Source organism: Paenibacillus qinlingensis (assembly GCF_013204845.1).
Lineage (GTDB): Bacteria > Bacillota > Bacilli > Paenibacillales > NBRC-103111 > Paenibacillus_E > Paenibacillus_E qinlingensis.
On the sequence record NZ_JABMKY010000006.1, the window covers coordinates 57,672 to 115,342 of the forward strand.

General features: G+C 41.6%; 36 protein-coding genes (2 of these 36 cut by a window edge). 31 read left to right on the plus strand and 5 right to left on the minus strand.

What is annotated here, in order from left to right:
* The 8 genes from HQN88_RS13725 to HQN88_RS13760 all read left to right on the plus strand — a co-directional run.
* A protein-coding gene (locus tag HQN88_RS13725; RefSeq protein WP_173112552.1) for a sensor histidine kinase crosses the window boundary here: on the plus strand, positions 1-1,177 show its 3' portion. Its footprint begins 581 nt before the window's first position; only the last 1,177 of its 1,758 coding nucleotides appear in the window; its start codon lies beyond the left edge, outside the window; it ends in the stop codon at positions 1,175-1,177.
* Between the two features lie 279 nt (positions 1,178-1,456).
* Entirely contained in the window at positions 1,457-2,422 is a 966-nt protein-coding gene (locus HQN88_RS13730) for an ABC transporter permease (protein WP_173112554.1), read from the plus strand.
* Positions 2,423-2,435: 13 nt separating this feature from the next.
* Positions 2,436-3,323 (plus strand): carbohydrate ABC transporter permease, encoded by an 888-nt coding sequence (locus HQN88_RS13735; protein WP_173112557.1) that lies wholly within the window; start codon positions 2,436-2,438, stop codon positions 3,321-3,323.
* Positions 3,324-3,392: 69 nt separating this feature from the next.
* The gene (locus HQN88_RS13740; RefSeq protein WP_173112560.1) at positions 3,393-5,063 is read left to right on the plus strand and encodes a type 2 periplasmic-binding domain-containing protein; all 1,671 of its coding nucleotides are present in this window, start codon (positions 3,393-3,395) and stop codon (positions 5,061-5,063) included.
* A 92-nt stretch (positions 5,064-5,155) separates the two neighbouring features.
* Complete coding sequence (locus tag HQN88_RS13745) at positions 5,156-5,812, plus strand: histidine phosphatase family protein (protein WP_173112563.1); 657 nt, start codon at positions 5,156-5,158, stop codon at positions 5,810-5,812.
* 42 nt (positions 5,813-5,854) lie between these two features.
* Entirely contained in the window at positions 5,855-7,081 is a 1,227-nt protein-coding gene (locus tag HQN88_RS13750) for an amylo-alpha-1,6-glucosidase (RefSeq protein WP_173112566.1), read from the plus strand.
* A gap of 18 nt (positions 7,082-7,099) precedes the next feature.
* Positions 7,100-9,724: an alpha-L-rhamnosidase gene (locus HQN88_RS13755; RefSeq protein WP_173112569.1), complete on the plus strand. Its 2,625-nt coding sequence runs from the start codon at positions 7,100-7,102 to the stop codon at positions 9,722-9,724.
* A 106-nt stretch (positions 9,725-9,830) separates the two neighbouring features.
* The gene (locus HQN88_RS13760) at positions 9,831-16,088 is read left to right on the plus strand and encodes an InlB B-repeat-containing protein (protein ID WP_173112572.1); all 6,258 of its coding nucleotides are present in this window, start codon (positions 9,831-9,833) and stop codon (positions 16,086-16,088) included.
* A gap of 274 nt (positions 16,089-16,362) precedes the next feature.
* Here the strand turns inward: HQN88_RS13760 and HQN88_RS13765 are convergent, their stop codons facing one another.
* Entirely contained in the window at positions 16,363-16,953 is a 591-nt protein-coding gene (locus HQN88_RS13765; RefSeq protein WP_173112575.1) for a LysE family translocator, read from the minus strand.
* Between the two features lie 136 nt (positions 16,954-17,089).
* On the opposite strand from HQN88_RS13765, the gene HQN88_RS13770 reads away from it, so the two are divergent.
* Positions 17,090-17,986, plus strand: a complete 897-nt coding sequence (locus HQN88_RS13770; protein ID WP_173112578.1) for a LysR family transcriptional regulator — start codon at positions 17,090-17,092, stop codon at positions 17,984-17,986.
* A gap of 199 nt (positions 17,987-18,185) precedes the next feature.
* Entirely contained in the window at positions 18,186-19,568 is a 1,383-nt protein-coding gene (locus HQN88_RS13775; RefSeq protein WP_173112581.1) for an ABC transporter substrate-binding protein, read from the plus strand.
* A 117-nt stretch (positions 19,569-19,685) separates the two neighbouring features.
* Here HQN88_RS13775 and HQN88_RS13780 read toward each other — a convergent pair whose 3' ends face one another.
* From HQN88_RS13780 to HQN88_RS13790, 3 genes are read right to left on the minus strand one after another with little or no spacing between them, the layout of a single operon-like run.
* On the minus strand, positions 19,686-20,783 hold the full coding sequence (locus HQN88_RS13780; RefSeq protein WP_173112584.1) for a GerAB/ArcD/ProY family transporter: 1,098 nt from the start codon (positions 20,781-20,783) through the stop codon (positions 19,686-19,688).
* A 42-nt stretch (positions 20,784-20,825) separates the two neighbouring features.
* A complete protein-coding gene (locus HQN88_RS13785; protein ID WP_173112587.1) occupies positions 20,826-21,944 on the minus strand; it encodes a Ger(x)C family spore germination protein in 1,119 nt (372 codons plus the stop codon).
* Complete coding sequence (locus tag HQN88_RS13790; protein ID WP_173112590.1) at positions 21,941-23,473, minus strand: spore germination protein; 1,533 nt, start codon at positions 23,471-23,473, stop codon at positions 21,941-21,943. The genes HQN88_RS13785 and HQN88_RS13790 overlap by 4 nt, the downstream gene beginning before the upstream one ends.
* Before the next feature lie 888 nt (positions 23,474-24,361).
* On the opposite strand from HQN88_RS13790, the gene HQN88_RS13800 reads away from it, so the two are divergent.
* The 18 genes from HQN88_RS13800 to HQN88_RS13885 all read left to right on the plus strand — a co-directional run bounded on the left by HQN88_RS13800 (position 24,362) and on the right by HQN88_RS13885 (position 49,680).
* The gene (locus tag HQN88_RS13800) at positions 24,362-28,333 is read left to right on the plus strand and encodes a hypothetical protein (protein WP_173112596.1); all 3,972 of its coding nucleotides are present in this window, start codon (positions 24,362-24,364) and stop codon (positions 28,331-28,333) included.
* Between the two features lie 564 nt (positions 28,334-28,897).
* Complete coding sequence (locus HQN88_RS13805; protein ID WP_173112599.1) at positions 28,898-29,863, plus strand: helix-turn-helix transcriptional regulator; 966 nt, start codon at positions 28,898-28,900, stop codon at positions 29,861-29,863.
* Positions 29,864-29,980: 117 nt separating this feature from the next.
* Entirely contained in the window at positions 29,981-30,301 is a 321-nt protein-coding gene (locus HQN88_RS13810; protein ID WP_173112603.1) for a hypothetical protein, read from the plus strand.
* Between the two features lie 108 nt (positions 30,302-30,409).
* Positions 30,410-31,204, plus strand: coding sequence for a TIR domain-containing protein (locus HQN88_RS13815; RefSeq protein ID WP_173112606.1), 795 nt, complete (start codon positions 30,410-30,412; stop codon positions 31,202-31,204).
* Positions 31,205-31,422: 218 nt separating this feature from the next.
* Positions 31,423-31,635 (plus strand): hypothetical protein, encoded by a 213-nt coding sequence (locus tag HQN88_RS13820; RefSeq protein ID WP_173112609.1) that lies wholly within the window; start codon positions 31,423-31,425, stop codon positions 31,633-31,635.
* Positions 31,636-32,098: 463 nt separating this feature from the next.
* A complete protein-coding gene (locus HQN88_RS13825; protein ID WP_173112612.1) occupies positions 32,099-32,905 on the plus strand; it encodes an alpha/beta hydrolase in 807 nt (268 codons plus the stop codon).
* A gap of 1 nt (position 32,906) precedes the next feature.
* Positions 32,907-34,709, plus strand: a complete 1,803-nt coding sequence (locus tag HQN88_RS13830; RefSeq protein WP_173112615.1) for a cache domain-containing sensor histidine kinase — start codon at positions 32,907-32,909, stop codon at positions 34,707-34,709.
* Positions 34,702-36,285, plus strand: a complete 1,584-nt coding sequence (locus HQN88_RS13835; protein WP_173112618.1) for a response regulator transcription factor — start codon at positions 34,702-34,704, stop codon at positions 36,283-36,285. The genes HQN88_RS13830 and HQN88_RS13835 overlap by 8 nt, the downstream gene beginning before the upstream one ends.
* A 134-nt stretch (positions 36,286-36,419) precedes the next feature.
* Positions 36,420-37,373: an ABC transporter permease gene (locus HQN88_RS13840; RefSeq protein ID WP_173112621.1), complete on the plus strand. Its 954-nt coding sequence runs from the start codon at positions 36,420-36,422 to the stop codon at positions 37,371-37,373.
* A 30-nt stretch (positions 37,374-37,403) separates the two neighbouring features.
* Complete coding sequence (locus tag HQN88_RS13845) at positions 37,404-38,306, plus strand: carbohydrate ABC transporter permease (RefSeq protein ID WP_173113116.1); 903 nt, start codon at positions 37,404-37,406, stop codon at positions 38,304-38,306.
* Between the two features lie 34 nt (positions 38,307-38,340).
* Positions 38,341-40,035: an ABC transporter substrate-binding protein gene (locus HQN88_RS13850; protein ID WP_173112624.1), complete on the plus strand. Its 1,695-nt coding sequence runs from the start codon at positions 38,341-38,343 to the stop codon at positions 40,033-40,035.
* 166 nt (positions 40,036-40,201) lie between these two features.
* The gene (locus HQN88_RS13855) at positions 40,202-43,807 is read left to right on the plus strand and encodes a glycoside hydrolase family 44 protein (protein WP_173112627.1); all 3,606 of its coding nucleotides are present in this window, start codon (positions 40,202-40,204) and stop codon (positions 43,805-43,807) included.
* A 299-nt stretch (positions 43,808-44,106) separates the two neighbouring features.
* Positions 44,107-44,262: a hypothetical protein gene (locus tag HQN88_RS13860; RefSeq protein ID WP_173112630.1), complete on the plus strand. Its 156-nt coding sequence runs from the start codon at positions 44,107-44,109 to the stop codon at positions 44,260-44,262.
* Entirely contained in the window at positions 44,223-44,462 is a 240-nt protein-coding gene (locus HQN88_RS13865) for a hypothetical protein (RefSeq protein WP_173112633.1), read from the plus strand. Before HQN88_RS13860 ends, HQN88_RS13865 begins: the two co-directional genes overlap by 40 nt.
* A complete protein-coding gene (locus HQN88_RS13870) occupies positions 44,452-45,894 on the plus strand; it encodes an interleukin-like EMT inducer domain-containing protein (protein WP_173112636.1) in 1,443 nt (480 codons plus the stop codon). The genes HQN88_RS13865 and HQN88_RS13870 overlap by 11 nt, the downstream gene beginning before the upstream one ends.
* A gap of 587 nt (positions 45,895-46,481) precedes the next feature.
* Complete coding sequence (locus tag HQN88_RS13875) at positions 46,482-47,168, plus strand: helix-turn-helix domain-containing protein (RefSeq protein WP_173112640.1); 687 nt, start codon at positions 46,482-46,484, stop codon at positions 47,166-47,168.
* A gap of 86 nt (positions 47,169-47,254) precedes the next feature.
* Positions 47,255-48,727, plus strand: a complete 1,473-nt coding sequence (locus tag HQN88_RS38365) for a methyl-accepting chemotaxis protein (protein WP_173112643.1) — start codon at positions 47,255-47,257, stop codon at positions 48,725-48,727.
* A 77-nt stretch (positions 48,728-48,804) separates the two neighbouring features.
* A complete protein-coding gene (locus tag HQN88_RS13885) occupies positions 48,805-49,680 on the plus strand; it encodes a hypothetical protein (protein ID WP_173112646.1) in 876 nt (291 codons plus the stop codon).
* A 37-nt stretch (positions 49,681-49,717) separates the two neighbouring features.
* On the opposite strand, the gene HQN88_RS13890 is transcribed toward HQN88_RS13885, so the two are convergent.
* The gene (locus tag HQN88_RS13890) at positions 49,718-50,572 is read right to left on the minus strand and encodes an MBL fold metallo-hydrolase (RefSeq protein ID WP_173112649.1); all 855 of its coding nucleotides are present in this window, start codon (positions 50,570-50,572) and stop codon (positions 49,718-49,720) included.
* Between the two features lie 145 nt (positions 50,573-50,717).
* Between HQN88_RS13890 and HQN88_RS13895 the strand changes: the two genes are divergently transcribed.
* The 3 genes from HQN88_RS13895 to HQN88_RS13905 all read left to right on the plus strand — a co-directional run.
* The gene (locus HQN88_RS13895) at positions 50,718-50,987 is read left to right on the plus strand and encodes a helix-turn-helix domain-containing protein (protein ID WP_173112652.1); all 270 of its coding nucleotides are present in this window, start codon (positions 50,718-50,720) and stop codon (positions 50,985-50,987) included.
* Positions 50,988-51,016: 29 nt separating this feature from the next.
* Positions 51,017-53,005: a methyl-accepting chemotaxis protein gene (locus HQN88_RS13900; RefSeq protein ID WP_173112655.1), complete on the plus strand. Its 1,989-nt coding sequence runs from the start codon at positions 51,017-51,019 to the stop codon at positions 53,003-53,005.
* 142 nt (positions 53,006-53,147) lie between these two features.
* A protein-coding gene (locus tag HQN88_RS13905) for an S-layer homology domain-containing protein (protein WP_173112658.1) crosses the window boundary here: on the plus strand, positions 53,148-57,671 show its 5' portion. 3,288 nt of this gene lie beyond the right edge of the window; 4,524 of the gene's 7,812 nt are visible here — the first part of the coding sequence; it begins with the start codon at positions 53,148-53,150; the stop codon falls past the right edge of the window.

Here is a 57,671-nt window from a genome sequence, read left to right on the forward strand (position 1 = left end):
CGAAATGAATCAAGAAAGATTAAGCAATTTGTATAAAGTTGAAGAGGATGCTAAATACCTGCTATATATATTGAGTGAAGGAAATATTGTTTTCAGGTCCAATCAGAAGGTTCAGATCGGAAAGGGAACACTGGACAACGTGGAAAAAAACGTTGAAAGGGATAAAGTCTATTCAAAGCTAAAGCAGGGTAATTACTTCTACTATTCCTATTATGGGGAAGTCAATAACGGATTAAATGTTGTTATCCTTTATGACGCTTATGAGTTAGAGAAGGAAAAGCGATCCATAGCCAGGTATGTCATGATTTGTACAGGCTTTTTTGTGCTGATTGGCGTTTTGCTGGCCATCCTGTTTTCTACAAAATTTGCTCAAAACATCGAAAAACTGGTGAAAAAAATGAGAGCAATTGAAAAAGGTCATTTAAAACTTGTACCAGATCGAAGCAGCATCCGTGAAATTTCTGCCCTAGATCACACGCTATGCAATATGGCGCTGACGATAGAAGAACTTACTGACAATATCGCAAAGACCGAACGTCAGAAGGTGGAAAGTGAATTTAAGTACTTACAGAAGCAGATGAATCCCCATTTCCTGTATAACTTACTTTCGGCAGTGAGATGGATTGCTTTCCATAAAAATGAAAATAAAATTGTCACGATCGTCGACCTATTAAGTGATTTCTATAAGATTGTGCTCAGCCAAGGGCGAGACATCATTCCGATTAAATCCGAAATCAAACTGATCGAAAAATATGTTGCGCTTCAAAATTTATGTTATAGTGATCAGATCAAGCTGACAGTTCGTGTAGATAAAGAATACGAGGACCTGTTGATTAGTAAAATGACCATACAGCCATTTGTAGAAAATAGTATTATTCATGGCAGGGTTCATGGGAAAATCATCAATATCATTGTGGATATTCGCAAAAAAGAAAATAGTTTTGTAATTTCGATCACGGATAACGGTATGGGGGTAAATGAAGGCTTTATCTCCTACATTAAGGGTCTGAATAAAGGAGAAGTTTCAGACTATAAGGTGGGTTATGGTGTCACGAATACATTTATGCGTCTCAAAATATTCTACAGCAATGCCAGTATTCATGTGTACCAGAGAAACCCGGGTACCACTGTAGAGATATCATTTTCCATTGAGAACAAACAGGAGTTAAATGTTTAACACGCATTAATCAGTAGCAGCAGGGTACTTTTTGGGGTTCTGTAATCCCAAGGAATATCCTGCTTTTTTGTTGCCCGTTAGAAGCCATCTTGGGTTTTGTTATTTATTGAAAATGTTTATATCTATATGTTTATAACATAAAAATTGATACGGTTAGCTATATCATTCGATGGATACTTGAATTGAAAATAAAGGTAGGCACCTTCATAATTAAAGATGTCAGTGAGTTATTTAGATAAGTCAGATGCAGAATTACATGTGGGATTGGGGAGGAATTCGTTGAGATTATCAAGTATTTCGAGTGTTAAACAAGGTATGAAAGCCAGTTATAGAAAAAATGCCCTAATTAAAAAAATAAAAAGGCAGAAAGTTCATCTTCTTTTATTAATACCGTTTATCACTTTTATCATGATTTTTAAATATGTTCCGATGTTTGGCGCCTTGCTTGCTTTCAGAGAGTTTTCCTTTCGAACACCATTTGGTGGGAAATGGGTTGGTTTCACTTATTTTGAATCATTTTTTAGTAGTCCTGATTTTACCATCGTCATGCGGAACACGATCGTAATCTCCTCATTAAATCTTGTGTTTTCAACCATTGCAGCCATCCTATTTGCCATACTGATTTGCGAAGTTAGAAACCTTGTGTTTAAAAAGTTGGTACAAACTGTTTCTTATTTACCACACTTTATCTCATGGGTAGTGGTAGCAGGAATGGCGATGACGATATTCTCCATTGATGAACTTGCACCGGTCAATTCTGTTTTACTTCATATGAATATACTTGATAAGCCGATTAACTTTCTAGGGGAAGAGCAAAACTTCTGGCCTTTGGTTACAGGGCTTAATGTGTGGAAAAACGTTGGATGGAATTCGATCATCTATATAGCTGCAATCACATCAATTGATAAACAAATGTATGAATCCGCTATGATGGATGGAGCAAGTAAATTTAAACAAATCACCAGTATTACATTACCTACCATTTTGCCTACCATCGTCCTCCTTTTTACTTTTGGTTTAGGCTACATATTGAACGCCGGATTAGACCAGCAGCTTTTTCTGCAAAATCCGATGAATATCAGGCATTCAGAGGTGTTGGACACTTATGTACTGAAATATGGCTTACAACAGGCAGCTTACTCTTATGGAGCTGCTGTGGGTTTGTTTAAAAGTGTGGCCGGATTGGTGTTGATTGTACTATGCAATTATTTTTGCAGGAAATTTCTGAAAATGGGTATATTCTAGAGGAGGGAGTCAAATGAAAATAACACTGGGAGAACGGTTGTTTTATGTATGCAATTATGTTTTTCTGTTGTTGATTGCATTTTTAGCAGCATTTCCTTTCTGGAACATATTGGTTGTGTCCTTGAATGAGGGAAGAGATGCCATGAGAGGAAGTATTTATTTCTGGCCTAGAAAATTCTCATTAGAAGCATACGCAGCTATTTTCAATGAAAGCAGCTTAATGCATGCGACCTATATCAGTATTGCGAGGACTGTATTAGGAACACTACTTGGACTAATAAGTACGGCGATCCTTGCTTATCTGTTAGCTAACCGAGAGTTGATATTTAGAAGAGCTTTCCTATTTTTCTTTATCTTCACTATGTATTTTTCAGGGGGCTTGATCCCGGAATTTATGCTCTTTAAAAATTTACACTTGTATAATAACTTTCTTGTTTATATTATTCCCGGTGCCATTAGTGTTTGGAACGTGATGGTCATGAGGCAGTTTTTCGAAGATCTCCCACCATCCTTGGCCGAATCTGCTAGAATCGATGGGGCATCTGAATTAAAGACTTTGAGAAGTATTATACTTCCCATGTCGACTCCCGTATTGGCAACTATCGCCTTAATGATTGGCGTCGCGCAGTGGACAACATGGTTCGATACCTTCATGTTTACTTCAGGTTCGAAGGAGTTGGCGACCCTGCAAGGGGTTCTTGTAAACATACTAATGGAGACACAGATTCAGTCAACAGACCCTGCGCAAGCGGCCAGACTAGAACAATCAGGTTCCATTCTCACGCCTGAAATCATCAAGATGGCGACCATAACCATCACTACGATTCCTATTGTCATGGTGTATCCATTTCTACAAAAATATTTTGTTGGCGGACTTACGGTAGGTGCAGTTAAGGGATGATCATGTTTCAGGTTAGCGAAAAGCCTAGCAGAAACTATTCATAATAATAAATAGGGAGTGTCAGATGTAATGAGAACGAATTCAAAAATGGTAAGCTCGATCGTTGTTACAGCTTTATGTATCTCCGTTCTAAGCGCATGTAGTTCGAACACGGCAACCAACACCGCTACACCTGTTGCCAGCAGCCAAACGAGCGCAGTGAAAGAACCGCCGACCGTGTTAACGATTGTTAATTCTGCTGGCGGTACACCGAATTTTCCTACAGGAGATCCATTCTGGGAAAGTAACCCTGTCGCCAAAGCAATTGAGGAAAAACTGAACATTAAGTTGAAATGGGATGTCTATTCAGGAAATGGAAAAGATAAATTGAATGTTGTTCTCGCCAGTGGAGAATATCCTGATTTAATTATGTTATCTGATCCTACGAAGGTAATTGCCGATAAAATAGCTATTCCTCTTAATAATTTGATTGATAAGTTTGGTCCGGATCTAAAAAAGAAATACGGCTCAGCGCTTAACATGCTCAAACAAAGCGACGGTAACATTTATCACTTAACCAACACCTATTTGCCAGAAGGAGCTACTCCACCAGGATATGGGTATAGCTTACAGATAAGGACGGATATCTATGAAGCACTTGGTTCTCCAAAGCTGGAAACATCTGATGACGTGTACAACTATTTGAAGCTCGTAAAGGAGAAATATCCAAAGACATCTGATGGACAAACGATGTACCCTTTGAGCGGATTCAATCGTAACTGGGGATCTCCATACTTTGGCATGCTCGCAATGGCGGGTTCACCAGCAGATTCAAAACTATATATGGGAGCGGATGATTCTGTTAAATTCTGGCCAAAGGCACCTTGGGCTCAAGACGTTCTTAAATTTTACAACAAACTGTATCGTGAAGGATTAATTGATCCGGAAGCATTTACACAAGACTATGCGACATGGCAGAAATCCAAGCTTAGTACGGCAAGAGTTGCAGCTCATATCGGCGGTTGGAACCAAACCTTTGACGTTTTGAAGACCTACACGGACGCGAAATTGCCAAACGCAGAAAAAATGTATTTCCAAAACGTTGTATTCAAATTCCCTACCGCGGATAAACCAACCTTAAATTCTGTAAGCAAAAAAGGTACAGGGGCGCTTATCATCACCGACAAAGCGAGAAATCCGGAAGCTGCAATGAAATTACTCAATTACTTGACAACTGAAGAAGGAAACTTCTTGGCCATGAATGGACCAAAAGGGATTCAATGGGACATGGTTGACGGTAAGCCGACATTGGTAAAGACTTATCTGGATAGATGGCTTGCCGGTGAAAAACAAGCAAATATTGAAAAAGAATCTGGTATGAGTCAATATTCTAGACTTGTAGGATCAGACCTTGGTAAAACAAGCTGGGGGACTTACTGGATATTGAAAGATGACCCTGTTGCAACAAACAATACACGGGCACAACAAAGAGACAAGGCATTAAGTCCATACTGGTACGATTCAACCACCATTGGCGAGCTAATGGCTGGAGCGGATACAGATACAATCGCTAAACAGCAGGCTGTTGATAAGAGGCTGTACGACAATGCTTTCGGAGTCATATTGGCCAAATCAGAGGCGGAGGCAGAAGCAGAGTTTGCGAAGTATGTGAAAGATCTTGATACTGCCGGTGCTGCTCAGGTCGAAGCGTATATGACAAAGATGCATAAACAGTACGTGAAACAGTTAGCAGGGAAGTAATAAAATCAGAAATGGTTGAGTAGTGGAAAATGGCAATGGGTGGAGACATTAGACTTCATTCATTGCCTTTATTATGAATGAAGGAGAGAAACATGAGACTAACTTTCATAAGGCATGGACAAATAGCAGGAGATCCGTTTATATGTCCTGAGCGTCCAGTTCATGGGTGTCTATCCGCGAGTGGAATTCAGCAGGCTGAGGCAACTGCAGTGGCTTTAGAAAAAGAAAAATATGATTATGCATTTTCCTCTCCCTACGGTAGGGCGTTACAAACTGCGGAGATTGTCCTGGCTGGAAGGGAAATGGATATAAGGATATTGCCATTTATATATGAGTGGATGCCGAATCGGAACCTGGAAGAAGTGCCTAGTACTGTGTTTGAGGAAATCCAACGACAAACTGGAGATGCCTATGCGGAGGAAACCTGGAAAACGGAATTAGGTGAGGGATATTATGATTTGTGTGCAAGAATAATTCCACCTTTTTTAAAGTTGATGAGTGAGATTGGCATACATAGCCGTATGGGCGGTTATGTTCCTAAAGAACATGCTAAAGAGCTTTCCATTGTCGTGTTTGCTCATGGGGGTTCTCTTGGCGTATTGTTGAACTTTTTACTCGGAGTTAGGCCTTTTCCAATTGGAAGCTTTTCTTTGGAGCATACAGGGGTAGCTGTTGTTGATTTTGTAGAACAAAAAGGAATCTATTATCCTAAATTACTCATTCCAGCGCTTCATCAGATAGGCAAATAGACAGCTGAATAGAGGATAAAACATATTGGTGGAGGCTCAGAATTGAACATTATTGAAGAAGCATATAGACAATCCATTCATGTAGTAGAGCAGTGCATGCATGCAATAGGTGCAAAGGCATCTGCATTATCTGAGGGGTATAACCAGGTATTTGCAAGGGATAGTATTATTACTTTTTTAGGCGCATCCTTAGTGGAAAATGAGGTGTTTAAAAATTCCTTTAGGAACACGCTAGACACGCTTTCTAAGTATCAATCTAGGCTTGGCATGATCCCATTATCTGTTGACGTCAATAAGCCGGGGATTGAGTCGTCCCAAGGAGCTGTAGACAGTAACCCATGGTATGTCATAGGGCATGGAGTCTACTACAAGCGATATAAGGATATGGATTTTCTTAGAAGGAATCTGGAATCCATAAAGAAAGCAATGCTCTGGCTTGAATATCAGGACAGCAACAATTGCGGTTTGCTCGAGGTCCAAGAAGCTGCGGACTGGGGAGACTTGTATGCAAACAGAGGGAATGTCCTTTATGATAATGTCTTATATGTTAAAGCACTCGTAGAATATTCCAACATACTGGAGCTGAGTGGGGAAAGCGGCGAGGAAAGTCTGTCTAAAGCAGAAGATGTTAAAACAAAGCTGAATCTTTTGCTTTGGCCTGGAGATGTGGAAGAAAAAACAAAAATCGTTAACGAAAATGGTTACTGTCAAGAGTGGCTAAGGATTATTAGGATGAGCAGTGAATTGTATTGGTTTGGTAAGTTCTATTTGCCTTATGCATCTTTCAGGGATTTTGGACACCACTGTGATGCTCTTGGCAACAGCCTGGCTATCCTTTTTGACATTGCAGATGATGTAAAAGCAAATACAATTATAGACCATTTTACACAAACGGGTATGAACAAGCCATATCCCATCATGGCTAATTACCCACCTATCATGCCGGGTGATAAGGACTGGCGTGAGTATTACAGAAATGCACATTTAAACCTGCAATACCAATATCATAACGGCGGCATCTGGCCTTTTGTTGGAGGATTTTATGTTGCAGCACTGATGAAAGCAGGAAAAAAAGAATTTGCAATTGAGGAACTGGAAAACCTGGCAAAAGCGAACCAGATTGGAAGACGGTTTGATTGGGAGTTCAACGAATGGTTAAACGGGAGAAGCGGAATGCCTTCCGGAATGGCCTATCAGGCATGGTCTGCCGGGATGTATATCTTTGCTTATAAGTGTGTTATGGATGACGAGATGATAAGGAAGATTTGATAAGTGAGGTAAGATGCTATGGAACATATAAAAGCTACTGAACATAGAGGGATAATTACTAAGCTTAGATGTGAATATTTTATAACGCCTCTGGGAATTGACAAACCACAACCAAAATTGAGCTGGGAAATGGAGAGTACCGGGGCAGAGTTTAAACAAACGGCATATAGAATCATCGTAGCTTCCGATAAACCCAATATTGACAATCATATAGGGGATATGTGGGATAGCCATAAGGTTACCTCTAATATTCAAAATGCAGTTATTTACAATGGCAGCAATCTGGCTTCAAAAAGCCGATATTGGTGGAAGCTAAAGATATGGGACCAACATGGAAATGAATCGCCATGGAGTGAGGAAACTTACTTCGAAACCGGAATGTTCAAGCCCGAAGACTGGCAATGCAGATGGTTTAACTCCGAATATCCGAACAGTCCTACTGCCATTTATTACGAGCGAAGGGAATTTGTAACGAATTCAAATGCCCGTATATCAGCAGCAAGGGCTTATATTGGCGCTACTGGTAGCAAGGCGAATGCTTATGAATTGCGGATGAATGGTTTCAAAGTAGGTGAAGACCTGATAAGTCCGGGCCAGACACATTTTAAAAGGGGCATGTATCGGACGTATGATGTAACAGATTTTCTCAATTCCGGACCCAATGTCTTAGGGATCATGCACACAAGAAAGGTGATTTTCCACCTCGATATCCGGTATACCGATGGTACATCCGAAATTATTACTAGTGACCATTCGTGGAAGAGACTAAAAAAAGGTCCCTATGTAGCTTTGCGTTATGCAGGAGGCAGCATATCCGAGGGAAAAGGGGAAACATATGATGCAAATCTAGAACCTGATGGATGGGATATGACTGGCTATGATGATTCGTTATGGGGAAGGCCAATTCCTGAAAGCGGCCCCATGCTACTGACCGCGCAGTTACAGCCGATAAAGTGTATCAATGAATTAAAGCCTGTATCCATATCCAACGATCAAGAGGATACATATGTTGTTGATTTTGGTCAAAATATGTTCGGGACCTTATGTTTGACCGTTAAAGGCACAGCAGGCACCAAAGTCACCCTCCGTTATGCAGAAAACATTAATCCGGATGGAAGCATAAATCCAGGCAGCATTGAAGCGGGTTGGCTTGCAGAAACGCAACCCCAGTATGATGAATATGTTCTTAAAGGTATCGGCGAAGAATTGTATCAGCCTAAATTTTCATGCCATGGCTTCAGGTATGTTGAGGTTTCCGGCTATCCGGGAAATCTGACCGCCGATAGGATAACTGCGAAGGTTGTACATAATGATATTCTGAATGGTTCGGAATTCAATAGTTCCAATGTTCTGTTTACAAGTCTGCAGCATAGTGCAGTATGGTCATTCCGGACCAATCTCGTGTCGGTTCCGCTCGATTGCCCTTCAAGAGAAAGACAAGGATGGCTTGGGGATGCGCACTGCCATTCAGAGGCGGATTGCCTCAATTTTGATATGGCAGCCTTCTTTGACAAATGGTTCGATGATATATCTGATTGTCAATTAGAGAACGGCATGGTCCCTCTTATATGCCCTAGTGAGGGTCATGAGTATTCCCTTGATATGCCATGGGTTTCCGCGGTTATTTTTATTCCTTGGGACTATTACTTGGCGTATGGTGACAAGGCGTTTATATTGAAAAATTATTCACTGATGACAAGGTGCTTGAGTTCCTTCAGAAACCATCTAGACAGTAGTTATCTGCTGCAAAACAGTCTCATGTTCGGAGATTGGTTTGGAAGCATTAAAGACATCTCTAAACCCTTCCTTGCTACGGCATACTACTACAGGTGTCTGGTATTATTATCAAAAATGGCGGGAGAATTGGGATATATAGACGATATGGCTTTATATTTAGGGCTGGCTATCCAAGTTAAAGAAGGGATCAATAGAGCTTTCCTGAAGGAAGACAGGTATTATGACACAAATTCTCAAACAGCAAATGCACTTGCACTTTACCTGGGATTTGCCCCGGATGCCTGTAAAGCTAATGTGTTAGACAGCCTGGTGGAGGATATTTTGACTAGAGAGACCATGACGGTGGGTTGTCTTGGCGCAGAGGCTATATTAGCAGCACTGGCGGAGAACGGGAGAAATGATATAGCATACAACCTCGCTAACAATACCAATAAAGGATGTTGGGGGTACTGGATTAAGGAATATGCATCAACAACGGCACTTGAAAGCTTTGCTGATAATAGGTCTTCCAATAACCATGCATTCCTTATAGGAGGACTAAGTGCCTGGTTTTATAAGCACATTGCTGGAATTTCCCCTACAAAACCAGGGTACGAGAAAATAAGGATTAAGCCTTATATCCCTAATGATATGAATAGCGCAAGTGCACAAATTCAAACAATCAGAGGAATGGTGAAATCAAGCTGGCAGAAAAGCAGCACGCATCTTGAATTCAAAATTACCATCCCCCCTAATTCAATAGCAGATGTATATGTACCATCCGATGATTTGGAAAGCATTAAATATGAAAACGGTATTTTTTCATGCGATTTTAGTAAGGAAGGAAGCGTGAGGCGTGAAGGGAATTTTACTATTTATGCTGTAGGTTCAGGAGATCACTACTTTAAAGTGAGAAACCTCAATTAAATAGAGCGTGTTGAAAAGGGGGTGGTTAGTCATGTAATAGTAAACTCTGGGGTAGTTCAATTCATCGGCGAACGTCATGATAATATTATTTAGGAGGAAATTCGAGATGGTGAAAACTAACACGCGAAGGATACTGACATTTTTGATAATCACGATTGCATGTATACTTTTTAGTACTTCAGGCAGTACAGCGTTTGCGTTGAAGGAGCGTGCGCCCATAGCGCCCGAACCCAAGGTATCTTATGCAAGCGTTATCAATTCGCAATGGATGGAAATATGCCTCGTTGACAATCCTTACTCTGATGCTCATGTAACGAATACAGATTATTACACAATCACCAGCAATGATGATCCAAATTTTTCCGGTGGGGTAACACCTATATTGGTCAATTATAGGTATTTCCCCGAGCAGGCTCCCTATAGCCCGACATTAACGGGAAATATTGGAAAAATTCAAGTGTTTTATAGATCATATCTCAAAATACCTTCTACTGTCAAATTCAAAGAAGGTAAAACCTACACCATATCCATAAATTCAGCGGTTGCCAATGCAGGACCTCTTACATTCAAGTTTGACGATACCAAACCCAATCTGGTTATACACTCCAACCAGGTCGGATACCTGTCGGAAGGGTCAAAGATATCTTACCTGTCCCTCTGGACCGGGCAAGGGAGTATAGATTTCAGCGACTACAAGAAGTTTTATGTGATAGATGAGAATACAGGAAAAAGCGTGTATACAGGCGATATCATTCTTCATCTCGCTAATGACAGATGGACAAAAAGTGATATATATGCCATGGACTTCAGCCAATTGAAGGCAGAAGGAAGGTACCACCTGTATATACCGGGTATTGGAATATCCTATCCATTTGATATTAGTAGCTCGATTTATAAGGAAGATATAGGTTATACCATAACACGTGCCTTGTTTGCACAGCGCGACGGAAATCACGGACTTGATAACCCTGCCTATACCCATTGGAACCGACCGCCTGCGCATTTGGATGACGGGATAGACCAGGCGTTATACATGGATAATGGCAATAATCTTCAGGCTGCGCGTGTTGATCTTGTCGGAGGACACATGGATGCAGGGGATCGGGGCAAGTATCCCTATAATTCAGCTTATGTCGGCATCGATATGCTGATGGGCGCCAAATACTTCTCAAGCCAGATTAAGGCTCAAGGGGAATCACTTGAAATTCCCGAGTCGGGAAACGGAAAACCCGATTATCTGGATGAGCTTGTATACGAGCTCGACTGGTTGAACAAAGCTATTATGAATACATCTACAGACGGGGCTCTTACGAATTACCTAAGGCCGCAGTCCAATGACCCTACAACCGGTACGTATGAAACCAACGTGCCTTTGGTCGGAGCACTAAACAGAATGTTTTACAACAGGACCCAGGGGCCGAATAAGGCAGAGACCTTGTTTGCTGCGGGTGTAATGGCTCAAGCCTACAATACGCCGCTCATGCAGGAGTACTATCCTGAAAAAAGTAAGCAATACCTAAAGGCTGCTCTAAGAGCCTATAACGGATTCAAGCTTCATTACCAAGATCCAGATTATCTGAAAGAAGGAACCTATTACGATGTAAGCAAGGAAGGAACTCCGCATTCATGGTCTAACGAAATGCTGCTGGCTGCCAGTGCATTGATGGTAGCTACGGGAGATGTAGAAGAATTCATGCCCTGGATAAACAGCGAGATGGCGACAAACTTAATCAATTACAATTCAATCAAGCATTGGAATTGGGTGTTGGATCGCGTATGGTTAGGAACATTTGTTTCCATGTATGAGAACCCGTATATTTCTCAAACACTCAGACAGTGGGCCTATGGAGGTATCATCAATTATGCAGAATCAGAAATGAACCATCAGACACCGTTCGGAGCTTCTGCACAAGATGAAGGATTCCCGAATTTGATTGGGTGGAGATTTACAAGTGCAAACCTGATGCCAGTAGTTGTTGGTTATGGAGTTACACAAAACCCGTTATACTTGGAACGTATACAAAAGACATGGGACTATACATTGGGGAGCAATGCAGTAAGCAGATCGTTTATTACGGGACTTGGAGACCCGCAGAGATCACCAAGGTGGTTTGTCAATGAGATCAACCAATACCAATGGGTTCAGCATGCGCAAGGAAATGGCGGCTGGATTGAACCTCCGCCGGGATTCCCGGGTTCGGATATTCAGAGCGCCCCGTATCCTTCATGGTTTAATGATGCAGGAAATACGATAGCGAAAACAAAGGTATTTCCAAGTTACAATGAACATGCTGTCATGTACCGGTATACGGACTCATGGAACACTCAAAATGAATATTCAGTAAACATTTTGTCGGCAAACGCTGTAAGCATGCTGCCGTTAATTCCCGTGAATACTTATGACCTGACGGTTAATTCTGTAGAGGGAGATGTGTTCCCTGTGGGAGGATCCTACAGTCAGGGCATGCAGCTTACGCTTACTGCCAAAGGGAAGCCTGGATATAAGTTCGACCATTGGAGCGGGGACGTCTCAGGCACACAGAGCCCAGTAACCGTTACAATGGATACGTATAAAAATGTAACGGCTAATTACGTTACGGCAGCTGTGTATGCAATCACTGTCAATGCGGAGAATGGCAAAGTTACACAGGATAACCCGGACGGAAACTATAGTGATGGTGATATGGTTACCCTTACAGTGGAAGCTGATTATGGTTATAAATTCGTAGGCTGGAGTGGTGATGTAACGGGTACAGAAGCGTCTATACAAGTTACAATGAACGCCAATAAAAACATAACTGCCCAGTTTGTGCCGCTTTCTCAGTATTCGCTTTCGATCACTTCACAAAATGGGATTGTAAAGATTAACCCAATGAAAGCGCTTTATATGGAGGGCGAAGACGTTATTCTTACAGCCGTTAAGAATTTCGGGTATAAATTCAGCGGCTGGAGCGGTGATTTTACTGGACTTACAAATCCCGCAATTGTCAATATGGATGGGAACCAACAGATTACTGCCAACTTCACGGCGGTACCGACCTATCCACTTGCTATTAATGCGACCGAAGGCGGAAATGTCGCTACAGCGATAGACAGCCCCGCAAATGTATCGGGTGGTCTTTATGAAGAAGGAGCCCTCGTAACATTGACTGCAACGGCTAAACCAGGATTTCTGTTTACCGGCTGGAGTGGTGATCTCTTAAGCAGTTCGAACCCGATGAAGTTCTCGGTTGATGGAAGCAAAACGCTAACAGCCAATTTCAAACCTACTAGCGGACTGATCAGCGTGGATGTAACGCCGACAGGGACGTCAGGTGCGACGCAGGTAAACAACGGGGTATATACACTAACCAGCAGTGGAAATAAATTTGGGGTTGCGCCTGACAGCTTTAGGTATCTACTTCGTGCGGGACTGAAAGGAGATGCAGTTTTTTCTGCAAAGCTCGATGCTTTGACTACCGACAATCCTACTGAGGCAGTGGCTGGCATACAAATAAGGACCAATTTGGCGGATGACTCCACTTACGCCGCTATTATGGTTAAGAACGGCAAGCTCGTTGTGCAGATCCGAAAGGGCGGCGCATACTTCGATACGTATCCTCTAGCACCAGTCGATACTACCTTGCCGGTTTGGCTGCAAATAACAAGAAACATCAACAGAGATATTATTCTATCTTGGTCAAGTGATGGCGTTAACTGGAACATCTACAACACAAGCACGTTCTGGGGATGGAACGATCCTAATGTGGAGCTGACCGTTGGGTTATTTACTTCCGCAGTTCGAGCAGGTAAGTCAGCAACAGCACAATTCAGCCAGGTAATTTGGCCGAGTATGCAGAACCTTACTATAAATTCCGGTCCAGGGGGAACGGCGGCGCCAGAGTCCGGACTTTACGTAGCAAACTCGCAGGTTAAACTAACTGCAACGCCGGATGAGGGGTATGCTTTTGCAGGTTGGTCAGATGGTCTATCAGGCAAAGCCAATCCTGCATATATAACTATGAATGGAAATAAGACAGTAACAGCCAACTTTAGCCTAATGCCAGCCATCTGTATCCTAACAGTGCCGACAATCAGCGGAGGAACTCTTGTGTTTGATCCGCCTGGTGGCGCATATGCTCCGAATACGATAGTCAAGGTCACAGCCATACCGGACAGCGGGAACAGCTTTGTTTATTGGGAAGGAGATTTGGTTGGATCAGAGAACCCCGTTTACTTAAAAATGGATGGACATAAGACGATATCGGCCAAATTTGTGTCCTACGAAAGTACAGATATTACAACGACTTATGTAGGGAATACAATCGAGGATGGAAACGGTACAACGATTAATGCATCAGGACTTATACTTTGGGGTGAAAACGATAGCTTCAGGTACGTATACGAGGATAATCAAACCGGTGATACTGCGATTATTGCCAAGGTTACGGAATTTAACGCGATATCCGGGAATGCAAGAGCAGGAATCATGGTACGTCAAGGAACATCGGTACAAAGCAACTACCAAGGGATATTTATTACCCATGATAAAAAAATTAGAAGTCAATTTAGAAATGGTAATAAATGGACCATTGCTGAATATACGGGGACTGAGGCCGTCACCCTTCCTATCTGGCTTAAAGTGGAGAAACAGGGGACGAAATTAACGACTTACTCCTCTGTTGATGGGCAGATTTGGGTACAGAGAGGTTCACAAACGATTGCCACATTTACGAATCCCTTCACAGTAGGGTTAGCCGTTACAGCAGGACAGGACGGTAAATTCGTGACTGCTAAATTCAGTGACATTAACTGGCAAGCAGAGCCGTCAACTGACTATGCGCTATTAGCAAACGCTGTCCATGGAACCATATCCACTAATCCTTCGGGTATTACGCATGCACCAGGCACATTGGTGACTGTGACAGCTACGGCTAGTGCGGGCTACACGTTCAATGGTTGGAGCGGTGACCTGAATGGTACTACGAATCCAGCAACAATCACCATGGATTCCAATAAAACAATTACGGCAAACTTTGTGGAATCAACCACCCAATTTACACTGACAACCCAGACAGAACATGGGACAATAACCCTAGATCCTGCAAGTGGTTCCTATAACGTAGGAACTCTGGTCACATTGACTGCAGTACCGAGTGCAGGCTATGTATTTAGTGGATGGAGCGGTGACTTAAGCGGTGCAGCCAACCCGGCAACCCTCGTCATGAATGCCAATAAAACGGTAACGGCAACCTATGTTCCGGCCATACCACAGCAGAAGTATACGAGTGTGGATATAGGCACTACTTACACAGGGACTACTTCGCAACTGGGGGGCCTATTAACGGTCAAAGGATCCGGTGCCAATATCTGGGGTCAGAGTGATAATTTCCGATATGTACATCAGGATAATTTAACCGGAGACGCTACGATCATTGCCAAAATTAATGGAATGTCAGTATTAGGCACCAATGCAAACTCGAATACAAAGATTGGCGTCATGATACGCCAAAATACGGATGCAAACAGTGTTCATCAAGGCATATTCATCGACGGTACCAAAAAGATTAAAAGCATATACCGGGATTCTGTCAATGGATGGGCAGGTAAGAATTACGACGGAACAGCCCTAGAAACATTGCCAATATGGTTGAAGATTGAAAAGATAGGAAATACGGTTAAAACATACTCGTCTACAGATGGAGTCCTATGGACAGAGAGGAGTTCACGTATCTTATCATTTACTGGACGATTTACAGTAGGATTAGCCGTATCCTCAGGTACTGACAGTAAATTCGCGGAAGCAACCTTAAGTAATGTTACGGTGCACAGCTTTAATAGTGCGGATATAGGTACTACTTACACAGGCACAACTTCGCAAGCGGGATCAACTGTAACGGTCAAAGGTTCCGGCACCAACATCTGGGGACAGAGTGACAATTTACGATATGTGTACCGGGACAATTTAACCGGGGATGCTACAATTGTTGCCAAAATTGCGGGAATGACTATGATAGGTGCTTCCGCAAACTCGAACACAAAAATAGGTATTATGCTGCGCCAAAGCTCAGCAGCAAACAGTGCCCATCATGGTATCTTCATCGATGGCGCCATTAAGGTTAAGAGCATATACCGTGAATATACCAATGGATGGGCAGGCAAAAATTATGACGGTACAACTGTAGAAACGTTGCCAATATGGTTAAAGGTTGAAAAGATAGGGAATACGATTAAAACGTACACGTCTGCAGAAGGAACCATATGGACATTGAGAAGTTCACGTAACATCACATTTACGGGGCCATTTACAGCAGGATTGGCTGTATCTTCAGGTACAGACAGTAAATTTGCCGAAGTAACCTTTGATAACGTTATGTGGCCGTAAGAAAGAATAAGTTGCTTAACTCAACTTTCGCACCTGAGATCAGCCATTAGAGACTTGATATAGTTGGGCAAATCGACAATACAAGTCCAAAAAGAAGCCACTATTATTGTGAAATGCACCCCCAATTGTTAGTCAAATTTAACAATTGGAGGTGCATTTTTTTAGTGACCATGGAAGGGTATTCCCTTCTCCGGAGGTTCGTTATTATTCTAACCGCGGTAGAGATTATTTGAAAAAACAGGAATCCCAAGAGAAAACCAATTTTATAAGAATTCTAATAGTCCGAAAATAAAAGGAAAATTGCTACAAGAATTAATGATCCGCCCATGACCCAATTAAATACCTTCATCCCATTCTTCACTTTTATTAGAAACTGTAGTTTTGATCCTATAAGAGCCCATGTACTGAGTGAAAGATAACAAATGACAAAATAAATACTAACAAAGGCAAGAAGCATCGAATAGGAAGTATTCAAACCGAACACTGAAACGCCGGTAAGACAAGCAATCCAAGCTTTGGGATTGAGCCACTGCATAAGAACACCTTGATGAAAACGCGGCAGTTGTTCTTCTTTTAACTCGATTTCTGTACGTGAAACCATAATTTTGTACCCAATATAACTCATATATCCTGTCCCAATATACTTTAGAAATATATAGAATACAGGGACTTGCGCTACGAGATTGAATATCCCTAACCCAACAGCAGTTAACAAGATTGTAAACCCGACAGTTGAACCAGATACAAAAGGTAATGAGCGCTTAAATCCATAATTGACTCCAGAAGAAAGAATTGTTATGTTAACTGGGCCAGGAGAAATTGACATGGATAATGAAAAGAAACACATTGCTAAGAAAATAGACATGCTTGTACACTCCTAATAGTTTTTCTGAGATTACTATATCCCATCTAAATTAAAACCGTCCAATTTGAAGTTCTGATTGGACCCATTGCGAAAACGGAATGCTTCGTACATATACTTCTTAGGGGGTGTCGGATAGTTGGAGCTCTACCAATTGAAAACCTTTATTGAAATTGCCCGAACTGGCAACTTGACCGAAGCGGCAGCGCATCTAAACACAAGTCAGCCGGCTGCAAGTGCACATATTAAGGCCTTGGAGAAAGAAGTGGGTTTTTCTCTCTTTTTTCGAACATCCAAAGGAATGACTATTACAGAAAAGGGCTCAAAGTTGTTGTTGGAAGCACAGAAAATTCTCGGCACTCTTGAGAATTTCTATCTTAAAGCGAGTGATTTGAAGGTAGATTCAATGGAGACTATTCGAATCGGGCTAAATACAGACGGGCAGCTCCTTCGAATTGAGAAATTGATCGAGTCTATTTCGGGATGCTTGCCGCAGGTGGAATTGCATTTTATTGATGTTAAAAGTGAAGATTTCACCCAGGATTTGACTAATTCAAAGATAAACGCGGGTTTTTACTATGGAAACGTTGCGCACACAGCCGTTCACTCCATCAAACTCTATTCCTTCAAAATGGTGGTGGTCTATCCCAAGAGCTGGGATGTATCACCAAAGAAGGTGCTCAACCTGGAGTATTTCGCAGCGAAACCGTGGATTTGGACAACACAAGGTTGTCCCTTCTATAAACAATCTATCGATTACTTCCTGCAACAGGATATAGTTCCCCAAAAAATCATGTATGTCGATGACGAAGCTTTGATTGGGAAATTGGTTCAAGGAGAAATTGGTTGTTCATTGTTAGCCGAGCCAATAGCCATTCAGTTTGCTAATGAAAATATGCTACAGATATGGGAAGGTATCGATCTCTATATTGACCTGCATTTTGGTTTTCTAAAGGATAAAAAAAGTGATCCTGTGCTATTTGAAATAGGTTCAATAGTAGATAGGATGTGGAATGAGGATGGCATCTCGATTTAACGGAGGTTGCCAACTGATTCTTCTTCGAGATAGTTATTTTGACCTTGCGACTAACCATCGCAAGGTCTTTTTTTAAAAATAATTAAGTATAACAATTGAAAGGTGACAATTAATGTCACTGTTCATAGGTATAATAGCAATAATGGGAAAATTCATTGCCTACAGTCAAACAATAATTATTAATGGAGAGAGTGAGAATATGAAAGTAAACAAGATTATGCATTTTGCCCTTACGTTTCCGTTGACTATAAGTCTTGTAACAGGATGCAGCCTGGGAAGTAGCAGTAACGAGAAAATGAATGAACACGTGAAGCTTCGCATAATGCACGAAAGCGAGGAGGGTTTCTACCAACAATATGGCATGTTGTTTTCTGCTCTATATCCCGACATTGAGTTAGAAGTCGTTTCTGCTGGAAATCTGAAAGCGGAACAAGGGCAAACTTATCAAGAGTTAATAAGTACTTTCGTCAATAGGAATAACCCGGACATACTCTTGCTTGATTCCACACAATACGCCAAGATGTCTGCTGAAGGTCGATTGATGGACCTCGAGTTGCTTACAAAGAAAGATAAGTTCGACGAGGATCAGCTCATCCCTGGTGTTATGGATTACTTAAGGGAAAAGGGTGGTGGAAAATTGAATGGTTTGCCTACAGAATTTTACAGCACCGCGGTCTACTACAACAAAGATTTGTTCGATAAGTACGGTATTTCGTATCCTAAGAACAAGATGAGTTGGGATGAATTGATCTTGTTGGCCTCACGTTTCCCAACTGACGAGAAAGACAAGCGGATGTATGGTCTGAAAATGGGGGAGGGGCAAGAAAACCTCTTTCAACTGGGCGATACCATCGGCCGCACAAGGGGGCTCAGTTACGTTAATTCCTTGACGAAACAAATCACAATCAACACTGAATCATGGAACGAAGTATATGAGACGGCTTTGAAAGCATTCAAATCAAATGCTATTTACCATGAAGATCCTCCTACGACGAACGGCCCCGTAACTATGGAGGAATTCCTTCTGAGGGATCCTTTCATAGCTGGAAAAGTAGCTATGACCATAGATGGTTCAACTCTTATGGAAACGATAAAGCAAGCTCAGAGGACAGCTCCTGATAAAGCTGTTAGTCATTGGGATATGGTAACCATGCCTGTTAATCCGCAGGAACCAGATTATGGTGTTACAGCGTTTTATCCAATATTGGCTATAAACTCCAAATCTTCAAATGTAGAGGCAGCCAAGACATTTATCAACTATATCCATAGTAAGGACTATGTAAGAGTATTGGCGAAGGCCAAAAGAGGAGGTGGTTTGCCAATTCGTAAAGAATTCATTAAAGATGACCAAGGCCATCACATGGAAGCCTTCTATGAATTGAAACCATCGTTAGCTGAGAACGATACTTATAAGGATTTCGATAAGTTACCTGAAGATTTCATTGAGCAGTTTAATGTATTAGCAGACAGGGAGCTGCAGGCATCTTCAGAAGGTAAAGTTTCTATTCACGAAGCGCTAGACAGCCTGCAATCCAAAACTCAAGCTGCACTTGAGGAAAGCGCAGAAGCAAATGTGGAATAATAGTAAATAATTAATAAGACAAAAATTGCTTAATACCATCCAAGAACATGGGAGCATTTGTTTACAATCTAAAATGTTCTTAGATGGTAATTTCTATTCTAGCGCGTTGCTTAATTTTTAATAATTGTTTGTTCGTTTTTTCATCCTAACAGCCATTATGAAAAAAAAGACGATAAATATCTCCAAAACTAGCATGATACTTCCGCCCAAATTATTGTTTTTTAAATAAAAATAATTATATGTCATCACATTCTTAAACAAAATTAGTTTCAGGATGCCTATTCCGATTGGTGCAAGAAAAGTCATGCTCTTACTTTTTTTTATATTGAGCATAACATTGAAACATCGGTACAAAACATAAACTTCAAGAGACATCTTAGAAAACACGGTGGGAATCCAGAAGAAAAAAAGCACCAAGCCGAGTCGATCAATAGAATTTGTGATTTTCATTTCCCTGTCCATAGAGATTGTAGGGTGACTTTGATTTTTCATCAAGTCTTCCCCGAAAATCGCAAGTTCGGAGAAAATGATGAGATATAGTAAGAAAAGACCAAGCATTGTTCCAGAAATTATGGCGATTTTTATATTTTTAAGAGGCGTCATTTGTCCTAAAAGTGCTAACAAAATAATTGTTTCAGTAGCCCATGGAAGTGCGTTAAATACGGCTTGCAATAAAGATGGAAAAGTTCCCACGTTAATAATTGGTACAACGTTTGTTAAGTCCATCTTGTTTAATAGCAGGATTGGAGCGAGCAACATAGAAAATAAAAGAGCTGGAAAAATTAATTCATTAAAGTTGGCGATGCTTCCTAGGCCTAATCGCGCAACATAAATTAACACCAATATTGTAATAAGTGTTGTTACGGTAAGCGGTGTCTTGGGTAAGAGAGCTACTTGCATTGAATCAACAAATGCTTGTAAATCATGTAGAAGAAGTATAGATACAAATAAAACAAAGAGGAGGGCTAGTATCTTCTCAGTCCTAAGGTTTTTTCCGTTTTTTTTAGAAAGGACATCCCACATCGATATTTTGCTTAATCCCATAAAACTAACGATAGTTAAAAGGACAATGAATGGAACCAAAAAGAAAAAAACTAGCCAAGAGTTTCCTCCAGCAATTATTACTTGAGACAAAGGAAAATGTATGAGTGATACTGTCAATATAACATTCGCACATAGCATTACTACTTGTGAGTGTGTTACGTTATCCTTCATCCAAGTAATTCCTCCTTTGTACTAATAAATAAAAGCAGAATCTTATTGTTTCGAAGTATGGATACTCAATCCTGTATTTTCAATAACGAAATTGACGTCAACATCTATTTTGATATTGGGAAGCATTTGATCCCACTGATCTTTCCATTCATTTTCCCATTGCACATTTTTGTACACATATAAGTAATGTCCTAAACTAAAGGTATCGATACTGTTTTCTAAGGTGCTTTTTAAGAGATCTTGAACTTGCTGTTTGATCGTGGATTCCAAAGTTGATTCTATTTGTTTAATGATTTTTGTATCCTCCATGTTAAATGCTTCCACGCTCTCGCTAATAAAACCTTTTCCCGATATTTTGATATGAAATTCAGGGGTGTTACTGGTAACAACAGGTTTTATCTTGAATTTTTGACCGCTTACCGAAACGCTCACAAATTTGCCGTTGTTGCTGGGGAAAGTTATTGATTTTCCCACCATTGCTTTGTGTTTCATCCATAGGATCCCCAGACTTTGGGTGTCGTTGGAAATAAATTTCATTTTGTCCTTTTTGAAGATTGCTATCCGATTGACTTCCAGTTTACCTTTTTCAATATCGACTATGGGGGCAATCGGATCAGTTCCCTCTTTATACAAGTTTCCTAGAAATTCACGAGTTGTGATTCCTAAACCCATTAATCTACCTATCCCCTTAACAGCTTCAGCGGAAACTCCACCTGAATTGGGAGGGGTATTTAAGATATCGAAAGATTTTTTTTTGGAGATATAAATATAAGTCGTTAGTCTGGTTTCTCTATCACGGTTAACAAAATCGAGTACTTCACTAATGTTTTTTTTGGCAATTTCCTCATGAATGATGATAATTTGTTGGTGAGAAAATCTTAGAATATGAGATGTTTGGTGTTGTATTTTTTGAAGGGCTTCCTGTATACTGCGACCTGTATTGGATTCCAAGTAATACGCTTTTTTCTTCCCTTCTTCAACTCCTTGTCCTACAGTAATTGGAATTTGAACAGTCACTTTAAATTCATCATTCGACTTGTCAATACCCGTAGCCAATACCAAAGCCACATCGTTTATTTCCCTCTGATCAGTACATCCTGTTAACGTTAGAGTAGAAGAGAAAGCCAACACACTGAAGAGAAAATAAAAGCTCCGTTTCATCTGTTACTTCTCCTTCTTTTGAATAAACGATAAGGCGACGCGTCCTTATTTTGCGGTTGGCGCATAAACCACCATGGAACTCTTGCCAAAACATCTTTTTGTTGCCGAATGGATAAGGGGGCAAAGGGAGTCATAAATGGCGTCTTGAAGGATTTTAAACTACATAAATGAGAGCCTAAAAGTACCATTCCAATGGAAATACCGAATAGTCCCAAAAAACCGGCTAAAACCATCAATGGAAAACGAAGTAATCTCAGCGTATCCGCAATATTTGCCTTTGGTATTATGGATGCTGCTATCCCAGTTAATGACGTAACAATAACCATAGGTGCCGAAACAATTCCAGCTTGAACAGCGGCTGTGCCGATGACGATTGCACCTAAAATGCTTACGGTTTGACCGACTAATCTAGGAAGCCGAACACCGGCTTCTCTTAGAGCTTCAAACGTGACTTCCATCGTGATGGCTTCAAGGAGTGCTGGTAAAGGTACTTTTTCATGGCTAGCCATCAAAGTGAGAAGCATATCTGTAGGTATCAATTCAATTTGATAGGTTGATAGCGCAATGTACATGGCGGGAAGAAGTAAAGTAATTAACACGGAGAAATATCGAATTATTCTTATAAAGGTAGAAAAATAAAAACGATGATAATAATCCTCGCTGCTCTGTAACAATTGCCAAAATGTTGTCGGCACAATTAGTACGGATGGTACTCCATCTAACAAAATAGTGATTCGGCCTTCCAGCAAGCTGGCAACACTTGTATCAGGGCGCTCCGTATTTTGAATTTGAGGAAACGGACTTAGAGGACTATCTTCTATAAATTCCTCTACGTATTCACTTTCAAGAATTCCATCAATATCAATCAGATCTAACCTCTTCTGGAGTTCTTTTAAAATTTCTTGGTTTACCAAGTGGTCCAAATAAACTAACGCCACTGATGTTTGTGTTTGTGTTCCTAACTTTTTTTGTATAATCTTTAATCGAGGAGAACGTATTTTTTGTCGTATTAAAACGATGTTGGTTGAAATGTTCTCTATAAAACCGTCCTTGGATCCACGAATAACAGACTCAGATGACGGCTCTGAAACCTGTCTATAAGCGCCGCCCTTCGTTTTAAAAATTAATGCTTTGTCTCTTTCGTCAATTAGTACAACTGAATGTCCATTCAATACTTCACTGACGACTTTGTTCATTTCATTAGTTTCGTTGATTGGTGTTGTGTACATCCTCTCTTCAAGGTGACTTAGGTCGTATTGTTCCATAAAGTCTTTTGATAGCAATTTTTTAATGACTTGAAGTGGTATGCTTTCATCATTAACGAAACCATTAAGGTATATAAGGCAAGTACTTGTACTTTCCACAACGTAAGGCTTGAAAACAACATCGGGGCAATTCTGGAACAAAGATTGCAGATAAGATAAATTATTCGTAAGGCTGGCATATACAAACGGTGAAGACTCATTTTCACCGGATAAATTGTTTTCCGAAATGGTTTGATTTTTGATTGGAGATTTTGACCCTGACATTGGCTTTCCTCCAATTTTACGTACATTCTCTGAACAATGAAACTATTGTTGGCAAAATAATGAATTATTATGCAAGGAATTTTGGGATCGCATCGTGTTACAAATAATCGATGCGCACGGTTCATAAGAATAAAAGCTACCCAATAATGCAATTGGGCAGCTTCTTGAAGTTGATAAAGAAATTATAACTTCCTCACTATAATGTCCAGTTGCACAATATTAGAATATCAATCATTTTACTTAAAATAATGATCTCAGGGTGCTGTAAATTGGAATTGTGAGATTGCACTTTATAATCCAGCATTTTCTTATATATATCTATCTGCTTATTTATATAAGGTTTTAAGTCCATGGATTTCCTACATTCGAAGATTAACTCATCGTAACTAATATCACTTCCACTTTTAGTCATTGACAGGTGCTGAGAAAGTAATTGGACCTCAAGTAATATACCATTAACTTTGAGCTGTGTTCGGTATATATCTAAGTTACCATTGCGGCGAATACGTTGATAATGTGTGCTACAAAGTCCCTTCGATCTTATTGTATTATTACATTTGAGAACGGAACAAACGGGTGGATAATGCATTAGTTTGGGTCTACCAGGTGTTGGGGCCATCGTTATCACCTACCTTTAGGAAGTAGCGTATGCTCAGTTCAAATTAATGGGTGCTCCACACATCGACATAAAATGATACGTTTCGTCATTATTTTAAGTATACCAAGGAATGGTGACAGTAGTTGTCACTCTTCATTGGTATACTTAATTTTGTAGTTAATTCCATGCTGCACCATAAGGAGGAAAGAAATAGGTATAGGACTACGCTTACATTTCAAGCATGTAGAACTGTAAGGAATTTATTACATCACTTAGGAGGAACAGAAACCATGAAGGTTAAACTTTTAAAAAAGAAGCTGGCTGTTAGCATTGTAGCGCTAACCTTACTGACGAGTCCTTTTACATCTTTTACACCCATTCAGTCTGCGGCGGCGGCAACTGCATCTGTAGCTACTACCGTAAAAGCAGGTACATCATCTGTTCAAGCGGGACAACCAATCGACTTTACACTTACATCCACTGCCGCTGTAAACAAAAAACTGATATTCCAGTTTCAAGTAATTGGAAGTAACGGAGTGAAGGTTTATGAACAAATTTTGAAAGATCAAGTTTTGCCCGCAGGAACACCGACCTCCTATCCAGTTCAGTGGAAAACTCCTGTTAGCTTGCCGGCTGGCAAGTATACAATCAGCTTGGGTGTATTTGGAGCAGGTTACTCCGAATCCATTTCCTGGAACTGGGGGCTTGCGCCATTTGAAGTCAAAAGCTCCTCCGGTGGCAATGATGCTCCAGACAGCGCTCCTGTATTCACTTCTATGGCGACAGTTCCCGCTACGATACCTGCTGGAACGCCAGCTGCATTATCAGCTACTTTCACAAGTGACAAAAAAGCGACGGCGAATTTGAATCTTGCTGTATTTAACGTTAACAATCAAAAAGTGTATGAAGAAAACTTTACTAATGTTACTTACGAACCAGGCGTAGCCAAAGCACAACCTTTGAAATGGGACGTTCCAGCGGACACAGCCTCTGGTTCTTATACACTCCAAGCTACGCTGACAGGTGTTGATGGTGCCGTTTACCATAAAAATACTAAACTCGGTACTTTTACAATAAAAGGCGATAATCCTGCGGCTACGGCTGTATATACGACCCTGGCAGTTGTAGATGGAACTTCAACAAAAGCAGGAAATACAGCTAGTTTTACTGCCAAAGTAACTTCCAGCAAAACAGCTGCTGCATTAGTTAACGTAGTTATTGTCGATCCTTACACAGGCAGTCCTATTTTTCAAAAAGTGTTTGATAAACAAGCGTTGACTGAGAATATAGCCAAGGAAATTCCTATATCATGGGAAGTCCCTGCTAATCTTGCTACAGGCACATACCCGATTTCCATTGGTATTTTTGGAATCGGTTGGGAAAAACAATACGCTTGGAATGCAAAGGCGGGAGTCATCAACGTAAATGACGGGAGTGTGCCAGAAGCACAGTTCACGGCCTTGTCACAAGTGACCCCTGGTTCTGTGGAGGTAGGCAGCAAAGCTAAGATTCAAGTTGCAGCTACGAGTGACATTAATATTTCAGGTACTGTGCAAGCTAAAATTATCGATCCTAAAGGAACGACAGTATTCGCAAAAGAATTTTCAAATGAGACTTTCTATAAACAAATAGCTAAAACATTGGCAACAGAATGGACGCCTTCCAATAAAGCAGAAATTGGTACGTACAAGCTGGAACTGGGTATTTATAACACAGAGCACACACAAACTTACTACTTGAATGCTGTGGCTGCACAATTTAATGTCATTCCGGCACCTGTAGTAGAGCCAACTCCAACACCCTCACCAACGCCAGGTGGTGAAAGTCCAGACAATGGATCGATAGCAAAATGGACGCTGAAAGCAGCAGTTGATCCTGTTCTGGAAGCTGGTTACACAGCGACAATTATGGCGGAGGTAGGCAGCGATGTAGATGCTAAAGCACTTGTTGATGTTGAGGTTTATAAAGGAAACACGAAAGTTTATCAATATTTTGTGGATAACCAAATATTTAAAGCGGGTGTCACCAGACAATATCCGGTAACTTGGAATATTCCTGTCTCCCAAGAGCGCGGAGACTATACAATTCGAGTAGCTGCCTTTGCACCAGGCTGGGGATCAAACTGGCCATCAAGCTGGAATGGAAATGCGACTTCTTTTAAAATTTCCTGGGGCATCATTCCTGATATCATCATGAAAAGCACGAAAAAAGCAGATATTATAAGACCGAGTGAAAAGCAAGTAATCGATACACAATTAACAAGCTCAGAAACAGCATTAGCTACTGTCATTACAGAATTATACGATCAGGTTGGAAATCTGGTTGACAGACAAGAACAAAAAGATGTGCAATTTACTAAAGACGTGCCCAACACGTATGTAACGGAGTGGACAGCGTCAAGTAGTGCCGTCAATGGTACTTATACGTTGAAAGTTTCTGTAGCGAAGCCAGACGGCGTGCGTGTCTATTACACGAATCCGGAAGCTGTGAAGTTCGAAGTTACAGGTGGTATTACAATGGAATACATCCTGACCGCGACAACTGTACAACCGGAGGTCAGTGCAGGTAAGACGCTGAATGTAATTGCAAAGGTAGGAAGCACAGTTCCTTCTATAGTTTCTATCAAAGTGAATTTCGTCGATGTTCTGACAGGTAAAACAGTACACTCCGAGGAGCTTAGAAATCAAACGATTTCTTCCGATAAGCCAGCAACACTCAATATGAACTGGACGTTGCCAAAATGGATCAAGATGAACCCAAGTTCCATTAAAACAAAAGAAGACGTCATTCAGTACGTGCTTGATGGAACTTACAAAGTTAATGTAGAGTTGTATAACCCGGATATGACGCATAAAATCAAATCGGCTGAAGGAGCGACCAGCTTTAAAGTTGTATCTTCTGTCGATGCTTCTGCTCCAAAACCGGCAAAAAAGCCAGAACTTGCTAAAACGATGAAGCTTGGCGTGTTTGCAACAAATAACGATGCAAATGGTATTACGGGTTGGATGCCGCAAACCGGAGCTCCATGGGATCTTGCTTACCGTTACTTAAATGGCGGTGTTAATAGTGCGGACGGTTGGAGATACTGGGATCAAGGCAATGTAGGAAAATGGGAAGGCGCATATGTATATGACTATGCAAAAAAAGCAACAGAACGTGGGTATACACCTGTATTTACTTTCTATCAAATGCTTCAAACCATTTCAGCAGATTGCCTGAAATGCGGAGAAGTTCAGGACGATCTCATGACTTTGAATGATCCATATGCGATGCGTTCTTATTTTGAAGAATTTAAGTTAATGATGCAATTAATTGGAACAGGCGATTATAATGGAAGACAAGGTATCGGGAAAACGGCAGTTGTCCATATTGACCCTGATTTGGCTGGTTATGCGCAACAAGCAGTTCTTGATAATAAGCGTTGTCACAATCAATGTACGGGTCAAGGCAATAACCCTGCGTTCCTGAATGCAGCTGTATCTAGTACAAGGATGCCTGAATTGGAAGGTTTACCAGATACATATCAAGGTTATAATTATGCTTTACTTCGACTGCGTGATTTGTATGCGCCCAATGTTTTGATGGCTCCTCATGTAAACAGCTGGGGAACTTTGACGGATGTAACCAAGAATACAGATCCTAATTTAGACGTGCTGGGCTTGGCCAAAAAAGCTGGGGAGTTTGCTGTGCAAAATGGATTTAAGGATCTTCCTTATGGAATTCAACCTTATGATTACGTGCTGCTGGATATTGACGATAATGATTCAGGTGCACAATCCGGTCCCCAATTAGGAAATTGGTTGGATCGTACCAACTTGACGCTGCCTAACTTTCACAGATGGGAAAAGTTCGTTAAAGGAGTTTCAGATACGATAGGAAAGAAAATCATGGTATGGCAAATTCCTGTAGGTAACCAAGTGTATCGTACGATGAATAACACGCCAGGCCATTGGCAAGATAACAAAGTTGAGTACTTCTTCTCTCACTTGCAAGAATTGGCTGACTCTGGCATTGAAGGACTGATGTTTGGAGCAGGTCAACCGACTTCAACTGCACATTATAATAAGTTTAAAGATGCAGGGGAAGATGAGAATGGTGTGTTTAACCCTGCTCCACTTACAAATATCACTGCAGGTTGGGGAGATGGCTCCAAGCATACGAATGACAAGGTTGCGAATTATAGCGACGATGATGGTGGACTTTTGAGAGAGAAAGCCATTGAGTATTACAAAAACCCACTTCCTCTCCCAGTGAATAAATAGCTGATAATGGAATAAGCCTTGCTGACGTTGCTGTCAGCAAGGCTTTAATTTGGTTGGAGGAACATATCCATTTATCCCCTACAAATAAACACAAATATACCTTTCATTCCGGAAGGTTTATTTGTGTTTATTTCCTGAGGACATTTTTCCCACCTTATCATTTCTGTAGCATTACAAAATTAAAATATTGAGGTATCTCAGTATTTTCATCGGTGATACTTATAGTCCGTCGACTCTAAGTGATCACATAGATTAACATGTGAATATGTCAGTAGTAAAGCAGATCAATTTCTGACATTAGATCTAGGCAATCCAAATAAGCAATAAGGGAGTACTTATAATATGATATTTTATGATATAAATCCACAGCTCATGTATGTAGAACGGCTAATTAATCAAGATAGATTAGTAAAAGAATCTGCCAGTCTAGAACTAAAAAAAGTGGAAAGGTGTTTAGTGAAGCTCGTAAACATATTGCACGCTAATAAGAAATAGAGTTGGTTTTGCATGTTTGCGAATTGTCATTATGTAGGTTAGTCGGTATTTTAGTTTAAGGGGGTTGCAATGAACAAGTCACAGAGGCTTATTTCACTCCTGATGACCTTGAACTCAAAGAGGAAATTCACTCTTAAGCAGCTCTCTGAGCAGTTTGAAGTTTCGAAGAGAACGATATTACGTGATTTTCAAGACTTGGAGCAATTAGGATTACCTATATTTACTGAGTATGGTGTTAACGGAGGTTACCAGATTTTAAAGGAAAGAGCATTACCACCACTATGGTTTACGGAAAATGAGGCAATTGGGCTTTTTTTTGCTTGTCAGTCACTGGAGTACTTCGGTTCTCTTCCATTTGATGCAGAGATTAAGACCACACTTGATAAACTTTTTTTTTCATTTCCAGATGACATCAAACATAGAATAGAACGGCTCAAGAAAAGACTTCGTATTTGGACCCCTACTGTAGAACAGCCGTATCTGCATTTATTATTAAAAGCTGCGTTGGAAAGGACCAATGTTGAAGCGGTATTTAATTCGTATAGCGGCGAAAATAAGAGTACGTTGCTGCCATTAGGTCTGTATGCAATGAACGGTCTTTGGTACTGTCCAGCCATGGATATCAAAACTGGTCAAGTACATGTAATTCGCACTGATCAATTTGCTTCCGTTAAGCCAATTATAAGTGAAGCAACGGATATAAAGACGATATCGAACTTCCTAGTAGATTCTGATGCGGCTATAGATCGATGGCTTGGAGTTCAAGTAGTAGAGACTGAATTGGAACTTGAAGTAAGATTAACTGAGCGTGGAGTTGCTCGTTGCCAAGTGGATGTGTGGTTGGTTAACGGATTACAAGTAAACGATGACGGAACAGGTATTATTGCTCGGAATATGAGTTCATCCTATATAATGTGGGCTGTTTCTTTTTTTATCTCGTTAGGTTCAGAGGCTGAAGTTATAAGTCCTATAGAAGTACGGGAACGTATTCAGGAGCAGCTTGTGGAACTTGCACACATCTATAATGAACAATAATGTGGAGTCTATCATCCAGAAGACGGATAGTTGGATACTGGAGTGCGGATAGTAAAGAAGGAAAGCCATTCGGTAGATAAACCTTCTTCGGATATCAAATGGAGGAAGAAAACGTCTATGAAGCAGAAGTATTATGAGTTAATTCTATATAAATTGTTGTCTAATTCAGATTTTGAGGCATATAAAGCGTCAGTAGACATGTTGAACGCATTCTTGGAAGAAATTCCCGGTTTTGTGAAGAGCAATGTGTTTTATCAAGCGGAAATGAAACTCTGGATTGAACTAACAGTCTGGGATAGTAAGGAAGCAGCCAAAAGATCGGATGAAGCGTTGATGTTACATGTAGCAAGTAAACAAAGATTCACATGCATAGAAATAGAAAAAATGCCATTAACATCTCCTTGGCCACTTGATTCTCTTTCTCCATGTATCATATAGTAAATTATTTTAAGACTATGGCTATCAAGAATCGCTTGGTTTCATTGTCATTTTTATTCAAGTAGAATAATATCGAGTTAATTCACAATGCCCAAGAGGTGTTCCATTATGTCTATTGATTCAATCCTAACTGTTATTAACCGACTACAAAAAGATATCGCCCACATACAAAAGAAAATGAGAGAGGAAGATAAAAATGAAGCACAGAAATTATCAAGAATTGTACAAATCGAAAGAAGCATTACTAAAAGCACATCAGTAAGCACATATAGTAGTAAAATGAATGAAATTTCCAAGTTACAAAAGGATATCACCAAAATTAGCAGTAAGCGTACGGAATTATCTAAAAAGCTTGTGAGTAAAACAGTAGAACTCAAAAATAACCAAAAACTACTCTCGAAAGAGCAAGAACTAGAGCGGTTGAAACGATTTGAACAACAGATACGACTGGAAAGAGAGCAACTTGCTCATGATAAAACATTTGATTTGTTTATTTCTCATGCAAGCGAGGATAAAGAAGAATTTGTAAGTCCGTTAGTCATGGAGTTAGAGTGGTTAGGTATTAGAGTTTGTTACGATGAATTTACTCTAAAAGTCGGGGATATTATTAGGGGATCAATAGAAAAAGGATTGATTCAATCTACATTTGGGATTGTTGTTTTTTCTAGCTCAATCTTCAAAAAATACTGGAGCCAGCACGAGCATGATGGACTATTCATGCAAGCAATGACAACGGGAACACAAAGAATTTGGCCAATATGGCACAAAGTTTCAAGAGACGAAGTTATGTATCATGCTCCTTCATTAGTTGATAATGTCATATTAAACTCTAGCAGTATGACTACTAATGAGATTGCCAAAAAATTATCTCTTATGGTTCAAGTTCCAAAGTCCATAGGCTGATGCTTTGAGAAACTCAATTGCCAGCCAATAAATATAATTTGATTGATCATCCACGCCAGCTTTGCTAGCTTTCTGCCAATCCAGTTTAATCATCTTATTCGCTACATTACTGTCGAGCACTGCTTGTTGTTAAATCACCATTCCCACTCTCGACCATCCTGCATTAATGTTGATGCGAATCCCGTTTTCGGTACGCCAAGGTAATGTGGCCTATATGGTTGAAGGTTAAAAAAGTGGGGAGTATCGTGAAAACCTACTCGTCGATCGACGGTGCCGAATGGACCGAGCGAAGCTCGCATACTCTTGCCTTTACCGAGCCATATACAATGGGATTGGTATTATCCGCAGGTGTGGACGGTCAATTTGTCGAGGCTACCTTTAGCAACATTATGTGGCCGGTGTTACCTTTGGGAACTAATCAAACGGAATAAAGATATGAGGCCAATTTCGTTGCAATACAGGCTTATCTCACTGCATTCGTCGTGAATGTGAGGAGAATGCTGAAGTTAATAGAGAGAAAGCAGCCCACCTTCTGACGAGGGCCGGTCTGCTTTTTTTATCTCATACTTTTTCCATTTCGAGGTTTGATTTTATTCAAAAGTCAGGCTTGCATGGTCTCGTTTCAGAAGATTTTATATTTGTTTCCTGAGGGACATTTCCTTCTTACCTTAACATTTTGTGGATATTTAAAATTTTCAAAAAAAGATACTCATAGTCCGTCGACTCCGAGCAATCAATTAATTTAAGATGTCCATATGTCAGTAGTAGAGAAGACCAATTTTTGTTTTTAGATCTAGGCAATCCCAATAAAGGAGTTGCCTGATCCTCTTCTCCATGTATCCACATAGCAGGACCGACACATTATAACTTATGAAAAGACTAGGGGGATGCAGAATGGCTTGGTTTCATTGTCATTTTTATTCAGAGGTGCTAGGCTTGTCAACATCCATGTATGTGCTTTTGCCCCAACGGTTTGGACTTCCGATTGGGAGTGAGCTTCGCAGCAATCCTGTTAAGCATCCAGTGCTCTACTTACTGCATGGATTGTCTGACGATCATACAGCATGGATGCGTTATTCCTTGATCGAAAGGTATGCTGCCGAGATTGGTTTAGCTGTTGTGATGCCAGCCGTAAATCGCAGTTATTATACAGATATGCTGCATGGCGGAAAATATTGGACCTACATTAGCGAGGAGTTGCCACAGTTGGCCAGGTCCTTCTTTCCTTTATCAGCTGAACGTGAGCAAAATTTTGTAGCTGGCTTATCTATGGGAGGGTATGGTGCGCTAAAACTGGCAATTTGTTGTCCAGATCGTTTTGCCGCAGGGGCTAGCATGTCTGGTGCGCTTGATCTGGAAGATGGTTATCGTCAAGGAATAGCTGATTTTCCGCTAATCTTCGGTCGTGCAGAAATGATACAGGGATCCAAGCATGATCTGTTTGCAAATGCTGCTCGGCTGGTGGAAACCAATGGCTTAAAGCCGCTATTATACGCTTGCTGCGGAACTGAGGACACAATGTACGGACAGACGATTCGCTTCCGCGATCATTGCAAGGGGTTAGGGCTGCCGTTGACTTATTCAGAGGGACCTGGTGCTCACAATTGGGAGTATTGGAACCAGAGTATTCAGGAGGTACTGTCATGGCTTCCACTTCATAATCAATTGGGCACTACTGATTCCTCATTTGGAGAAGTTTAATATGTTGCAAGTTTTGGCTCGATTTTTAAATTCAATTACGATTTATAACAAACTGCTGTTATCCTATTTTGTCGTAGTAGCGATTCCTGTTCTGCTTGTTGGCATCATGCTAACGCAATCTCTCAGAGAGATGGCATTGGACAATGCGATTAGAATGTCGATGGAAAGTGTTGAGAAGATCAGGAATCGCACGAACGAGATTATGAAGACTCCGATTAACATCTCTAACGAAATTTTGCTGGATAAAACGTTAAGGACGATTGTTAATACAGATTATGAATTCACCTATGAGGTTGTGAAGGCTTACTCTGAGTATACCGATTTTAAGGATTATATGCGTTTGAACAAGGTGATTTCGGGCATCCAGTTTTATACGAAAAATGCAACTATGCTCAACAATTGGGAATTTTTTTATGAGGATGAGCAGACTTCTTCCAAGGCTTGGTTTCAAGAAGCATTGAATGCCAAAGGCCGTATCGAATGGCGCTACCTGAAAAATGAAACATTTGGTGGCGGCTATATGATCAGTCTGATACGTAAGATCGGGTTCTATGGTGATAGCAACTATGGAATGCTGGTGATTGGCATAGATCCTGCTGTATTCCAATCTATGCTGAGCCAAGAACCCTTTGAGACGATGTTAATTACAGCCGATGGATTCGTTGCAGCATCAAAGAACACGGATTTAGTCGGCGAAACGGTGGCAGAACTGCATTTAAATGTTATGGAGGCGGAGCGGCAGGGAAAAAGTGTACTTGAGTATGAAACCGTTTACAAGGGTGAACCATCTAAGGTAATTGTGAACAATTATTTGCCGGATGCTAGCCAGAGCGGTTTCAAAATTGTTTCCATTATTCCCGTTCAAACGATTGTTCATGAGGCCAATCGGATTCGATTGTTTAGCTTTACGATTACCAGTATAAGTATGTTAATCGCAGTTATCCTCATCCTTGTATTCTCCAATACGTTAGGAAGACGATTGAAGAGATTGAGTAAGGAAATTAAGAAGGTTGCTCTGGGTAATCTCTCGGCATTTTCAGAGATGGAAGGCAAAGATGAGATTGGGCAACTGTCTCGACAGTTTAATTCCATGGTCAGCAGCATTCGGGATTTGATGGAGGAAGTATCCACAGCAAACCTACAGAAGAATCAACTGATCGTTAAGCAGAAGGAAATCAAGTTGAAAATGTTGGCGAGTCAGATCAATCCACACTTTCTATTCAACACGCTGGAAACGATTCGAATGAAAGCCCATATTCGTAGGGAATTGGAGATTGCACATGTGGTCATGCTACTTGGCAAATTAATGCGAAAAAATTTGGAGTTCGGCAATGACAAGATTCCTTTAGCCGAAGAACTTGAAAACGTAAATGGCTATCTTGCAATCCAGAAATTCCGATACGGTGACCGACTTAACTTCCACATGGATGTTCATGAAGGGGCTATGTCATTCAAAATTTTCCCGCTGATCCTACAGCCTTTAGTGGAGAATGCGGTTATTCATGGTCTTGAATGCAAGGAGGATCCCGGCACAATTCGTATACACGTAAACTTTGTAGACTGGCAGCTGGAAATTTCAGTAGTTGATGATGGTATCGGCATGGAACCTGAACAACTGGACCATGTGGTTCATACTCTAAATGAACCAGAAGAGGGGTCACAGACGCATATCGGTCTTAGGAACGTACATCAGAGAATTCGATTGTCCGATGGCGAAGAATATGGACTTGGGATTGAAAGCGTATCTGGAAAGGGGACAAGGGTTACTTTACGTTTGAAAATGGAGGGGGAGGAATATGTTTAAAGTGATGCTTGTAGACGACGAGCCGTCCATCCGCGAAGGGCTGAGGACGCTTATCAATTGGGAGCGATCTGGTTTCTGGATTGCTGGGGATGCCTCTAATGGCAAACAAGGTTTGGAACAATGGGCGAAGCTGCAACCAGATCTCATCTTAACTGACATTCGGATGGCTGGGATGGATGGGCTAGCCATGATTGAGGAAATTAGGAATCAAGACATGAAGTGCCAATTTATCCTCTTAACGGGCTACTCCGATTTTCAATATGCTCAGAGAGCAATCAAATATGGTGTCGATAGCTATTTGCTCAAGCCAATTGATCCGGATGAACTGCAGAATCGGTTGGGATGCGTGTACAATTTACTGTCTGAAGAACGAACAGCTCAGAAACAGAAGTCCAGTATGTTTCAGCTATATCAGGAAGAACTGCTCCAAAAGATAGTTGTGGGCAACGAGGGGGAGGAAGGGCATTCAGCTGTTGTACGGGAACTTGCTTTGGAATGGAAGAGTTACCGAGTCCTATTGGTTCAGTTAGAACCATCGCTCTCCGGCTCAACGGAAGTTACTGAAAAGGCAAAGAGAGCGGCGAAACTGCAGTTGCAGAAAGGCATTCAAATGAAGGGACTCGGTTATGTATTCACGCTGGAAGGCTTCACAGCTATTTTGCTGAAGGAGGTTTTAACTGCATTCATTAGACCAATGCTCGAGGAGACAAGAAATCTCCTAGCTGCCGAATATGAAACGCAAATGACTGTATTCATCGGACATGAAGTGAAGCGGAAGAAGGATCTGCATGATTCATATCGAACGGCTATGAAGCTTGCAGTCCATGCATTCATTTATCGCAGCGGAGACGAGATGATGATTGCGGATTATGACCACGCAGGTAATATCTCTCAGCTGTTTTCTGATCCTTATGAAGCAGTAGAGGGTGATTCCTTTCATGCAGATCAAGCTGTTGAGAAACTGATGTTCGCCGTAGAGGCGGCTAACCGGATGCTCATCGGCAAAATACTCGGCGATTTGGCCCGTCAGCTTATATGGGAAGAATGTACGGAATCTAGAATCAAATCGAACTTTGCACTCGTATATACGAAGATTATTTACGGCTTGACTCAGACAAGCGCAGTGCTAAGGGAGAGCATGCACCCATATGAGACGTTTCAGTACAAGATAGATGATTACCGTTGTTTCGCGACCTTGCTCACAGATCTGGAGAATTGGTTATGTGAGATAGCGGATGTGGTAAATGTGAAGGGAACGGATCAAGCTTTTGGCCGAATGCTAATTTTTATCCGGCGTCATTACGATAAAGATTTGAAGCTTGAGACGTTGGCCGAAATGTTTCATTATAACAGTAGTTACTTAGGAAAGTTATTCAAACAACAAACAGGTCAATATTTCAATACATATTTGGACAGCCTGAGAATCGAGAGAGCAAAGGAATTGTTACTACAAGGGCTAAAGGTTCATCAAGTTGCGAAGCAGGTAGGTTATGCTAATGTTGATTATTTCCATGGCAAGTTTAAAAAATATGTCGGGCAATCTCCCTCTGGATATAGGGATGAGTCAAAGCTATAACATGGAGGTGTGCATGTGGGATGCACACCTCTAATTTTCATATGAAAATTGAGCGAATATTTCGGGTATTGTGACTATATTAAATTTGTTACGCTATTAAGGTAAGAAGAAAACGTTTACAAAGGAGAGGTGAAATGGAGGTAATAGCGAAGAGAGGGGCTCTCGCAAAAGTGAAGAGAAAAAGTTTATGGCAGCAAATATCAGAGCAGCGATACTTGATGTTGATGTCATTTCCCTTCATCCTGTGGGTGTTTGTATTCAATTACATCCCCGTTTGGGGATGGACAATGGCTTTTCAGAATTATCGACCAGGTAAGTCGTTCTCGATGCAGAATTGGGTTGGTTTCGAGCAATTTGTAGAGCTATTCTCGGATGAAAGGTTTTATATGGTTATGAGAAATACACTTGCAATGAGTTTCCTAAGCCTGATTATTGGGTATACCGTGCCAATTGTATTCGCTATCCTACTGAATGAGATTCGCAGAGCAAATTTCAAAAAGGTTATTCAAACGATTACCTATTTGCCTCATTTCGTTTCTTGGGTGATTGTGGCCGGCTTGATTTACAAAATGCTTTCGATCGATAGTGGGATTGTCAATGAAATGCTGCTTTTCCTTCATCTGATTGATGAGCCGGTGCAATTCATGGCTCAACCCAAATCTTTCTGGCTAATCGTCACGCTTTCCGACATGTGGAAGGAGACGGGCTGGAACTCTATTATTTTTCTGGCTGCGATTGTAAGCATTGATCCCGAACTTTATGAGGCGGCAACGATCGATGGAGCGGGGCGCTTCCGACGTATCTGGCATATCACACTGCCAGGTATCAAGACAACCATCATGGTGATGCTGATCCTGTCAATCGGTTGGCTGACCAGTATCGGCTTTGAGAAGCAATATCTGTTAGGCAACCCGCTAGTGAAGGATTACGCTGAAGTACTGGATTTGTACGTACTTAATTATGGCATCAATCTAGGCCGATATTCATACGGCACAGCTATCGGCATCTTCAACTCGGTGGTAAGCATTATTTTGCTGTTGACAGCTAATGGCATATTTAAGCGAATCACTAAGGAAAGTGTTATTTAATGGAAGGGAGGAAGGGATCTGCCTGTGGAAATGCTTCTAGGAAAACGCTCAAAATGGGCGGACAGAGTATTTGGATGTTTCTTGTATATTTTTATGATTGGAATGGGAATCTTGACGGTTTATCCTTTTCTGAATGTGCTAGCGATCTCGCTCAATGATTCGACGGATTCCGTGCGAGGAGGTATTTATATATGGCCTCGGAAGTTCACTCTGGAAAACTATCGAACGATCTTCCAATATAATCAGTTGTTCACAGCTTTCCAGAATTCCGTTTTGCGCACGGTCTTGGGAACCATTCTAGGGATCATCAGTGCTTCAATGCTTGCGTACACGCTTAGTAGGAAGGATTATTTTGCGCGTAGATTCGTCTCTTTTGTACTGGTACTGACGCTTTATTTTTCCGGGGGAATGGTGCCGGTATACATGTTGATGCGGGATCTGCATTTACTGAATTCGTTTTGGGTGTATGTACTGCCTGGACTCGTGAATGCCTGGAATGTGTTCGTTCTGAGATCTTATATGGATGGCTTGCCATATAGTCTTCAAGAATCCGCTAAACTGGATGGAGCGAGTGATTGGACGATTTACTGGCGGATCATTCTGCCGCTATGCAAGCCAGTGTTGGCGACGATTGCGCTGTTCATAGCCGTAGCACAGTGGAACGCATGGTTCGATACTTTCTTGTATAACAGTGGCAAAGAAGGCCTTACGACGCTGCAATACGAGCTTATGAAAATATTGCAAAACACTGCTAATAGCGGTGGGGGCCAAAGCCAACTGCATAATCAAGACGGTGCGCAATCGATGCAAGTATCACCAGAATCGATCCGCATGGCCATTACGATTGTCGCAACAGCTCCGATTCTCGTCGTATACCCGTTCTTACAGAAATTTTTTGTCAAAGGGCTAACACTAGGTGCAGTTAAAAGCTAAATTATTCTATTAAAAATAGGGAGAGGGTTTATCGATGAAAAGAAAATTAGGCAACTTACTTTTGTTGTGTACGACCGTGTGTCTGGTTGCTGTCTCGGCGACAGGCTGCCAAATCAATGATGTGTCAGATTCAAAAACTACTGTAACGCCTGCTGTGGATAGAAAATCAGGGGACAACCTAACTCCAATCACCTTCTCCATGTATGGTGCGACGTCGAATCCGAATTTTGAAAATATGGAAAGTCCGATAGGCAAGATGATTACAGAGAAAACAGGTGTAAAGCTGAAGATGGAATATGCTGTCGGTGAAGAAAAGCAAAAAATATCACTAATGGCTGCGAGCGGCGATTATCCGGATCTGATTTTTGCTCATGGGAACGAGAATATTTTAGTCGATGCAGGAGCCTATATCGATCTAACTGAGCTGATAGACAAACACGCTCCGAATATCAAAAAGTTGTACGGTGACTATTTTAAGCGTCTGCGTTGGAGCACGACAGATAAATCGATCTACACTTTGGGTGCTCTCGGGGTTAATGAACAGAAATGGGAGCCAGCGACAGGCTTTCAACTGCAGCATGAGGTCGTCAAGGAATTAGGCTATCCTAAGCTTAAGACTCTTCAGGACTTTGAAAAGGCGATTCAAACCTATAAAGATAAATATCCGAAGATTGATGGACAGCCGACAATTGGACTCTCGGTTCTGGCTGACGACTGGAGATATAAAATTTCAGTTACCAATCCGGCACTATTCGCTACGGGAGGCCCTGATGATGGCGAGTTCTATGTGAATCCCGATTCGAAAAAAACAGTTTATCATTACACGAGACCAGAGGAAAAGGAATATTTCCGCTGGCTCAACCATATGAACGATGTGGGCCTACTCGATCCTGAAAGTTTTGTGCAAAAATATGATCAATATGTGGCTAAGATTTCGGCAGGCCGTGTGCTGGGGCTTAGCGATGCTAAATGGGAATACAGAAATGCAGAGCAGGCGCTTAGACAAGCAGGTAAGCTAGGACGTATGTATGGAACTTATCCGTTAACCCTCAACGAATCTTACAAATATGCCGATTTCCAAACAGGCGGATATTCTGGGGGAACTGGTATTGGTATTTCCAAAAATTGCAAGGATCCAGTAAGAGCAATCAAGTTCCTCGATTGGTTGGCTTCTGAAGAGGCTCAAATTTTGAACAACTGGGGAATTGAAGGCGTAAATTACAAGATCGAGAATGGTAAACGTGTCATTCCGCAGGAAGAAATGACAAAGCGATTAAATGATCCTCAATATAGCAAGAAAACGGGAATCGGTGTTTATCTGTATCCCTTCCCTGAGTATGGCAATGGTGTTCTGGATTCTACGGGTCAGACGATAACAATTCGTTCTAAAGATCAAATTAAGGCGAGTTATACCGATATTGAGAAAGAAGTATTATCTAAATATAACGCAAGTATGTGGATGGATCTTTATCCGCCAACTTCTGATTTTCCAGTGAAGCAGTGGGGGGACGCTTGGCAAATAAGCATTCCTCAGAGCCCTGCGTATGTTATTTCCCGAAAGACAGAGGATATTGTCAAGAAAAGAGTGCCGGAAGCGGTTCTGGCAAAACCTGAAAAGTTTGATCAGATCTGGGAAGTGTTCATGAAGGATTTGGAAACTGTTGGTGTTCACGAGATGGAAGAGGAGTTTAACAAGCTGTTGAAGGATCGTATTGAGCTGTGGAAATAAGTTCAATCCAGATAAAAGTTCTTGGTTTTAGGTAGTGAACAGCGAATCCTGTGTATATTTATACAGGATTCGTGAAAGGGGGTGTGGCTGGGAAAGCACATCAGGTCAGACATGATGACTGGAAAATTCTGAAGGAAATCAGAAGAATTGAAAGGAGAACATGTTGATGCCATTAACCATGAACAAAGCCTCATTCCGTTTCATCGTCGTCGTACTTGTTTCTGTATTAATCTTACAGGCTATGCTTACATTTGGTGCATCTGGTAGGGCACAGGCAGCAGCTGCATTTACAGTTACAGCTCAGGCTACCCCCTCTAACGCGGCGCCAGGCTCCAGTGTGTCATTGAACGTGAACGTTGCTTCATCACAAGCTGTAGCTGTACTGGTAGATGTTGAAATCTTTAATGCTTCCTTGACGAGAGTTAAACAGCTGGTCGTCGATAATGTTCAAATTGCAGCAAGTGGTAGCACAAACGTGCCTTTTCTATGGGATGTCCCAGCTAATTTGCCTGAAGGAACATACACAGTAAGTGTAGGCATTTTTGGGGCTGGTTGGAGTTCCGGTATGAGTAAATGGGTTGCTGGCGCTGCTCATGTGACAGTTAGCGGCGGAACGCAGACCCTTAACTTCACGAGCAGTGCAGCGGTCAATCCCGGAACAATCATTCCTGGTGGAGCATTAAGTGTCAGTGCTGCCATTACAGCTAGTCAAGATACAAGTGCTTTAGTCGAACTAAGGATAGTGCAGCCAGATGGCACCAACGTTAAGACAGAAACGTATACGGAGGCATTTGTTGCCTCACTAACCAAATCTTTCGTAACCAATTGGAATGTGCCCTTAAATGCTCAGCTTGGAGCTTACAAAGTTGAGCTAGGGGTATACAACGCAGACCGTTCCCAGACTTATCATGCTAACACCCAGGCCGGTCAATTCAACGTAACTTCACCTACGCAGCCGTCGTTAGGCACTCCGACTAACCTGCAGGCAGTTCCTACACAAACTACTGTTGGCCTCTCTTGGAATGCTGTAACTAGCGCAACCTACTATGATTTAGAGGTGGATGGAACGATTGTAAATAGTCTTGGAACCACTTCTTATACGCATACTGGATTGCAATCTGCTACTTCACATACTTACAGAGTGAGAGCCAAAAACGTGCAGTTGACAGGAGAATGGAGCGCTGTGATCACGGCGAATACGTTGTCCGCGCCTGTGTCAGGGACGATCAAGGTGCAAACCAAAACCTCCGGAGATTCCACCTCACAACAATTGTCGCCCGGGTTTGAAATTACGAATATGGGCAGCCAGCCGATATCGCTTAGCGATATCCGCGTCCGTTACTTTTTTACGATCGATACATTGAAGGCGATGTCTGTAAATTTCTGGACGACAGTCAACAGCAAGAGCAACGTGCTCACCGAGATTGTCTCCATGCCGATGACGACAGGTACGGCCGATCATTTTCTGGAAATCGGTTTCACCGCTGATGCCGGCTTGTTGCAGCCCGGTGCTAAGAAGGGTGTTTACACATGGATGAATAAAAGTGATTGGTCTTCTTTTAACCAGTCCAACGATTACTCATATAGAAGTAACTCGTCCAGCTATATGGATAATGATAAGGTCGTGGGCTTGATTGCCGGCGAACTAAAGTGGGGATCTTCTCCAATTCCGTTCGACTTACCAGCTTTCCCTGAACAAATTGCTGCAACTCCGACTTCGCCGACTACCATAGTCGTTACCTGGGAACCCGTAAATGGAGCAACAAGCTACGATATCGATGCAGACGGTACCGTGACAACTAATCTGACGTCTCCACAGTTCACCGACCAATGGTTGAATCCCAATATGCCTCATACCTATAAAGTAAGAACACATCAAGATTCGAAATTTGGTTATTGGAGTGAGCCGATTACCGTTCGTATGACGAATGCGTCAATCTTGCCTGCGCCAGTTAACATCAAGGCGTCCAAGACCAGTAATTCGATAAGCTTGACATGGGATATTCTGAAAGAATCCGTTACAGAATACGAAGTTGAAACGGACGGATTCGCTCAGAGCGCAGGGAGTGCAAACTCTTTTGCTCATAACGCTTTGACACCTGGTTCGTTGCATACTTACAGAGTTAGAGCAAAGAATGGGTTAGTTATCGGAGACTGGAGCCCTGTGATCAAACTGAACACACTGAGCACGACGACAGGCACCTTTACGGTTGACTTTACGGTAGATCCAACAGCCGAGAGAGCCCCCATAAGCCCTTACATCTATGGAACGAATGAGAACATGACCGGAACTGAGAATTTCAAGTCGAGGAGAATGGGCGGCAATCGATTGACTACTTACAACTGGGAGACGAATGCGTCCAATGCCGGTAAGGATACGACTGGTCAGCCAAACGACAATTACGTTCCCTTTTACTACGGTGAAGTGCCATCGACCCAATACAATGTTCCGGGGATAGCGGTTACAGCCTTCCATGAGAAATCGTTGGCACAGGGTGCCTTGTCGTTGGTTACTCTTCAAGCCGCAGGTTATGTAGCTAATGACAAAAATGGAAGTGTGAGCGCAAGTCAGACGGCGCCTTCGGCCAGATGGGCAGAAGTAAAAGCGACGAAAAACGCGCCATTCACGCTTGTGCCAAATGTAACGGACCAGGTTGTATATATGGACGAATTCGTAAATTTCCTTGTGAATCGTTTCGGTAATGCAAGTACGTCAAACGGAATCAAAGCGTATCTTATTGATAACGAGGCTGGTCTGTGGTCAGAAACTCATCCCTATATGCATCCGGCACCTGCGGGAAGTGCCGAAGTACTGAATAAATCGATTGAATTGGCCAAGGCGGTCAAGAATATCGATCCTCATGCGCAAATCTTCGGTTTGGGGGCATATGGATTTAGCGAATTCTATAATATGCAGCAGGCGGCAGACTGGAGCCAGCTTAAAGGCAACTATGACTGGTATATGGATTACTATCTGGATAAAATGCGCAGGGAATCGGCCAAAGAAGGAAAGCGGTTGCTCGATGTGCTCGATGTTCACTGGTATCCGGAGGCAACAGGAGGTGGCGTAAGAGTTACACGAAGCGATACGAATAATAATATAGAGGCTAATAAAGCGCGTATTCAGGCCACAAGAACGCTATGGGATCCTAGCTACAAAGAATCAAGCTGGATTACTGGAAACTCAAGCTTCCTTCCCTTTTTACCACTTATACCCAGACTTCAACAGTCGATTGATCTCTACAACGAGGATACCAAGATTGGATTCTCGGAGTACAATTATGGTGGAGAAAATCATATTTCCGGTGGTATTGCAACAACAGATGTGTTAGGTATATTCGGTAAGACAGGTGTGTATTCGGCGCAATATTGGAAAACCGCAAGACAAGTTAGCGATGCTCCTTATTCTTCGGCTGCTTTCAGAATATTTAATAATTATGATGGCAACAAGTCCGAATACGGGAATGTGAAGGTTCAGGCTGAAACAAACAATATTGAGAATAGTGCCATCTATGGATCTGTATTCGCCGATAGCGATAACAATCTTCACCTCATTGCGATTAATAAAAACTATGATCATGATATGAATGCTGTCTTCCATATCGGCGGAGAGACGTATAAGGCTGCACGCGTGTGGGCATTTGACAGCAATAGTTCGGTCATTACGGAGCGTCAGCCTATTACACAAATTAATGGATCATCTTTCTCTTACACCATTCCTAAACTTACTGTGTGTCATATTGTTCTAACGAAGACGCTTGTGGGGCAATAAGTTTCAACAAGAGAGAAATCGGTATAGCCGATTTCTCTTTGTTGAGATTTTTTGTCTGACCAGGTTTCTTTTATGTTATTGATAGAAACTAGAGTGTTATTGTCACGTTTCTACAATAAACGACAAAATTTCGCGTATGATACTCATAGTCCATAGACTAAATTTAAAAATGTAGATTAACATATAAATATTATTAATAGAAGGGTGTTCTTCTACAACGTGAAACAAATCTACATAGATATTAAGAATACACCATTGGTTTCTGTCAGAATCACAAAAAAATAGCAGGGAAGTTCATCATGAGTGAAAAAGTGAAAACAGTATCGAAATACGTAGTAACGTCTGCAATGCTGGTAAATTCATTAGCAGCTCCGACTGCCATACTTGCTGCGGATACTAAATTGGAGAGCCGTCTGTGGTGCAAATCCGCGGTGAAGGAATTGCTGATTTATTAAGAAAGGTAACAGGTAACATTTCCAGCATTAAATTCAATGGCTTGGAGTTGTCGCCAAATTTACGCATTATTAATATGGTTGTATTCGATATTATTCACCTTGCACTCCTATCTGCATACAGAGTTGATACCTTTGTCACTAACTATGATGATTCAGCCATTTATAGCGCATCCTTGGAGGCAGAAGCAAATGAAACTTAATATCAACGACATGTCATTGATGGAGAAAGAAAGCCTAATGCTTGCTTTACCCTCTCATGAAACATCCAAGTTTAATAAGCGTGAATGGAAAACTTTCATGGCGCATTCCTCAAAAATATATCGGCAGTATGGCATAACGATACAAACTTTTGAGAGCGTTAATCTCTCAAATAATAATAAAATCATATATTTTAAGAGTAGTAATTATATCCCCTATTTTAGACAACACAAATATCAGGTCAGTGTTGAAAAAGGCATGCATTTTATAGATTTTTTAAGAAATATGAAGCCGTCTTCTTACGTTGTTATATCCGTTAAGGATGACGGAAGTCAACAGTTAACCAATGAAATTGTCAATGAACTAACGGACTTTGGCATTAATTTGAATAGTCAACATCTCCAGTATAGTTATATATTCGTCGCACATAAAATGGGTCCAGCCTCCTTTGAGGTTATCCATGAGAAATTTGCACTTGAGGATATTGAGTGGGAAGGTGTTCTGGGCGGAAGAGAAGCAGTCATTCGAAGTGGTGGGGCTTTGGGCAGCAATTCCAGCAGTATAAGCTTGGATGAAGAAGAGTGGAGTCTTAATCAGAGGGGGATCAATCTTGTAACGATTGATCCCTCTTCGGTAAAAGAGATTGAAACGATAAACTTTGATACATTCACAACATTATTTGCTCAGGGAAGTTTGTTTAAGGCAACGCCTCCAATTGTGAATGACACTCCTATTCACTCTTCAGCTGAGGGTCAAGTAGGCTGGGAATTACACGGCGTTATTTATGCAGACTGTACGGGAGCGATGGAAAATAGCTATTCTAAAAGAGGACATATAGCCTTTGAAGTGGAACTTGAGTTAAACTCGGACGATGAACTGGTTGCTCGACATGATTGGGATTTCTATTTATATATGGTTTTAGGTCAAAATCCTCCAAAAGGCATCGAAAAAGATAAACCGCTCTCCTATGAGCAGTTCAGAATCTTGAAAATATTAGGCCGATTTTCACCAATTTCAATGGTAGATCTTTTCCAGTTCCTTGCTGATCACCCGGATGTTTTTTTGGTTACCGATACGAAGCATACTGAGCTTGATATCGTAAGGAAACAATTCAGCAAGTTGGTTGAGGCAGCAGCCTCTTTTAACTACAGCGTATTGATGAGAGTAATTCCGCAATTGTACAGTGCTGAGATGTACCCGGTTATTGAGGATATATTTCCTTTCACTAAATATGTGTACGCGCTCTATCAGACTACGGACAGTGATGAACAGGTACTAGATTTCGTGAAAAAAAATAAGATTCAAAATGTCACAACGTATCCCGAACGATACAGTTGTACTTTTGGGGCAGAATTAAAGAAATACGGTGCGAGGTTATTTATCCTTACCCTTAACGAAACAGCAACCGCACGGAAATATATAAGAATGAATTAGGATGACTTTTATACGGAAAGCCTGCAAAGATATCCATACTTGCATCAATATAAAATTACTTAATGATACGAAAGGTCTGTGTACTACACACAAACCCGAATATTAATTTGATAAAATTAAGAAATTGGGAGAGTCACTGTTCATATGAACAGATGCTTCTGGGAGATACGAAATGTATCTGAAGTGAGTTGAGGATTAATTATGCGATATAACGGGGGGCTGTGGACACGAATATGGAGGGAATAAGGCAACTAATTCACCTAGTTCCCAAGTTCGCCTTTACTTACTGACAAGAATGAACCGCGGGTACAATGCCTACTTAGTGACTACGAATGACCCACTGATTATAAAGTTTAGCTAAGATGCAAAATATTACTTGAGCATAGTGCAAGAAAATAACTTTAAATATGAGGGCCTAATAGAGCAGTTTCTATTGGCCCGTTTTTCATGATAAATTAAGGACATACGTCCTTCCCAACCTGTGATCATTTATTATTTATTTGGGAATGATACTTATAGTCCGTCGACTCTTTGCGGCATGTAGCTTAGGATTGATTTATACCCTTAAACCAGAAGGATGCTTACCTATGAATATTATGCAAGATTTTGGACTACGTCTTAAAGAATTACGACTACGATCAAGTATGTCTCAAGACACGCTTGCCTCTCTGTCTGGACTGGACAGAACTTATATTGGGGGAGTGGAACGTGGTGAGCGCAATGTTTCACTGAAAAATATTGAAATTTTATGTAATACACTTGATGTAGATATCAGTTATTTTTTTGCCGATGAACGATTCACTTTACATACGGCTTTCTTGAAAAGTGAATTGAGTAAGCCTCTGGAAGAGCGTTTTAGATATACCGTACAGAATGAGGAGAATATCATCGCTTGGCAAGTGACTGGGGCTTTACATCTCAATGAAGTAAAGAAGATCTGCCTGGATTTAAAGAGCGCCTGCCGGCAACTTGCCTCAGGTAAAGTGAAACTGCTTATCGATAATAGTAAAATGATGACCAAAGATCAGCCCATTGCCTTTCAACATGAAGTTACAGCGATTTGGGAAGAGCTTCAACGATGGTTTCTGCCTCATTGTGAACATGTCATCGTACTTTGTAATTCGAGATTCATGCAGAATCAGATGAATCGGCTAGCGAAACGGAGTGGGATTATTAAAGTTCAGAAAAGTCTCTTTGTTGAAAATGGGCAGTGGTTGGCGGATGGTGAGGATGATTTACTGCATGTGATAAAGGAGTACTTAAACACAAGATAACCTGAGAATGCGCATGTTGAAAGAATGACTTTAATTGGATTATTGGTATGTCAGGATGAGAGTTGCCAAAAGTAGGAGGTTATTCAGTGGACAGAAACCTAGCGTTTATACATCGAGTTAATATCATGCTCACATGGTTTTTCATGGTCTCGTGTGCACTGAGTACAGTGTTTTATATGGCAGTGGGTCGATGGGAGTTAGGCATAAATTCAGCAATCAGCCTACTGCCTGGGGGAATCATTACTTATTTTGTTTACAAAAAAATTGGAATTAAAATAATTCCTTATGTGTATTCCGCTATTATTTTATTAGGGACGATTTCTTTGGCTATACAAAAAGCGGATTTGCTTATTTTTGTCATGTTGATAATCTCTCTGGCTATTAATGCTATTTATTTGAATTTAAGATATATATTTGTGAATAGTATCATCACAATTATTTTGGCACTGACTTTCATGTTTAAAACACCAGATGTGTACAAGTCTGATGGTTCTCAATCCATGATGATCACCTTGATTTTTATCTTGTTTTTCATAGCTGGCATGCTCTGTTTGCAAGCTCATCTTGGTACGAAACTCAGAAGAGACATTGAAAAGAGCTGGACAGAATCTGTGGCGGCACAACACGAATCAGATCGACTGCTTGTAAAGATTCGTCAATCCATTGAAGTGCTCACTTCTTTCAATCAAAGCTTAAGCACAAATGTGGGCTCTACAGGAATAATTTTTCACGAACTGTCCACTGCTTTTTCTGAAGTCGCAAAAGGTGTGGAAACACAGGCAAGCAGTGTTGCGGATATTAATGAATCCATTAAAACCGTTGATATGTCCATCTTGAGGACATTCAATAATTCTGCGCAAATTGATAGATTGATTCAATCCACAGCATTAAAGACGCAAGAAGGAAGTAAGAAAATTGAGAATCTAACGAAGGAAATTCAAATATTGGCAGATATTGTAACAATGACTGTTACTTCAATGAATGAATTAAATTTGAAAAGTGAGCATATTGGGAACATTGTTACAGCGATTAGCGATATTTCAAGTCAAACGAATTTGCTCGCACTCAATGCGGCAATCGAAGCAGCACGTGCAGGCGAGCATGGAAGAGGCTTTGCAGTGGTTTCTTCAGAAGTACGTAAATTGGCTGAGAATTCTCAATATTCTACTAAGCAAATTGTGGATATACTAAGTGAAATAAAGAATAAGACTCAAACGATAACCAATCAGGTAACCATGGGTCAGCGTGCTATTTTTGCTGGTAAAGAGGTTGCTATCGATGCGGAGAGAACGTTCCGAGACATTAGTACAACCATGCAAATTGTAGTGGAGCAAGTAGCTGAATCTCAAGATATGGTGACTGAACTGAAAAATTCTTCTCAAATAATCGCTTCTGAACTTGCAAATGTATCTAGCATTACTGAGCAATCGAGTGCTTCCGTTGAGGAGATTTCAGCGAGTATTGATCAGCAAAATAGTACTGTTCAGACGATGGTAAGCAGCTTTAAGCAGCTTGAGGAGCTTATTTTGGAATTACAGCGTTCAACAAAAGGAAAATAGTTAAATACATATAAGCTCGATCATCTGCTCTCATCCTTAAAACTATGGGGGCTATTTGATATTAGGAGAGATTAAGAATGAGAAAAATGTTTATAGTTGGAGTTATGAGTATCTCACTAGTACTGATTTCGGAAAATTATGCAATCAAAATTGAGGCTGCATGTGGGATATACTGCCCGGCATTTGTAACAACGTTAGAGGAAACAGCTTTGTATGACTTACCTAGAGAAGACTCAGCAATCGTTGGCTTGTTATCCCCGCAAACCCTACAAGAAGTGAGCCATATAGAAACTGTTGAGAAGGGTTGGATTCAGGTACATACATGGCTGGGTGAAAAATGGATTCATCCCAATGAATTTGTTGAAGGGGAAGTAAGAAAATATGATCAACCTAAGACAATGCTTATTGAAACGGAACAGGTCTTTTATGACTTTCCTCTTGGGCATGGCCGTAAACCACAGTCAATAGGGGTACTTGCTCCTCAAGTCGTAGTGGCAACAGGAGATTTCTTTGGAGAAGGGACATCACTCGTAAGCATTGAGACTTGGTTAGGCAAGAAATGGATACGTCCGGGACACTTTGTTGAGCCGAATAGCGGAACGATCAAGTTTAACAATGCTTTTGATATTTATGACGACACGTTTAGCCACCAAGCTACTGGGAGACTTGATCCACAAAACGTTGATGTAATAGCCAAGGATGACTTTTGGTACTACGTGAAAACAGATATAGGAATGAAATGGGTTGTCCCGACGGAACCTATTGAGAAGGAGATCAAGTTGCAGTTTAAAACCCCGCTGTTTCGAACGATTTTTCATCGTTCCGGAGAAGAGATAGGAGAGCTCACTCCACAGACTGTACATGCTTTTGAGAAATTAAAAGGCTCAAATGTTCACTATCGGATTAAGAGTGATTGGCTTGGTGATGCATGGATTGTTGTCTCTGACAAGTGACTTATGCTAGACATGAGCGATGCAAAGCAACTTTCAGTTACTTTGCATCGCTTGTCAGAAACCAAACAATTGCTTTGATAAACTCATTTGGAAGCTCATAAACCTTTAGATACTTTTTCATTTCATGGGTAATCCGTACATGATCGTCGCCAAACGCTTCCACATATCGAGCCAATTGCACATAACGTTTAATGTCTTCATGGAAATCATCTGCAGTAGCAGGCCGTGAATGAGATTCAACGTATGTTTGAACATCATACCTATTAACTTGCTCCATTAGTCTCAGAAAGTTTGCACTGGTATATCGATAAGGACCACCGTAGATGGCTGGTCCGAGTGCGTCACCAAGAAATAAGGTTTTATCTTCCTTCACGTAGAGAAGACAAGAATCCTCTGCATGATCGCCGCCAACGTGTTCCAACTCACAGAGTACTCCTCCAAGATCGATAGTTAGCCTATCATGGAATATTACATCAGGTTCAATGATGTGTAAATCACGATTATTTCCGTATTCTAACTGGATATGTCTGGCACTGGCCTCATTAATAATTCCCCCACGAATAAGTTCATTGAGAGTCTCATCTGTCCAAATGAGGCCTTTAAGTTGACCTAGCCGCGTCGCTGTCTGATGATTCGCGATCGCGGGAAGTTTCCATTCAGACATGCCAAATGTATGATCCCAATGCCAATGTGTCAACACAAGCAGATCGGGCAAGCGAATGTTGTGCCGAGTGAGTTCCTCGCGAAATTGCGCAGCGTGGGCTGGAGAATTTCCAGCATCGAGTAACAGTGTTCTTTTATCACCGACAATCGCAGCAAGTATTGGACGGTCCGTTTTATGATCCGCATGCTGGATCCATATGTGCTTACTTATACGTTCAATCTGGGACATAATGAACTCCTATTCCTCAAGAATGCTATTAGATATCATAAGGGGAAATTGTAATTTTAACAACGATACTTATAGTCCGTCGACTCTACTCGAGCATTTAGCTTAACATGACTATATACTCATTACTCAAGAAGGGTGCTTAATTATGGATATTTTGCTGGATTTCGGATTACGCCTCAAAGAATTACGGCTGCAATCAAGTATATCTCAGGATATGCTTGCCTCTCTCTCTGGGCTGAATAGAACATATATTGGAGGTGTGGAACGTGGTGAGCGCAATGTATCGTTGAAAAATATTGAAATTCTGTGTCACACACTTAGCGTAGATATTAGTTATTATTTTGCAGATGAACGATTTTCTATGCGCTTAAAGCATAAAAGTTTAAAGCTTCAAGGAGATAAAAGAAGTAATTGATTACAAGCGTGTGCATTCGGAGGGAAATGATGATGACAAACAAGGGAAATTTGTTTCGAATGTCGCTAAAAAGTAAGTTGATCTTATCTTTTTCTGCTATTTTATTAATTCCATGTTTGACCATAGGTTGGTTTTCATATCAGAGTTCCAAAGAAAAAGTAGAGCAGCATATTATGGTGGCTGCTCAGGAAAACGTGAATTATTTTAATAGACTGATTAATGACTATATGGAACCAATCCGCAGAGATGTCGATTATTTGGCGCAAAGCTTGCCCAACAAGCTTGAAAGTTCCAATCTTTCAGAGCCTACCGTAAAAAACTTAATTGCCAAATTCCAATCCCTTCACTCCGAGCTGGATGCGACTTATGTTGGTGCCTCAGACGGTAAGATGGTTCTTTATCCAGAGGTGGCTATGCCTGATGGTTATGATCCGCGCAAAAGACCTTGGTACGAAAATGCCATAAAGGCCAAGGGTCAAACCATTATGACTGATCCGTACGTTAATGCGACGAATGGTGAGATTGTCGTTACATTTGCCAGCGCGACTGAGGATGGTTCCAAAGTCATTGCTGTCGATTTGAATATGACAAGGTTCGCTGCAGAAGTCAAGAAGGTGAAGATTGGGAAGCAAGGTTATTTGTCTATTATGGATAAGTCGAAGGCTTATCTGGTTCATCCTTCCTTGAAGCCAGGTACTCCGGTTCCAGCTGAACTTGCATCCTTCATTGGAGATGGTCAACGTGTCATCTTTTCTTCTAAACAAGAGGGTCAAGCCATTAGGTCAGTTGTTGAGCAGAATGATTTAACCGGCTGGAAAGTTATGGGGTCGCTCTCCCTCCAAGAGATTAATGACGAAGCAGCCGTAGTATTGAGAACAACCTTGTTTGTCATTCTAGTTGCTATGATCATAGGTGCGGCAATAATATATTTCATCATCCGCTCCATCATAGTTCCTGTCAGAAAACTAATTGATGTGTCTCAGCAAATCAGTGAAGGTGATTTGACAGTTCAAGTGGAAGAAACACTGGCTAGAGATGAAATTGCACAGCTCGGCCAAAGCTTTAACAAGATGATCCATTCTTTAAGAACGATTCTGATGGAAGTGAGCGAAACCTCCAGTCTACTTGCAGCATCGTCGGAGGAGCTAACGGCAAGCTCGGAGCAGACTTCGAATGCTACGCAGTTCATTGCCGAGAATATCCAACAGCTGGCAGAAGGTGCAGAGACGCAGGTGGGCAGCGTTAAAATTGGGTCGCGAATTGTTATAGAAATGTCAAAGGATGTACAAGGAATTGCAGCTAGCTCGCAAGCAGTTTCTGAGAAAGCGGTGCAGGCTACCCAAATTTCAAAGGAAGGTAATCTGACCATTCAAACCGCGGTCACGCAAATGAGCTCGATCCAAAGTACTGTTGAAAATCTATCGCTAGTCATTAAAAATTTAACCAATCAATCGAATGAAATTGGTAATATTGTTTCTCTAATTAGTGAAATTTCAGCACAAACCAACTTGTTGTCATTGAATGCTTCCATTGAAGCGGCGCGAGCGGGAGAACACGGACGCGGGTTTGCAGTCGTTGCTCAGGAAGTTAAGAAACTATCCGAGCAAACGGCAGATTCCTCCAAACAAATCATCAGCATGATTAAGACAATACAGACCGAGGCGCAACAAGCTGTTCTTTCGATGGACGTAACATTCTCAGAAGTAACTGGGGGCATTCAAGTTATGAATAAAGCCGGTGAGTTGTTCAGTCAAATTCAGCTTTCGATAGAGGATGTGGAGAAGCAAATTCAGGAAGTATCTATCGCTTCTAAGCAAGTATTGAACGGTGTTGATCAAGCTGCCCAAGCGATGGAGACTATATCAGCCATTGTGGAAGAAAGTGCAACGGCTACACATAATGTATCCTCAGCAGCGGAGGAACAACTCGCATCTATGGAAGAAATTGCGGCTTCTTCCGAGGCACTATCGAAGATGGCCATTGAGCTGCAAGAAATGAATGAAAAATTTAAAATGTGATGTCTAGAAACTGGATTCGCCGGTTCTCATTGGAGATGATATCACGCTTAAATCCATTTGTTTCGTTAGTGAAGCTTGAAAAGAAGGTGTTTATGCAATATTGGGATAATCGTAAAATTCAAATTGAAAGAAGAGGTTACTAATGAGTTATCGTATGAAGAAAAGCAAATTTGCCTTCATTCTAACGATTTTATTGCTGGTTCAATCTTTACAGCCAACAGGAAGTATGAAAATTACGGCGGCAGAGGTTGGCGAGAATCCTCCAACTGCACAAGAGGAGAAAATACCGCCATGGGCACAGCAGGCTGTTGCCAATTTAACTCGCCAAAAGGTCATTCAGGGATATGAAAATGGCACGTTTAAACCGGATCAAATTGTAACACGTGCTGAATTAGCTGTATTTGTGTACCGTATGGCAAGCTTGACCGGAATAAAGCATTCAGATAGAGATATCTCGGGTTTCTCAGATGTAAAAAAGGAATGGTTCGCAGAGGATGTACTAGCCGCATCGAAACTTGGTTTTATCCAAGGTTATGAGGACGGTACTTTCCGCCCAAACGAGCATGTTACACGTGAGGAAACAGCAGTTTTGCTGAATCGCTTATATCCAAGAAAAACGCTATCTGTTTCAAGGTTTACAGATAAAGGCGCTATTGCGCCATGGGCGATTGAGGCCGTTGAATCATTATCTGATGCTCAGGTTCTACAGGGCTATGAGGATGGCGCCTTTCATGGAAAAAGGAATTTAACGCGAGCCGAACTAGCAGTTGCACTGGATCGTTTATGGAAGCTGACAAATAGTCAGACGCCAACATCTGATTTAACGCTATCTGTTACTGTTCAAACACCGGATAATAACTTGATGGTTGATGCACAAGTATTTGTACATGCTCAGGGAAAAAAGATGTTCTTGGCGGAGGGGAAGACCGATGCAAAGGGGAACGTTAAGTTCTCTTTGCCATCCGGCTCTTATGAATTATATTCGATTGGTCAAGAATCTGTTGCTTATAAGAAAGTTGAAGTTGACAGTGAACATACGGCGTTTCAATTAAAGACTGAATCAGCCGCTTCTTTCACTGGTAAGATAGTCGCAAAGAATGGGAGCCCATCGGCCGGAATTGTGGTTAGCCTTACGACAAATCCTACATTCTTTGCTGTAACGAAGTCAGACGGAACATTCAATGCCGTTGTTCTTCCTGAAAAGGACTATACGGTTAACTTATTGGAAGATCCTCGAATTCAGAGATATGCAGCTCAGATTGATAGACCCGAGGGTGTATTCGAAGCTGGGATCGATGTGTTACAGGGGCTTAATTGGCTGGATTCGGATCAAGTCTCAATGCCTGGCTGTGCGTGCAGCAAAGTTGCTTTAACGGGGACCTATCGTTCGCCTAAAGCAGGTGAACACAAGGAACTCGGCCAATTGGTTTTCTCTTCTTCACAAGAAGCACCATCAGGGGGGGCGTCTGGCAATTCCTCGGGTAATCCCACTGGAGGAGGTAGTGACGCAGACCGAACACCCCCTTCAATTCCGACTAGACTGGTCGCTACCTCTGGCGATAAGGAAGCGGATTTGAGCTGGACAGCCAATAATGACAATGACTTGGCAGGGTATAAGGTATACATGTCTATTGACGGCGGTGTTACTTGGACGTTAAGTACAGACAATGGTCTAAAGACCTCATACAAAGCGAAAAGTCTTACAAATGGGATTTCCTATCAATTCGCAGTTACAGCCTACGATAAGTTGGGCAACGAATCGCTACGCTCAATAAAAGTTGAAGTTATTCCTTCTGGACCACCTCCACTGGAAGACCATCAGTCACCAATCATTCCCTCCGGTCTGAACGGTAATGCTGGTGACAGCAAGGTGACGCTTGCTTGGGAGGCCAACAGCGAAGCTGATCTGGCAGGATACAATGTTTATGTATCAGCTGATTCTGCAACATGGAACACAGCTGTTGATGTGGGAACGGCTGTAAATTATACGGCTCTCAATCTAACCAACGGTATCCCTTATCGCTTTGCTGTTACTGCTTATGATCAAAGCGGCAATGAATCGGATAAATCACCAACGATTACAGTAACTCCAGTCTCCGGCAATGGCGGCAACAGCTTGCCTCCAGACCCTATCGGGGCAGCCAACCCGCTAACTACAACTAGCATACTAAGCTTTTCGGAGATGACAGAATTCTTATATACCGGAAGTCAGCCGATACAAACTGGTGTAGCACCGGGATCGATTGACGAACACCTTTCAGCTGTGCTTAGGGGCAAAGTGCTGGATAAATCAGGTGGGCTCCTCTCGGGGGTGAAAATCACACTATTGGATCACAGTGAGTGGGGGCAGACATTAAGCCGGGCCGACGGTATGTTCGATATGGCTGTGAACGGCGGTGGTAACGTCACGGTTCAATATGAAAAGAACGGTTATATGACGGTGCAGCGGAAGTGGAACGTCATTTCCGGTGATTACGCTGCCATTCCAGATGTCGTGATGACTGCTTATGATACGAAAGTTACAGTAGTAGATCTGATGGAAGCCGAGCAGGTTCAGAGTGCACAAGGCAGTACGGTTAGCGACTCAGCGGGACAACGTACACCAACGGTTATTATTCCGAAAGGCGTGACAGGTTCCATGCGTCTGCCGGACGGAACGATGCAGCAATTAACCGAAATTCATTTGCGGGCGACTGAATATACGGTTGGTGAGCAGGGGATGAAGGCTATGCCCGGAGATCTGCCTTCCTATGTTGGTTATACGCATGCCGTAGAATTATCGGCAGATGAGGCAGTCGCGACCCAAGCTTCTAAAGTTCTGTTTAATCAGCCCTTGTATTATTATGTGGAAAATTATCTTGAATTTCCCATAGGTGAAATCGTACCGACTGGTTATTTCGATCGGTTATTAGGAATTTGGGTCGCCTCTAATAATGGGAAAGTGCTTCGAATAGTGTCAATCGATAATGGAGTAGCTCAAATCGATACGGACGGGGACGGAAGTGAAGACAGTGAGGAGCGACTACTCGAACTTGGTTTCACGGAGGAAGAGAGAGTGAAACTGGCAGAGCTGTACCTGCCAGGCCAAAGTTTGTGGCGAACGCCGATTGAGCATTTTACACCTTGGGACACCAATTGGCCATATGGACCGCCGCTAGATGCGATCAGCCCTCCGGATAAGAGCCCTAATTTTAATCAGATTGATATCAAAGACCCTTGTGAACAGAGTGGTTCTATCATTGGCTGTCAAAACCAAACTTTAGGGGAGATCATTCCCATTCCGGGAACTGGATTGGCACTCACTTACAACAGTGAAAGGACCGAGGGCTTTTTACCTAAATCCAGACTTGAAATACCAGTCAGCGGTGCGACACCGATGCCTGCATCGCTCAAGTACATGACTGTACAGATTGATATTGGTGGTATTACTTACTCGAAACAATTTGCCGCTTTGTCCAATCAACAATGGACGTTTGATTGGAATGGAATGGATGCTTACCAGCGATCTTTGACAGGCGCGCATCCATATACGGTAACTGTCGCTTATCATTACGCGGCTCGTTACTACCGTTCTGCAGCAGAGTTTAACCAAAGCTTCGGACGAGTAACGGCTACAGGTGTAGCTATTGGAAGAGCAGATGCGCAGCGTGAGGTAACCACATCACGGACGTGGAACGGACAGTTGGAGAGTCCCGTTAACCGTTACGAGGAATCAGGTATTGCCGGTTGGAGTCTGGATGTGCACCATATCTACGATCCAACGCAGAAAATGCTGCATACCGGTAATCATCAACAATTAGAGAGAAGTGCTTCGTTATATAATGAATTCATTATTACCGGTGATCCCGATAATTCGGTTAATAAGACGACGCTGGAACAGGACTTCGACTTCGACAGATCGATTTTGGTCGCAGGTAAGGAACGAGAATATTACACAACCGCTTACGCGAAAGAGGAAGATAACTACCTATTAATTCGCAAAGATTACGATGGGACATTTCATCGAGCTGGCGAATTTGGTCCCGATTTTAAACCATCAATTGTTAGAGTTGAAGCGTCAGGTGCAATTTATGTGTACTCGTATGAGGCTTCCTCAATAATCAGAAAAAAAAGAACAGAAACACAGTGGATAGCTGTAGCTGGTAAGGGAACGAGAGGCAACGGCAGCACGCCGATTGCGGAAGGTTCAATGGCCAATCAGGCAGAGTTGGCTGAAGTAATTGATTTGGAAATAAGTCCTGACGGAAGTGTTTATTTTCTTCAAGTTGAGGCAAGTAACAAAGTAAGATTGTACCGAATTGGTACAGATGGGCGCATAGCACAAATGAATGATCCTAGCGTTGTTGAAAGCCTTGAGACGGGCCCTGCAACCAAGGAGGCTGTCGGACTTGTGCACGGTATCATGATAGGTCCTGATGGTAGCTTGTACTTGAAGGATACCAATACCGATTATTATGGCGGGATGAAAACTCGTTATCGAAAGATTAGTCCAGATGGAACACTTTCTCGATATGCAGGCGAGTATGGTTATAACGTATATGGCACGAGCTTAGAGAACGGTGCAGTTGCCATTGGCACACGATTCAATGCGAACGATCAAGATATGATGGATGCAAAAGGGCGACTTTATTTTCAGGATAAGTTCCGCAATGAGATATACCGAATT

What these genes read in the sequence shown, in the direction of transcription:
- HQN88_RS13735 (WP_173112557.1), top strand. Translation starts at nt 2,436, where the DNA reads ATGAAAATAACACTGGGAGAACGGTTGTTTTATGTATGCAATTATGTT.
- HQN88_RS13740 (WP_173112560.1), top strand. Translation starts at nt 3,393, where the DNA reads ATGAGAACGAATTCAAAAATGGTAAGCTCGATCGTTGTTACAGCTTTA.
- HQN88_RS13745 (WP_173112563.1), top strand. Translation starts at nt 5,156, where the DNA reads ATGAGACTAACTTTCATAAGGCATGGACAAATAGCAGGAGATCCGTTT.
- HQN88_RS13755 (WP_173112569.1), top strand. Translation starts at nt 7,100, where the DNA reads ATGGAACATATAAAAGCTACTGAACATAGAGGGATAATTACTAAGCTT.
- HQN88_RS13760 (WP_173112572.1), top strand. Translation starts at nt 9,831, where the DNA reads ATGGTGAAAACTAACACGCGAAGGATACTGACATTTTTGATAATCACG.
- HQN88_RS13765 (WP_173112575.1), bottom strand. Translation starts at nt 16,953, where the DNA reads ATGTCTATTTTCTTAGCAATGTGTTTCTTTTCATTATCCATGTCAATT.
- HQN88_RS13775 (WP_173112581.1), top strand. Translation starts at nt 18,186, where the DNA reads ATGAAAGTAAACAAGATTATGCATTTTGCCCTTACGTTTCCGTTGACT.
- HQN88_RS13780 (WP_173112584.1), bottom strand. Translation starts at nt 20,783, where the DNA reads ATGAAGGATAACGTAACACACTCACAAGTAGTAATGCTATGTGCGAAT.
- HQN88_RS13785 (WP_173112587.1), bottom strand. Translation starts at nt 21,944, where the DNA reads ATGAAACGGAGCTTTTATTTTCTCTTCAGTGTGTTGGCTTTCTCTTCT.
- HQN88_RS13790 (WP_173112590.1), bottom strand. Translation starts at nt 23,473, where the DNA reads ATGTCAGGGTCAAAATCTCCAATCAAAAATCAAACCATTTCGGAAAAC.
- HQN88_RS13800 (WP_173112596.1), top strand. Translation starts at nt 24,362, where the DNA reads ATGAAGGTTAAACTTTTAAAAAAGAAGCTGGCTGTTAGCATTGTAGCG.
- HQN88_RS13805 (WP_173112599.1), top strand. Translation starts at nt 28,898, where the DNA reads ATGAACAAGTCACAGAGGCTTATTTCACTCCTGATGACCTTGAACTCA.
- HQN88_RS13810 (WP_173112603.1), top strand. Translation starts at nt 29,981, where the DNA reads ATGAAGCAGAAGTATTATGAGTTAATTCTATATAAATTGTTGTCTAAT.
- HQN88_RS13815 (WP_173112606.1), top strand. Translation starts at nt 30,410, where the DNA reads ATGTCTATTGATTCAATCCTAACTGTTATTAACCGACTACAAAAAGAT.
- HQN88_RS13825 (WP_173112612.1), top strand. Translation starts at nt 32,099, where the DNA reads ATGGCTTGGTTTCATTGTCATTTTTATTCAGAGGTGCTAGGCTTGTCA.
- HQN88_RS13830 (WP_173112615.1), top strand. Translation starts at nt 32,907, where the DNA reads ATGTTGCAAGTTTTGGCTCGATTTTTAAATTCAATTACGATTTATAAC.
- HQN88_RS13835 (WP_173112618.1), top strand. Translation starts at nt 34,702, where the DNA reads ATGTTTAAAGTGATGCTTGTAGACGACGAGCCGTCCATCCGCGAAGGG.
- HQN88_RS13840 (WP_173112621.1), top strand. Translation starts at nt 36,420, where the DNA reads ATGGAGGTAATAGCGAAGAGAGGGGCTCTCGCAAAAGTGAAGAGAAAA.
- HQN88_RS13845 (WP_173113116.1), top strand. Translation starts at nt 37,404, where the DNA reads ATGCTTCTAGGAAAACGCTCAAAATGGGCGGACAGAGTATTTGGATGT.
- HQN88_RS13850 (WP_173112624.1), top strand. Translation starts at nt 38,341, where the DNA reads ATGAAAAGAAAATTAGGCAACTTACTTTTGTTGTGTACGACCGTGTGT.
- HQN88_RS13855 (WP_173112627.1), top strand. Translation starts at nt 40,202, where the DNA reads ATGCCATTAACCATGAACAAAGCCTCATTCCGTTTCATCGTCGTCGTA.
- HQN88_RS13860 (WP_173112630.1), top strand. Translation starts at nt 44,107, where the DNA reads ATGAGTGAAAAAGTGAAAACAGTATCGAAATACGTAGTAACGTCTGCA.
- HQN88_RS13870 (WP_173112636.1), top strand. Translation starts at nt 44,452, where the DNA reads ATGAAACTTAATATCAACGACATGTCATTGATGGAGAAAGAAAGCCTA.
- HQN88_RS13875 (WP_173112640.1), top strand. Translation starts at nt 46,482, where the DNA reads ATGAATATTATGCAAGATTTTGGACTACGTCTTAAAGAATTACGACTA.
- HQN88_RS13885 (WP_173112646.1), top strand. Translation starts at nt 48,805, where the DNA reads ATGAGAAAAATGTTTATAGTTGGAGTTATGAGTATCTCACTAGTACTG.
- HQN88_RS13890 (WP_173112649.1), bottom strand. Translation starts at nt 50,572, where the DNA reads ATGTCCCAGATTGAACGTATAAGTAAGCACATATGGATCCAGCATGCG.
- HQN88_RS13895 (WP_173112652.1), top strand. Translation starts at nt 50,718, where the DNA reads ATGGATATTTTGCTGGATTTCGGATTACGCCTCAAAGAATTACGGCTG.
- HQN88_RS13900 (WP_173112655.1), top strand. Translation starts at nt 51,017, where the DNA reads ATGATGACAAACAAGGGAAATTTGTTTCGAATGTCGCTAAAAAGTAAG.